46 protein-coding genes, 1 other RNA gene, 6 pseudogenes and 1 riboswitch (1 of these 54 running past the window's edge) are annotated in these 57671 nt (G+C 48.8%); of the genes and pseudogenes, 41 read left to right on the forward strand and 12 right to left on the reverse strand.

Annotation, left to right across the window (positions count from 1 at the left end; all coding sequences use genetic code 11):
* Together DW965_RS19450 and DW965_RS13290 are read left to right on the forward strand one after the other, a co-directional pair.
* Window positions 1–180: hypothetical protein (locus tag DW965_RS19450; protein ID WP_207666214.1), on the forward strand; the 180-nt coding region annotated here is incomplete at its 5' end.
* 174 nt (window positions 181–354) lie between these two features.
* A pseudogene (locus tag DW965_RS13290) lies at window positions 355–1420 on the forward strand (P1 family peptidase).
* A 1-nt stretch (window position 1421) separates the two neighbouring features.
* On the opposite strand, the gene DW965_RS13295 reads toward DW965_RS13290, so the two are convergent.
* On the reverse strand, window positions 1422–3392 hold the full coding sequence (locus tag DW965_RS13295; RefSeq protein WP_158582857.1) for a sigma 54-interacting transcriptional regulator: 1971 nt from the start codon (window positions 3390–3392) through the stop codon (window positions 1422–1424).
* Window positions 3393–3679: 287 nt separating this feature from the next.
* Here DW965_RS13295 and DW965_RS13300 point away from each other — a divergent pair, with 287 nt between their 5' ends.
* From DW965_RS13300 to DW965_RS21545, 18 genes and pseudogenes are all read left to right on the forward strand, one after another.
* The gene (locus tag DW965_RS13300; protein ID WP_119198468.1) at window positions 3680–5380 is read left to right on the forward strand and encodes a glutathione ABC transporter substrate-binding protein; all 1701 of its coding nucleotides are present in this window, start codon (window positions 3680–3682) and stop codon (window positions 5378–5380) included.
* 140 nt (window positions 5381–5520) lie between these two features.
* Window positions 5521–6351: an ABC transporter permease gene (locus DW965_RS13305; RefSeq protein WP_243036636.1), complete on the forward strand. Its 831-nt coding sequence runs from the start codon at window positions 5521–5523 to the stop codon at window positions 6349–6351.
* 101 nt (window positions 6352–6452) lie between these two features.
* On the forward strand, window positions 6453–7337 hold the full coding sequence (locus DW965_RS13310) for an ABC transporter permease subunit (protein ID WP_055219238.1): 885 nt from the start codon (window positions 6453–6455) through the stop codon (window positions 7335–7337).
* A 15-nt stretch (window positions 7338–7352) separates the two neighbouring features.
* On the forward strand, window positions 7353–8366 hold the full coding sequence (locus DW965_RS13315; RefSeq protein WP_117761727.1) for an ABC transporter ATP-binding protein: 1014 nt from the start codon (window positions 7353–7355) through the stop codon (window positions 8364–8366).
* A 1-nt stretch (window position 8367) separates the two neighbouring features.
* Window positions 8368–9360 carry an ABC transporter ATP-binding protein gene (locus tag DW965_RS13320; RefSeq protein WP_117805054.1) on the forward strand — a complete coding sequence of 331 codons (993 nt, stop codon included), beginning with the start codon at window positions 8368–8370 and terminating at the stop codon, window positions 9358–9360.
* Window positions 9357–10157: a M55 family metallopeptidase gene (locus DW965_RS13325; RefSeq protein ID WP_118700353.1), complete on the forward strand. Its 801-nt coding sequence runs from the start codon at window positions 9357–9359 to the stop codon at window positions 10155–10157. The genes DW965_RS13320 and DW965_RS13325 overlap by 4 nt, the downstream gene beginning before the upstream one ends.
* Before the next feature lie 43 nt (window positions 10158–10200).
* Window positions 10201–11292: a M42 family metallopeptidase gene (locus DW965_RS13330; protein ID WP_119198469.1), complete on the forward strand. Its 1092-nt coding sequence runs from the start codon at window positions 10201–10203 to the stop codon at window positions 11290–11292.
* A 96-nt stretch (window positions 11293–11388) separates the two neighbouring features.
* Window positions 11389–12129, forward strand: coding sequence for a gamma-glutamyl-gamma-aminobutyrate hydrolase family protein (locus DW965_RS13335; RefSeq protein ID WP_055219249.1), 741 nt, complete (start codon window positions 11389–11391; stop codon window positions 12127–12129).
* A 129-nt stretch (window positions 12130–12258) separates the two neighbouring features.
* Window positions 12259–13569 (forward strand): CapA family protein, encoded by a 1311-nt coding sequence (locus DW965_RS13340; RefSeq protein WP_158582859.1) that lies wholly within the window; start codon window positions 12259–12261, stop codon window positions 13567–13569.
* Complete coding sequence (locus tag DW965_RS13345) at window positions 13562–15259, forward strand: M20/M25/M40 family metallo-hydrolase (protein ID WP_158582861.1); 1698 nt, start codon at window positions 13562–13564, stop codon at window positions 15257–15259. Before DW965_RS13340 ends, DW965_RS13345 begins: the two co-directional genes overlap by 8 nt.
* 72 nt (window positions 15260–15331) lie before the next feature.
* Window positions 15332–16816: a C69 family dipeptidase gene (locus DW965_RS13350; protein ID WP_117761721.1), complete on the forward strand. Its 1485-nt coding sequence runs from the start codon at window positions 15332–15334 to the stop codon at window positions 16814–16816.
* Between the two features lie 343 nt (window positions 16817–17159).
* Window positions 17160–17309, forward strand: a complete 150-nt coding sequence (gene rpmG / locus DW965_RS13355; RefSeq protein WP_055219257.1) for a 50S ribosomal protein L33 — start codon at window positions 17160–17162, stop codon at window positions 17307–17309.
* A gap of 21 nt (window positions 17310–17330) precedes the next feature.
* Window positions 17331–17531 carry a preprotein translocase subunit SecE gene (gene secE, locus DW965_RS13360; RefSeq protein ID WP_022463243.1) on the forward strand — a complete coding sequence of 67 codons (201 nt, stop codon included), beginning with the start codon at window positions 17331–17333 and terminating at the stop codon, window positions 17529–17531.
* 16 nt (window positions 17532–17547) lie between these two features.
* Window positions 17548–18069 (forward strand): transcription termination/antitermination protein NusG, encoded by a 522-nt coding sequence (gene nusG, locus DW965_RS13365; protein ID WP_022463244.1) that lies wholly within the window; start codon window positions 17548–17550, stop codon window positions 18067–18069.
* A gap of 72 nt (window positions 18070–18141) precedes the next feature.
* A complete protein-coding gene (gene rplK, locus DW965_RS13370; RefSeq protein WP_022463245.1) occupies window positions 18142–18567 on the forward strand; it encodes a 50S ribosomal protein L11 in 426 nt (141 codons plus the stop codon).
* Between the two features lie 79 nt (window positions 18568–18646).
* Entirely contained in the window at window positions 18647–19339 is a 693-nt protein-coding gene (rplA, locus tag DW965_RS13375; protein ID WP_022463246.1) for a 50S ribosomal protein L1, read from the forward strand.
* A gap of 274 nt (window positions 19340–19613) precedes the next feature.
* Window positions 19614–20726 (forward strand): annotated as a pseudogene (locus tag DW965_RS21540) (TIM-barrel domain-containing protein); the annotation flags it as partial.
* A gap of 122 nt (window positions 20727–20848) precedes the next feature.
* Window positions 20849–21613: a glycoside hydrolase family 31 protein gene (locus DW965_RS21545; protein WP_330421185.1), complete on the forward strand. Its 765-nt coding sequence runs from the start codon at window positions 20849–20851 to the stop codon at window positions 21611–21613.
* Between the two features lie 303 nt (window positions 21614–21916).
* Here the strand turns inward: DW965_RS21545 and DW965_RS22210 are convergent.
* Window positions 21917–22836: pseudogene (locus tag DW965_RS22210) on the reverse strand (aldo/keto reductase).
* A 351-nt stretch (window positions 22837–23187) separates the two neighbouring features.
* Between DW965_RS22210 and DW965_RS13390 the strand changes: the two are divergent.
* A complete protein-coding gene (locus tag DW965_RS13390) occupies window positions 23188–23961 on the forward strand; it encodes an SGNH/GDSL hydrolase family protein (RefSeq protein ID WP_117509910.1) in 774 nt (257 codons plus the stop codon).
* Window positions 23962–24169: 208 nt separating this feature from the next.
* Here DW965_RS13390 and DW965_RS13395 read toward each other — a convergent pair whose 3' ends face one another.
* Complete coding sequence (locus tag DW965_RS13395) at window positions 24170–24829, reverse strand: TetR/AcrR family transcriptional regulator (RefSeq protein WP_117509909.1); 660 nt, start codon at window positions 24827–24829, stop codon at window positions 24170–24172.
* A gap of 350 nt (window positions 24830–25179) precedes the next feature.
* On the opposite strand from DW965_RS13395, the gene DW965_RS13400 reads away from it, so the two are divergent.
* A complete protein-coding gene (locus DW965_RS13400; RefSeq protein WP_119198472.1) occupies window positions 25180–28278 on the forward strand; it encodes a hypothetical protein in 3099 nt (1032 codons plus the stop codon).
* A 362-nt stretch (window positions 28279–28640) separates the two neighbouring features.
* Here DW965_RS13400 and DW965_RS13405 read toward each other — a convergent pair whose 3' ends face one another.
* Window positions 28641–29573: an AraC family transcriptional regulator gene (locus DW965_RS13405; RefSeq protein WP_117761717.1), complete on the reverse strand. Its 933-nt coding sequence runs from the start codon at window positions 29571–29573 to the stop codon at window positions 28641–28643.
* A gap of 189 nt (window positions 29574–29762) precedes the next feature.
* Between DW965_RS13405 and DW965_RS13410 the strand changes: the two genes are divergently transcribed.
* Window positions 29763–31772: a glycoside hydrolase family 127 protein gene (locus DW965_RS13410; protein WP_119198473.1), complete on the forward strand. Its 2010-nt coding sequence runs from the start codon at window positions 29763–29765 to the stop codon at window positions 31770–31772.
* Window positions 31773–31925: 153 nt separating this feature from the next.
* On the opposite strand, the gene DW965_RS13415 is transcribed toward DW965_RS13410, so the two are convergent.
* The 3 genes from DW965_RS13415 to DW965_RS13420 are packed head-to-tail and all read right to left on the reverse strand — an operon-like array spanning window position 31926 to window position 33579.
* Complete coding sequence (locus DW965_RS13415) at window positions 31926–32537, reverse strand: ECF transporter S component (RefSeq protein ID WP_022463255.1); 612 nt, start codon at window positions 32535–32537, stop codon at window positions 31926–31928.
* On the reverse strand, window positions 32534–32674 hold the full coding sequence (locus tag DW965_RS21560) for a hypothetical protein (protein WP_330421188.1): 141 nt from the start codon (window positions 32672–32674) through the stop codon (window positions 32534–32536). The genes DW965_RS13415 and DW965_RS21560 overlap by 4 nt, the downstream gene beginning before the upstream one ends.
* 11 nt (window positions 32675–32685) lie before the next feature.
* Window positions 32686–33579, reverse strand: coding sequence for a nucleoside hydrolase (locus tag DW965_RS13420; RefSeq protein WP_330421189.1), 894 nt, complete (start codon window positions 33577–33579; stop codon window positions 32686–32688).
* A 28-nt stretch (window positions 33580–33607) separates the two neighbouring features.
* A riboswitch (PreQ1 riboswitch) is annotated at window positions 33608–33652 on the reverse strand.
* 160 nt (window positions 33653–33812) lie between these two features.
* Here DW965_RS13420 and DW965_RS13425 point away from each other — a divergent pair.
* The 7 genes and pseudogenes from DW965_RS13425 (at window position 33813) to DW965_RS13455 (ending at window position 43599) form a co-directional block, all read left to right on the forward strand.
* Window positions 33813–34280: a hypothetical protein gene (locus DW965_RS13425; protein ID WP_147398797.1), complete on the forward strand. Its 468-nt coding sequence runs from the start codon at window positions 33813–33815 to the stop codon at window positions 34278–34280.
* Window positions 34281–34568: 288 nt separating this feature from the next.
* Window positions 34569–34985: a 30S ribosomal protein S12 gene (gene rpsL / locus DW965_RS13430; protein ID WP_022463258.1), complete on the forward strand. Its 417-nt coding sequence runs from the start codon at window positions 34569–34571 to the stop codon at window positions 34983–34985.
* A 173-nt stretch (window positions 34986–35158) separates the two neighbouring features.
* Window positions 35159–35629 carry a 30S ribosomal protein S7 gene (gene rpsG / locus DW965_RS13435; RefSeq protein ID WP_022463259.1) on the forward strand — a complete coding sequence of 157 codons (471 nt, stop codon included), beginning with the start codon at window positions 35159–35161 and terminating at the stop codon, window positions 35627–35629.
* Window positions 35630–35644: 15 nt separating this feature from the next.
* Window positions 35645–37761: pseudogene (fusA, locus tag DW965_RS13440) on the forward strand (elongation factor G).
* A 197-nt stretch (window positions 37762–37958) separates the two neighbouring features.
* Window positions 37959–39152: an elongation factor Tu gene (tuf, locus tag DW965_RS13445; RefSeq protein ID WP_022463261.1), complete on the forward strand. Its 1194-nt coding sequence runs from the start codon at window positions 37959–37961 to the stop codon at window positions 39150–39152.
* Window positions 39153–39485: 333 nt separating this feature from the next.
* A complete protein-coding gene (locus DW965_RS13450; RefSeq protein ID WP_118601389.1) occupies window positions 39486–40151 on the forward strand; it encodes a DUF2399 domain-containing protein in 666 nt (221 codons plus the stop codon).
* Window positions 40152–40203: 52 nt separating this feature from the next.
* Window positions 40204–43599, forward strand: coding sequence for a DEAD/DEAH box helicase (locus DW965_RS13455; RefSeq protein ID WP_119198475.1), 3396 nt, complete (start codon window positions 40204–40206; stop codon window positions 43597–43599).
* Window positions 43600–43749: 150 nt separating this feature from the next.
* Here DW965_RS13455 and asnA read toward each other — a convergent pair.
* From asnA to DW965_RS13470, 3 genes and pseudogenes are all read right to left on the reverse strand, one after another.
* Window positions 43750–44762, reverse strand: a pseudogene (asnA, locus tag DW965_RS13460) (aspartate--ammonia ligase).
* A 214-nt stretch (window positions 44763–44976) separates the two neighbouring features.
* Window positions 44977–45828, reverse strand: coding sequence for a sugar phosphate isomerase/epimerase family protein (locus DW965_RS13465; RefSeq protein ID WP_119198476.1), 852 nt, complete (start codon window positions 45826–45828; stop codon window positions 44977–44979).
* A 133-nt stretch (window positions 45829–45961) separates the two neighbouring features.
* Window positions 45962–46705: a ThuA domain-containing protein gene (locus DW965_RS13470; protein WP_117761712.1), complete on the reverse strand. Its 744-nt coding sequence runs from the start codon at window positions 46703–46705 to the stop codon at window positions 45962–45964.
* Window positions 46706–46919: 214 nt separating this feature from the next.
* Between DW965_RS13470 and ffs the strand changes: the two genes are divergently transcribed.
* The 9 genes and pseudogenes from ffs (at window position 46920) to DW965_RS13515 (ending at window position 55148) form a co-directional block, all read left to right on the forward strand.
* Window positions 46920–47182, forward strand: an RNA gene (ffs, locus tag DW965_RS13475) — signal recognition particle sRNA large type.
* Window positions 47183–47376: 194 nt separating this feature from the next.
* Window positions 47377–48456, forward strand: coding sequence for a 6-phosphofructokinase (locus tag DW965_RS13480; RefSeq protein ID WP_022463267.1), 1080 nt, complete (start codon window positions 47377–47379; stop codon window positions 48454–48456).
* Window positions 48457–48600: 144 nt separating this feature from the next.
* Window positions 48601–50250, forward strand: a complete 1650-nt coding sequence (gene dnaX, locus DW965_RS13485) for a DNA polymerase III subunit gamma/tau (RefSeq protein WP_055265662.1) — start codon at window positions 48601–48603, stop codon at window positions 50248–50250.
* A gap of 32 nt (window positions 50251–50282) precedes the next feature.
* Window positions 50283–50636 (forward strand): YbaB/EbfC family nucleoid-associated protein, encoded by a 354-nt coding sequence (locus DW965_RS13490; protein ID WP_022463269.1) that lies wholly within the window; start codon window positions 50283–50285, stop codon window positions 50634–50636.
* Window positions 50636–51232, forward strand: coding sequence for a recombination mediator RecR (recR, locus tag DW965_RS13495; protein WP_022463270.1), 597 nt, complete (start codon window positions 50636–50638; stop codon window positions 51230–51232). The genes DW965_RS13490 and recR overlap by 1 nt, the downstream gene beginning before the upstream one ends.
* 2 nt (window positions 51233–51234) lie before the next feature.
* The gene (locus DW965_RS13500; protein ID WP_117761711.1) at window positions 51235–52338 is read left to right on the forward strand and encodes a LacI family DNA-binding transcriptional regulator; all 1104 of its coding nucleotides are present in this window, start codon (window positions 51235–51237) and stop codon (window positions 52336–52338) included.
* 279 nt (window positions 52339–52617) lie between these two features.
* Window positions 52618–53271 (forward strand): fructose-6-phosphate aldolase, encoded by a 654-nt coding sequence (gene fsa, locus DW965_RS13505; protein ID WP_022463272.1) that lies wholly within the window; start codon window positions 52618–52620, stop codon window positions 53269–53271.
* Window positions 53272–53380: 109 nt separating this feature from the next.
* Window positions 53381–54219: pseudogene (locus DW965_RS13510) on the forward strand (transketolase).
* Window positions 54207–55148: a transketolase family protein gene (locus tag DW965_RS13515; RefSeq protein ID WP_055219295.1), complete on the forward strand. Its 942-nt coding sequence runs from the start codon at window positions 54207–54209 to the stop codon at window positions 55146–55148. The pseudogene DW965_RS13510 and the gene DW965_RS13515 overlap by 13 nt, the downstream one beginning before the upstream one ends.
* Before the next feature lie 91 nt (window positions 55149–55239).
* Here DW965_RS13515 and yyaC read toward each other — a convergent pair whose 3' ends face one another.
* Window positions 55240–55827 (reverse strand): spore protease YyaC, encoded by a 588-nt coding sequence (gene yyaC, locus DW965_RS13520; RefSeq protein WP_055226856.1) that lies wholly within the window; start codon window positions 55825–55827, stop codon window positions 55240–55242.
* A gap of 56 nt (window positions 55828–55883) precedes the next feature.
* A complete protein-coding gene (locus DW965_RS13525; RefSeq protein ID WP_119198477.1) occupies window positions 55884–56189 on the reverse strand; it encodes a hypothetical protein in 306 nt (101 codons plus the stop codon).
* A 17-nt stretch (window positions 56190–56206) separates the two neighbouring features.
* On the opposite strand from DW965_RS13525, the gene DW965_RS13530 reads away from it, so the two are divergent.
* The gene (locus DW965_RS13530) at window positions 56207–57334 is read left to right on the forward strand and encodes a LysM peptidoglycan-binding domain-containing protein (RefSeq protein ID WP_243036637.1); all 1128 of its coding nucleotides are present in this window, start codon (window positions 56207–56209) and stop codon (window positions 57332–57334) included.
* Window positions 57335–57422: 88 nt separating this feature from the next.
* Window positions 57423–57671 carry the 5' end (the start) of a DUF5711 family protein gene (locus tag DW965_RS13535; protein WP_055226860.1) on the forward strand. It continues 948 nt past the right edge of the window, so only the first 249 of its 1197 coding nucleotides appear in the window; it begins with the start codon at window positions 57423–57425; its stop codon lies beyond the right edge, outside the window.

Here is a 57671-nt window from a genome sequence, read left to right on the forward strand (position 1 = left end):
GCGGAAAACGGAAGTGGTTACGTTTTCCGCCCGGGGGCGTTTTTGTCAGTAAAAACAAAGATGACGATATACAAAAGTATATCGCCATCTTTTTATGAGGGGGGAGATAGTGAGTGGTTTATCAACTATCCGAGATTTATTATAAAAGGAATATGTGAGCAAAGTGTGTCCAAATTCTAAAAGAAATGGAAAAAATATAAAGAAAAGAAGAAAAATTGTGGGAAGAGGTATGGACAGAAGAGAGAAGAGAGCGTAAAGTGAGAGAAAAATGTATCTTCGGAGTCTTTTTTTGTGCCTGTATTTGCGTGAGCTGAAAAATTCCGGGAGTACATCATAAAAAGAGGAGGAAACAGGATGAGACAGAAAAGAATCAGCGATTACGGATATCGGATAGGACATCATGAAAGCGGACCGCAAAATAAAATTACGGATGTGCCCGGTGTGCGGGTAGGCCATGCGACGGTGGAAAGTGGAAATCAGCATACCGGAGTGACGGTGATTGTGCCGGGAGAGGGCAATCCGTTTCTGAAAAAGTACCTGGCGTCTGCCTACGTGCATAACGGTTTTGGGAAAACGTGCGGTCTTGTGCAGGTACAGGAGCTCGGAACTCTTGAAACGCCCATTGCCCTGACCAATACACTGAATGTCGGAAAAGTGGCGGATGCATGATTTCATGGATGATACAGCAGACCAAAAAAGAAGGGGAAGATGTTTTTTCCATCAATCCGGTTGTCGGAGAATGTAATGATTCGAGAATCAATGAGATTTGTAACCGGGTAGTGGGGGAAAAAGAGCTGTATCAGGCACTGGAGCAGGCGGATACAGACTTTGCGGAAGGTGATATCGGTGCCGGAACAGGAACTATCTGCTATGGGCTGAAAGGGGGAATCGGATCGGCATCCCGCACGCTGGTGCTTGACGGAAAAACATATACTATTGGTGTTCTGGTGCAGTCAAATTTCGGGGCAACCAGAGATTTGAAAATCAGTGGAAAACCGGCAGGGGAGAAGATTCTGGAGCGGATCCGGAAGGAAGAATGCGGAAGCAGCGCCGAAGACCGGGGATCGATTATGACGGTTCTGGCAACAGACCTTCCGGTATCGGAGCGGCAGCTGTACCGGATTATCCGCCGCTGTGGAGTCGGAATCGCCAGAACAGGAGCCTATACCGGCCACGGAAGCGGTGAAATCATGATCGGATTTACAACGGCAAACCGCGTGGACACAAAGAGTACATGTGAAGTGGAAGCGTGCGCCGGATAAAAGAAGAAAAAATCAACGAGGCATTTGAAGCAGCGGCAGAGGCTGTGGAGGAAGCGATCCTGAACTCTATGGTAACCGCAAAGGAAAAAAGAGGCCTGGACGGAGCCAGATACCGCAGCCTTGCCGAATTTCTGGAAACACCGGGATTTCTGAAATAAATTATTTTTCCAGAACCATACGCCCCAGCTCGGAAATTTCACATCCGCCTTTTGTCCGGTGCACGATGAGATAACCGGCGGAAGAAAGCTCTCCGAGTACGGTGCGCAGAGCCGCTTCGGATACAAAGGTTTCTCCGTCGGCCAGTCCGTTTTTGATTGCCAGGCGGCCTGCTTTCGGATGCGTCGATACGAAAGAAAGAACCTGATATTGAAGGTCGGTGAGGGAAACGTCAGCCATCTGGCGGGAGCGGAGGTACGTTGGCAGATCGGAAAGCTGCAGCTTATGGCTGCTGTACCGGGTAAACAGGCTGCAGGACAGATTGTACAGCTCATGAATATTTCCGGGGTACGCATATTCCTTCAGAAAGCGCAGAAGCCCTTCCGAAAAGATCCGGTCGCAGGTCATATCGGTGTTGTGGAAAAACTGAAGCAGAAAGTAATTGAGAAGATCGGGAATATCCTCCCTGCGTCTGCGGATCGGGACTGTCTGAAGCTCGGAAGCACTTAAAAGGTGAAAAAGCTCCCGCAGGAAGGTTCCTTTTTCTACTTTTTTATAAAGGTTATCATCCGCAATAGCAATGATACGCACATCGAAACGGCGGGTTTCCGGTGCGGAAAAGAAGTTACCATGAACATTGGTAAGAACATTGACCAGCAGATCCTGAATGGAAAGCGGAAAACGGTCCACCTGGGAAAGGACGAGTGTGCCATGGTTGGTTTCGGCAAGAAGCCGGAGCAGGGAGGCTTCGGTCAGATCATTTCCCGGAGAATGAAGAACAGAAAACGGATAATGGTGGCGGCGCGAAAAATTGTGGATCGCACGTGCGAGTGTTCGGCGCTGTGTACCGCTTTCTCCCTGGATCAGAATCGGAAAATCAAAGAGTGCAAGATGTCTGGCCTGCGCCATCAGATTCTGGACGGAATCTGCGTGGGACAGGGAAAGGGAAAAGGTACGGGAGGAAGCGAAAAAAGTGCTTTCTTCCGTTTTTTCGTCTTTCGATACCGACATTTCCATGGATCTGCTCTCGGGAAGAAACGCAAGAAAAACAGGTTCTGTATCTGGAAAAACCATAGAGAGAACGCTTAACGTGATCTGTGTTTTCTGATCCGAAAGGAGAATGGTCCAGTCACCGTTGCGGTCGAAAGCAGTGTCCGCGTAGGCAGGCGGAAGACATTCCGAAAAAGGCTGTCCTTCAAAGTTGGAGGAAGGAAGCGAGAAGGCATGTGCAAATTTAGCGTTCATGAACTGAATGCGGCCATCCGCACCAAACAGACAGATGCCAATGGGAAGAGAGAACAGGATAACCTGCATGAGCTGTTCGGTCTGTACATAATTTGTATAGTAAGTTTCTGAGGTCTTGACGGTGTGAAGAATCTGATTGACATAATTGCGCGATACACGGTTTACGGTCTGCAGAGGAATGTTGAAATATTCGCAGAGCTGTAAAATAGTGGAAATATCGATGATACGGTTGCCGATATCCAGCACATTGGGGATGCGGGAAGGAACGAGCTGCGGCTCGCCGGCGGTGATGGCAAACTGAATGTCAGACTCGGTATCTTTGCATCCGGGATAAAACGGAACAAAGTCATATTGGGTGATGCCGCATTCCTCAAGCTGGGAAATGATAGCGAGCGTGGAATATTTATCATCGTTTACCAGATAGACACGTTCGTGCGGCGGAATCTGAATGATTTTATCCAGGAACATGTGGTTGAAAACGCGGTCGCAGGGGAGCTGCAAAATGGAGGAGTCAAGGGTAAGCGGAAAGGTTTCCATGGCGCGGACGCTTGGAAAAAGGACGCACTGGTATCCCCGGAAGAGAGAAGGGTCTGTGGCCTGCTCTCTTAAAAGGGTATTGAAGGTGAGATATTCACCGAGCACGGAGTGAAGATAAGACTGAAATTCGGAAAGCATTCGTTTCCGGGAAGAAATGATCAATACGTTGCCAAGCTTTTGTGTTCTGTTCATAAAGGGACCTCTTTTCCTGCTAAAAAGTGGTAATGGGTTAAAAATTAGGATAATTATATCATTTTTGACGAAAATAAACAACCTAAATGCAAAAAGACAAAAAAGAAAAGAAAAAATCAGGAAGAATGCTTTGACATAGTGACGCATTACATCTATAATACCGATTAAGCAAAGGGGCTGTAAAAAAAGGTAAGGCATCTTTGCTCTTTTTTATATCATGGTTCTGTTATCTGTGAAAAGAAAGAACAAAGAAAACAGCAACACTTGCAGAAAAGGAGGAGACAACAATGAAAAAAAGACATGTAATGCGTGCTCTGGTTGCAGCAGCAACAGCACTGGCACTGACAGCATGCGGATCGACAGGCTCTTCTGACACAAGTAAGAGCACATCAACAGCATCTGCTGCATCGACCTCATCCGGTTCGGAAGCAGATACGGAGAATACCATCACGATCCCGGCAGGCGAGTCGGTATCCCAGGATTCTGATGTTACGGCAATGGTAGCTGTAGACTTTACCACCATGGATCCGATGGATACTTCCGATACACTTTCCGGTGGTGTACAGCGAATGATGATGGACGGTCTGTTTGGATTCGATGAGAATATGCAGATCATTCCGATGCTGGCAACCAGCTATGAAGCAAATGATGAAGCAACCGAGTATACGATTCATCTTCGTGAGGGCGTAAGCTTTACCGATGGAACTCCGTGGAATGCAGATGCCCTGATTGCAAACGTAAATAAATGGGCAGACAAGAGCCTTGGACTGAAACGTACTACATTCCTCTGCAATGTTCTGGATCATGCAGAGAAGATAGATGATTATACCGTTAAAATTTATTTATCACAGTCATTCGGTGCTTTCATCAGCAACCTGGCACATCCGGCTACGCTGATCATGAGCCCGAAACAGATTGAAGCAGGAGAAGATGCCTGTGCACAGGCACCGGTAGGAACCGGCCAGTACAAATTTGTTGAGTGGGTTGCCGGTGACCATATGAAGGTAGAGCTGAACAAAGACTGGTGGGGATATGACGCAGACGTCTGCGGCGGAACTGCTCTGGCAGATGCAGATGCAGGATTTAAGAGCATCACATTCAGACCGGTTGCAGAAAGTGCTACCCGTGTATCTGCAGTTCAGGCAGGTGACGCACAGATTATGTGGTCTGTACCGACCGAAAGCGTTGACACCTTAAAAGGTGACAGCAACGTATCCGTTGGAATGGGCGACAGCATCACCGTATGGTACTTCTTCATGAATACACAGAAAGCACCGTTCAACGATGTTAAGGTTCGTGAGGCAATGGCTTATGCAATCAACAAAGAGGCATATATCCAGGTTGTTATGAACGGTTACGGTTCTGTGGCAACTTCTATGGTAGGAGAAGCAGTACAGCACTACAAAGGAAATGATCCGTATTCCTACGATCCGGAAAAAGCAAAAGAGCTGTTAAAGGAAGCAGGATATCCGGATGGATTTACCACAACACTGATGTACAGCAACACGACAGCAAATCAGAAAAAAGCAGAGTTCTACAAACAGCAGCTTTCTGAGGTTGGTATTGATCTGGAATTGAACGGAATGGAAAGTGCCGTTCTGAATGAAAAGGTTCAGGGAGCTGACTGCGCAGGAGCAGATGCCGAGGTTGACTGCTACTTAAGCGGATGGTCTACTTCCACCGGTGATGCCGACTGGGGACTTCGTCCGATGCTGGCAACCGAGTCTGAGCCGCCGATGAGCTACAATATCAGCTACTATGAGAATGAAAAAGTAGATCAGCTTCTCAAAGACGGTCTTGCAACTGCAGATGAAGACAAACGTGGTGAGATCTATGGAGAAGTACAGGATATCGTATGGAAGGATCTCCCGCTGCTCTGCATCGCAAACGATAAAAACATCTGGGCAACCAGCAACAACATTACCGGAGTATATCTGTTAGGCGATGGAAGCATCGGCATGAGAAATGCCAGAATGGCAGCCGAATAACGGCAGACTGAAATAAGGATATGAAAAAGACCCCGGCGTCCTTCCATCAAAAGAGGGCGCCGGTTTCTTACAAACAGGAAAGCAGGCAGTGATCCGTGGGATTGTACCTGTAGGATAAGCATGAAAGTAGGAGATACAATATGCCAAAATATATACTGAAGCGTATTGTGGGTACGATCCCCACACTGATTATTGTTGTTACATTTGTATTTTTCTTTGTCCGCCTGATTCCGGGAGATCCGGCGAGACTCGTTGCAGGAGAGCAGGCAACACAGGATGACGTAGAGGCAGTAAGAGAAGAGCTTGGCCTCAATAAATCCATTCCGACACAGTATGTTACCTATGTGACAGGACTTTTAAAAGGAAATCTCGGAACCTCCCTTCGCACAAAGCAGCCAGTTACAAAGGAGGTTGCGGGAAGATTCGGAAATACCGTTCGTCTGGCATTTGTCACATTGCTGTGGAGCTCGGTTGTTGGTGTGCTCTTTGGTGTGTGGTCCGGAACACACCGGGGAAAATGGCAGGATTATACCGGAATGACGATTGCGGTCTCAGGTATTTCGCTCCCCTCGTTCTGGATCGGCTTTCTGTTGATTATGCTGTTTGCGGTAAAACTGCGAATTCTGCCGACAACAAGCGGAACAAGCCTGAAAAGTCTGATTATGCCGTCGATCACGCTCGGCGTCGGAATTGCAGCCGTGATCGCACGATTTACAAGATCCTCCATTATTGAGGTTTTAAAAGAAGATTACGTCAGAACAGCAAGAGCAAAAGGAATCAAAGAAAAGGTTGTGATCTGGAAGCATGTTTTCCGCAACTCCATGATTTCCGTCGTGACGGTTGTGGGTCTGCAGTTCGGCTTTCTGCTGGGAGGTTCTGTTGTCACAGAAACGGTATTTGCCTATCCTGGCCTTGGCTCCCTTCTGATTGAATCGGTCAATTACAGAGATTATCCGGCAATCCAGTCCTGATTCTGATCTTTTCGCTGCAGTTTATCGTCATCAACCTGATTGTCGATATCCTCTATGCGGTTCTGAATCCGGAAATTAAACTTCAGTAGGAGATGAGTGGAATGAAAGAAAAGAAAAAAGTACAGACCGAGAACCAGGAGAGAATTAAAACTCCGTTTTCTGAGATGGTTCGAAAATTTAAAAAACAGAAAAATGCAGTAGTTGCGCTTTGTTTTATCATTTTTCTCATTTTCCTTGCGTTTTTCGGAAGCAAAATTGTGCCGTACGGAATCAATGAGTATGATTATAATGCGATTCTGCAGGGACCAAGTATGAAGCACCTGTTTGGAACGGATGAGTTTGGACGGGATCTGTTTTCCCGTATCGTCTGTGGAACCCGGATTTCACTTGCAGTCGGATTCGGCGCTGTTACGGTCGGTGCAGTCTGTGGTACCATTCTCGGACTTCTGGCCGGATATTACGGCGGATGGATTGATTCTATTATTATGAGAATCTGCGATGTCCTGTTCGCTTTTCCGGGACTGATTCTTGCAATCGCCATCGTGGCAATCCTCGGAAGCGGCATGACAAACGTTGTGATTGCGGTCGCTGTCTTTTCTACACCGACCTTCGCACGGCTTGTCCGAAGCAAAACGCTGACCCTGAAAAATTCCGTTTTTGTCCTGGCGGCACGGAACATCGGTGTTTCCGATGCGAGAATTCTGTTTCACCATATTCTGCCGGGAGCCATTCCGGACATCATTGTACAGTATTCCATGTCATTTGGATCTTCCATTCTGACGGCATCGAGCCTTTCCTTCCTGGGAATGGGAGCACAGCCGCCGACACCGGAATGGGGACTGCTTCTTTCCAACGGAAGAAACTATATGGCAAGTGCAATGTATGTGACGATTTTCCCGGGTCTTGCGATTTTCCTTACCGTACTGAGCTTTAACCTGTTAGGCGACGGACTTCGCGATGCACTCGATCCGAAACTTTCCGATTGATAAGGAGGAGCAGAAGTGGCTACTGATAACGTACTTGAGATAAAAAATTTACATACGTATTTCTATACCGATGGCGGTGTGATCAAAGCAGTAGATGGTGTCGATGTGGAGCTTCGACGCGGCGCAACGCTTGGCATCGTAGGTGAGTCGGGAAGTGGAAAGAGCGTGACATCCCTCTCTGTGATGGGATTACTGGCCGGAACGAAAGGAAAAATTGCTGATGGCGAAATCCTGCTGGATGGCGATGACATTGTAAAGCTGACGAAGGAACAGCAGAGAAAGCTGCGCGGAAGCAAAATTTCCATGATTTTCCAGGAACCGATGACCAGTCTGAACCCGGTCATGAAGATTGGAGACCAGGTGGCAGAATGCGTTCTGCAGCACGAAAAAATATCAAAAAAAGAGGCACTGAAAAAGGCGGAAGATATGCTCCGGAAAACCGGTGTTCCGCGTGTGGAACATATGATGAAGGAGTATCCGTTCCAGCTTTCCGGCGGCCAGAGACAGAGGGTCATGATTGCCATGGCACTTGTATGCAAGCCGGAAATCCTGATTGCGGATGAGCCGACGACTGCGCTGGATGTAACGATTCAGGCACAGATACTGGATCTGATGAATCAGCTGAAAAAAGAGACAGGTACATCGATCCTGTTTATTACACATGATCTTGGCGTCGTTGCAGAGGTCTGCGATGATGTTGCCGTTATGTACTGCGGCCGCGTGGTAGAGCGCGGAGATGTAAAAACAATTTTCGCCAATCCGTCCCACCCGTATACGAAGGGACTGCTGGGATCGATTCCGAGACTGGGAGACGCCGGAAAAGAACTGAAGTCGATTCCGGGTAACGTTCCAAACCCGAAATATATGCCGAAAGGCTGCAAATTTGAGCCGCGATGTCCATACGCTTCGGAAAAATGCCGCGAGGAAGAACCGGGATTTTTCCAGATCGAGGAAGGCCATATCAGCAGATGCTGGCTCTGCGAAAGCGGACAGCTCAAAACAGATCACGTAGAGAAGGCAGGTGACTAGGATGTCGGATACATTACTTAGAGTAGAGGATTTGAAAATTTATTATCCGGTTGCCGGAAGCGGATTTGGGAAAAAGGAATTCGTCAAAGCGGTAGACGGAGTTACCTTTGAGGTGAAAAAAGGAGAGGTATTCGGAATTGTAGGCGAGTCCGGCTGCGGAAAATCCACACTGGGAAGAGGCGTCTGCAAACTGGAAAATCTGACATCGGGCCATGTGTATCTGGATGGCGAAGATATTACAGAGTACAATGACCGGAGAATGCGTTCCGTCCGGAAAAAAGTACAGATGGTTTTTCAGGATCCGTATGCGTCCCTGAATCCACGAATGTCCGTTTTTGACATCATTGCAGAGCCGCTGCTGGTGCATCATCTGTATCAGGATAAAGCGGATCTGGAAAAGAAAGTGCTGGATCTTTTGCACAGGGTAGGACTTGATGACTACCATGCAAACCGTTATCCTCATGAATTTTCCGGCGGTCAGCGCCAGAGAATCGGAATTGCCCGCGCACTTGCGGTAGAACCGTCTCTGATCATCGCAGACGAACCGGTTTCGGCACTGGATGTGTCCATTCAGGCGCAGGTTCTGAATCTTTTAAATGAACTGAAGCATGATCTGGATCTGACCTATATTTTTGTTGCACATGACCTGAGTGTTGTGGAATACATCAGTGACCGTGTCGGCGTTATGTATCTCGGCAATTTCGTGGAGGTCGGAGAAAAAGAGAAAATTTACAGCAATCCGATGCATCCGTATACGCAGGCACTGCTTTCCGCAGTTCCGGTTCCGGATCCGACGGCAAAAAGAGAAAGAATTCTGCTTGAGGGAAGCATCCCATCCGCCCACAAGCCGCCGACAGGCTGCAAATTCCATACCAGATGTCCAAAATGCATGGAATGCTGCAAAACACAGGCGCCGGAGCGGTATGAAGTGGATGACGGACATTACGTATATTGTCATCTTTATGATAAAGAAAGAAGGGAACAGCAGAAATGAAGCTTTTTATCAGTGCAGATATCGAGGGCTGTGCCGGAGTGGCACTGACCGATGAAACACATAAGAAGGAAAGCGTATGCCAGAGATTTGCAGAGGAGATGACCGAAGAGGTCGTTGCGGCATGCGAAGCAGCACATGAAGCGGGCGCGGATGAGATTGTCGTAAAGGACGGTCACGGAGATGCATCCAACATTGACCCGCTGAAAATGCCGGAGTATGTCACCCTGATCCGGGGAAAGAGTGGTCATCCGTATAATATGATGTATGGTATCGACGACAGCTATGACGGCGTACTGTATCTTGGATACCATGCACCGGCAGGAGATCCCAATTTTTCGATCAGCCACACATCGACAGGAAACAGCCTGTATATTCATCTGAATGGAAAAGTGATGAGTGAGTGCATGCTGAACAGCTATACAGCAGCATCACATCACGTACCGGTGCTGTTCCTTTCCGGAGATGAAGAGATCTGCCGTCAGGCCAAAGAACTGATTCCGGGCATTACGACAGTGGAAACGAAGCATGGTGTCGGTGCGGCAACGTGGTGCAAAGCGAAAGGAAAAGTGATCTCCGAAATCCGGGAAGGGGTAAAAAAGGCAGTTGCCGGACAGAAAAAAGAGTGCCAAGTGGCCCTTCCTGAGCACTTTACGTATGAGGTAACCTACAAAGACTGGAAAAAAGCGTACACGATGTCGTTTTATCCGGGAATGCAGAAGGTAGATACCTTCACAAATAAGCTGGAGACAGACCGCTGGATGGATATTGTCACAGCACATTGCTTTGTTGTATATTAAGAATATAAATCTGACAGAAAACCAAAGAAAAGAGGATAAAACAATGGATATAGAAATGTTTGGAAAGCTTTCCGATGCATTTGGACCAAGTGGATTTGAGGAGGATGTCATCCGTACCATTGCAGATTACTGCAAAGAATTTGATGTAGAAAATGACGCAATGAATAACCTGTATGTGCGGATGCCGGGAACAAAGCAGGATTCCCGTCCGGTCATCCAGCTGGATGCCCATCTGGACGCATGCGGTTTCATGGTACAGAATATCCAGGACAACGGATGCCTCGGCATTATCATGCTTGGCGGCTTCCATCTGACCAGTCTTCCGGCACATGCGGTATGGATCCGCACCAGATCCGGAAAGATGGTACATGGTATTATCTGTGCGAAACCGGTTCATTTCATGACAACAGCAGAACGCAACAGCCAGACTCTGGAAATTGAAAAAATGTATGTGGATGTCGGAGCAACCAGCCGCGAGGAGGTTGAAAACGTTTTCGGAATCCATATCGGTGATCCGATGATGCCGGATGTAACCTTTGAATACGATGCAGAGCATGAAATCTGCTTCGGAAAAGCATTTGACAACCGTGCCGGCTGCGCGTGCATCGTAGATACGATGAAACAGCTGGAAAAGGAGCAGGCTTCTCTTGCAGTTAATGTTGTCGGCGCCTTTGCGGCGCAGGAGGAGGTCGGAACTCGCGGTGCTGTGGTAACGAGCCAGATTGTAAAACCGGATCTTGCCATTGTATTTGAAGGATCTCCTTCCGATGACTTTTTCATCAGCGCAGGACAGGCACAGGGCTGCATGAAGAAGGGTGTTCAGATTCGTATCCTGGACAACAGCTATATTTCCAATACGCAGTTTATTTCACTGGCCGAGGAAGTGGCAGCAAAATGCGGAATCAAATACCAGGAGAGTGTAAGAAGAGGCGGAAGTACAAACGCAGCAAAAATCAGCGTGACAGGAAAAGCAGTTCCGTGTCTGGTGCTTGGTGTTCCATCCCGCTATGCGCACAGCCATTACAATTTCTGCGCAAAAGAAGACCTGGAGGCAGCAAGCGCAATGGCAGCCAATGTCATTCGTGCTTTAGATGAGGAAAAGATCCGTCATATCTGCCATCAGGATGTACTGTAAAATATTCAATAACGAAAGAAAAAGCATGCCGGAAGCGGGTTCACAGGAAAGGTGAAGCCGTTTTCGGCATATCTGGTAAAAAAGGAGAGTTTACAAGTGAGAAAACCGATCATTGGAATCTTGGGAAATACGTATAAAACACAGCCGGGACTTTTTTCAAGTGCGGAGAGAATGTATGTCAACAGCGATTATATCGAATCAGTTCTGAATAACGGCGGAATTCCTATGGCAATTCCGGCAGTTGCCATGAAAGCGGATCCGGAAGGCATACTTGCTGTGTGCGACGGAATTCTGGTTCCCGGCGGAGAGGACTTAAATCCGTGGTATTATGGGGAAGAGCCAAAACCGCAGATCCAGACCATCCGCCCGGAGATCGACGAGGCATGGTTTGCACTTGGACGGGCAGCAAAAGAGATGGGAATGCCTATGCTTGGCATCTGCAAAGGAATTCAGTTTTTAAATGTCCTGTGCGGCGGTGATCTGTACCAGGATATCTATACACAGAAGGAAACTACAATTCTGCATCTGCAGTCCCTGGAGCGGTCGTATCTGCATCACCATGTAGAAATTAAAGAGGGAACCCATCTGGCAGAAATCCTTGGGGCGGGAACCCATGCGGTAAACTCCATGCATCATCAGGCAGTGCGTACGCCGGGAGAGGACATCGTGGTTTCAGCAACGGCGCCGGATGGAACCATCGAGGCGATAGAAAGCCGCAACGGACAGATTGTGGCCGTACAGTGGCATCCGGAAGGGCTGATCCACTCAGCGCCGGAGATGAACCGCCTTTTTGCGGATCTGGTAGAAAGAAGCAGCAGATACAGAGAGAAAAAGTAACGATTTGGAACCATGTAAAAGGAAAGAAAAACCGGGATGGGACCTTTGAACCGTTACGAAAAAATAAGAATGGATAAAGATGCGATTCTAAAAGCAGAGAGCAGGAATCGTTCGGGAGGCAAAAAAAGAATGAACAGAACAATAAGAGTATCGGCGGCGGGTGATATTCTGATTATGAAACGGCTTCTGCCGGGATATCAGGATGTTTTGCCGATTCGCGAATTTCTGATGCAGGGAGAGGTTCGGATGGCGAATCTGGAAACGACGATATCGGACGGCAGCTGTTACGCATCGGCGTATTCCGGCGGAACATGGCTGACTGCAGATGCGAAGTGTCTGGAAGATACCCTGCGTTACGGTTTTAATTTTCTTGGGATTTCGAATAATCATACGATGGATTATTCCTACGAAGGACTTGCATCTACGATCAGCGAACTGAAAAAAAAGGATGTGGCATATGCCGGAGCAGGCAAAAATCTTTACGAAGCATCGCGTCCTGCCATTCTGGACACAACAGCGGGACAGATTGCGGTGATTGATATCTGTTCTACCTTTGAAAATGCAGCCAGGGCGGGAAGCCAGACGGAACGGCAGCCTGGCAGGCCGGGCTTAAATCCGCTGCGCTTTTCGGAAAAATATACCATTACGGAGAAACATGCGCAGGATCTTGCAAAGATTGCAGAGGTGACCGGAATCAACGGACTGCGGGATCTGCACCGGCAGGAGGGATTTATAGCTCCGCTTCCCGAGGGTGCCATGGAATTTGGCGGGAAAATGTTTGAAATCAGCAAGGACGGAACAGAGGGAAGAAGCTCCAGCCCGAATCCGATCGATGTGAAACGCACCGTCGATGCAATCCGGGAAGCGAAGATGACATGTGAGGCAGTCCTGGTTATGGTACATTCACATGAAATCCGTAAGGACAACGACGAGGAAGCGGATTATTTTCTGGAGGAATTTGCACACGCCTGTATCGATGCGGGAGCCAGCGCGGTGATCGGGGGCGGAACGCATCAGCTGAAGGGAATCGAACTGTATCATGACTGTCCGATTTTCTACTGCCTCGGAAATTTTATTTTTGAAAATCAGTATGTACGCCTTCTGCCTGCGGACTACATGGAAAAATATGGTCTGAATATTCACACGGCAGCATCCATCGGAATCGCCAGGCGGCAGGAGCAGTCCTCACATTCCCTCTATGAAATTCCGGAGGTCTATCGGAGTGTGCTGCCGTATTTCGAGATCTGTCAGGGAAAATGCACACATCTGGAGCTTCTGCCGGTCGAGCTTGGTATGGACAGGGAAAACGCAGAAAAAAATATTCCGTACGTGGCAGACGAAAAAACAGCAGAAAAAATTGCAGAATATCTCACCCGCGTGAGCAAGAGATATGGAACAGAATGGGAATACAAAGAAGGAAGGATTGTACTTCATGCGTAAAAAATGGGAAATAGAAGAGGAATACCGAAACTTTTGCCGGAACAACAAAGAACTTGCGCTGCAGACGCTGCGGGAGCTGACACTGACCCCGACGGAAACGGGAAAAGAGGATCAGAGAATCGCATATTGCATGGAATGGATGAAACAGCAGGGCATGGAGTCGGTTCATACGGATGAGCTTGGAAATGTAATCTGGGAGTATCGGCCGGAACAGGAAAAGAAGGTTCTGTATACGGCGCATCTGGACACTGTGTTTTCGCTGGAGGAGCCGCTGGAGATCAAAGAAGACGGAATGATCTGGCGTTGTCCCGGTATCACGGACGATACCGTGAATGTTGTGATGCTTCTGATGGCGGCAAAATACGTTCATGAGACAGAGCCGGAGCTTCCATGCGGTCTGATTTTTGCAGCGGATCTGGGAGAAGAAGGGCTTGGCAATCTGTGCGGAGTTCGCGCGCTTGTCGACCATTATGAAAAAAATCTGTGCGGAATGGCAGCCTTTGATCTGTATCGGGATAAAATGTATCCCATCTGCATCGGGTCTGTCCGGTATCGGATTTCGGCAAAAACAAAGGGCGGTCATTCCTTCCTGAATTTCGGAAGAAAAAATGCTATTGCAGAGCTTGCGGGCCTGATCGGAGAGCTTTACCGTTTTCAGACGGATGCAGCATCTCATACAACATACAATGTGGGAAAAATAGAGGGAGGAACCTCTGTTAATACGATTGCGCAGGATGCCTCCATGCTGTTTGAATTCCGTTCGGAGGATTACAGGAGCCTGGAAGCCTGCGAAACATATCTGGAGGAGACCATAGCAGCACGCCAGAGTGAGGAGGTACAGTATTCCTGTGAGCTCGTCGGAAAGCGGCCGTGCGCAAGAGAAACCGATCCTGTCCAGATGGCACGTATGACGCGGTGCGCACAGAAAACGCTGAAGGCAGCCGATGGGGAAGAACCGGTATGCTCTGAAGCATCCACAGACTGTAATATCCCATTGTCGCGGCATATTCCTGCTATCTGCGTCGGTTTCTGCCGGGGCGGGGGAGCGCATACCAGAGAAGAATGGCTCGATGCCGCCAGCGTAGAAGATGGCATGTGTGCAGCCGTAGCACTCGTATGCCGGCTTCCGTGGATGTGCTGCGAGAGCAGAGTCGTTGTAAGGAACGGGATAGAGGATCGAAAAGAGAAAGAGGAAATCCGGCAGCTGCTGGAGCTGTGCGATCAGGATTTCGTTCCGCCGCTTTCCCACCGCAACAGTACATCCCAGACGAACTGGGCCGAGACAGAAGAAAAGACGGATGGAATTGCAGAATATCTGGAGAATATCTGCAGTCAGCATGTGGTGCTGTGGAAGGAAGAGGGAGTCGTGCGGGCCTTTATGACCTGGAAGGATCATTTTAACTGTGAGAATCTGGAAGCATATCCGGATTCCTGCTATCTGACCACCCTCTGCGTCTGGCCGGATTACCGCGGACAGGGAATTTCGGAGGTAATGTATGCAGAAGCAGAAAAGGACATCGCAGCAAAATTTCCGGGAAGCCGGATTACTCTCCGTACCTGGTCCACGAACGGGGCCCAGGAGCATATCCTGGACAAGCTGGGATATCGTCTTGTCCGGCGGCTGAAGGATGACAGGGGAGAAGGAATTGATACGGTTTATTTTGTGAAAAAGGAAGAAAACGACAGATAACATGGTGCTTGCAAATCGCAGCTGAAGATGTCATAATCGGAAGCATAAGACAGCAAAAGGAGGGCTATAGCTATGCCTTGTACAACCATTTTAGTTGGAAAGAAAGCATCGTATGACGGTTCCACCATGATCGCGCGAAACGACGATTCCGGTGCAGGCCATTATACATCGAAAAAATTTGTAGTGATTCACCCGGAGGAGCAGCCGAGAACCTATAAAACCGAGATTTCTCATCTGACCATTGAGCTTCCGGACAATCCGATGCGGTACACTGCAGTGCCAAACGCAGAAAAAGGCGAGGGTGTCTGGGCGGCAAGTGGCGTGAATGCAGCGCAGGTCGGTATGACTGCGACCGAGACAATCACATCGAATCCGCGTGTGCTGGGTGCGGATCCGCTTGTTGTTTATCAGCCGGCGGAAGACGGAAAAGAAGAGGTTCCGGGCGGAATCGGCGAGGAGGACCTTGTTTATATTGTTCTTCCTTATATTAAAAGCGCCAGAGAGGGTGTCAAAAGACTGGGCAGTCTGCTGGAGCAGTATGGTACATACGAGATGAACGGCATTGCATTTCAGGACCACGATGAGATCTGGTGGCTGGAGACGATCGGCGGCCATCACTGGATGGCAGTGAAAGTGCCGGATGACCATTATGTGGCCATGCCGAACCAGCTTGGCATCGACCATTTTGATCTGGAGGATGCACTCGGCGAACAGAAGGAATATATGTGCTCAGCAGACTTGAAAGAATTTATTGAAACATATCATCTGGATCTTTCTATGGATGGAAATTTTAATCCGCGCGATGCTTTCGGAAGCCACGATGATTCCGATCACGTTTACAATACACCGCGTGCCTGGTTCATGGAGCGCTATCTGAACCCGCACACAAAAAAATGGGACGGACCGGATGCCGATTACACACCGGTATCTGACGATATTCCGTGGATGATGGTTCCGGAGAAGAAGATCACCGTAGAGGATGTGAAATACGTACTGTCCTCCCACTATCAGGGAACACCGTACGACCCGTATGCCGCATACGGCGATAAATCGTGGAAAGGGGCATACCGCTCCATCGGTGTCAACCGGACCGATTTCCTTTCTGTCATCCAGATGCGCCCGGATCACAAAGGAGACAACGGCATTCTGCAGTGGATTGCATTTGCGTCAAATGCATTCAATGTGCTGGTTCCGTTCTACACCGATGTGACGACAACACCGGAGTATCTTTCCAACACAACGGGAGAGGTTTCCACAGATAACTTCTACTGGGCAAGCCGCATGGTGGCAGCAATGGCAGATGCATCCTATAAGTCTTCTATCTTTCACATTGAGCGGTATCAGGAAAAGGTGATGGCAAAAGGCCATGCACTGATCCACCAATACGATGCGCTGCTTGCAGGGGAGACAGACGAAACAAAACAGACACAATTGAGAGAAGAAGCAAACAACAAAATCGCTGAAATGCTGAAAAAAGAGACGGGTGCAACACTGCACAAGGTACTCTTTGAACTCAGCAACCAGATGAAAAACGCGTATTCCAGATCGGATGCGTAAGGCTTTTTCAGGGAAAGAATAGGAGAATGGTTCTGCGCGCAGGAAAAATTGCGCGCAGAATCATTTCCTGTCCGGAATCGTCTCGAACAAACAGGGTGTTACAGTTCGCCGGACACCGGTGAACGATACGATCCTGATAAAAAATCTCAGCGTACTTTGGTGAATTTTGTTGACAACAGGCAGTTCCTGTGCTACAATAAACCAGCGACATGGAAGAAGGTCTTTTTTTTATGCCTGAAATTGCTGAAGTACGAGCAGCAAAAACAGGGCAGAAATGAAGAGACCGCCGCTGATCCGCAAGGATCACAAGCGATAACGCAAATACACAGTGGAGGTGGAAGTCGTGCGCGTAAAAATCACATTGGCATGTACTGAATGCAAACAGCGTAATTACAACATGACAAAAGAGAAAAAGAACCATCCTGAGAGAATGGAGACAAAGAAGTACTGCAGATTCTGCAAAAAGCACACAATGCACAAAGAAACCAAATAATCTTTGGTAAGAGGTGATCCAATGGCAGAAACTGAAAAAAAAGCATCCAAAAAGAGCTGGTTCAAGGGCTTGAAAGCAGAGTTCAGAAAAATCATCTGGGTTGACAACAAAACGCTGGGCAAGCAGACCGTTGCAGTCGTAGCGATCTCTGCAGTAACCTGCGGGTTAATCACCCTGGTTGACAGCGCTGTAATCGAGTTCGTCAATTTATTGATCAAATAAGGATAAAGGTGTCAGAATGTCAGAAGTAAACTGGTATGTAGTCCACACCTATTCGGGCTATGAAAACAAAGTAAAAGCCAATATTGAGAAAACAATTGAGAACCGTCATCTTGAGGATCAGATTTTGGAAGTACGTGTTCCTATGGAAGAAGTTGTTGAAGTCAAGAACGGAACCAAGAAACAGGTACTCCGGAAATTGTTTCCGGGCTACGTTCTGATCAACATGATCATGAACGACGATACCTGGTATGTTGTCCGCAATACCAGAGGTGTTACGGGCTTCGTAGGACCGGGATCCAAGCCGGTACCGCTTACGGATGAGGAAATGGTGAACCTTGGAATCACCGGTGGTGAGGAAAAGGTTGAGCTTGACCTTGAAGTCGGCGATGCAGTCGTTGTAACAGGCGGCGCATGGAAGGATACAACCGGACTGATTCAGAGTATCAACGATACAAAACAGATGGTTACCATCAATGTTGAGCTGTTCGGCCGCGAAACGCCGGTAGAAATAAGTTTCGCAGAAGTCAAGAAGATGTAAGAAATGCCCCAGGGGCGTTTCGTGGGAGGGAAATTCCCGCAATTACCACATTTATTTAGGAGGTGCCGTAAAATGGCAAAGAAAGTTACAGGATATATTAAATTACAGATTCCTGCTGGTAAAGCAACACCAGCACCACCGGTTGGACCTGCACTTGGACAGCACGGAGTAAACATCGTACAGTTTACCAAAGAGTTCAACGCAAGAACAGCAGATAAGGGAGACCTGATCATCCCTGTAGTTATCACTGTATATGCAGACAGAAGTTTCAGCTTCATAACCAAAACTCCTCCGGCAGCAGTTCTGCTTAAGAAAGCCTGCAACCTGAAATCTGGTTCCGGCGTTCCGAACAAAACGAAAGTTGCTACTATCTCTAAGGACAAAGTTCGTGAGATCGCAGAGATGAAGATGCCAGACCTGAATGCAGCAACTGTTGAGGCAGCTATGAGCATGATCGCAGGTACCGCAAGAAGTATGGGTATCGTTGTAGAGGACTAATTTAGAAGAAGAGTTTACATCTTCTCGTATTGACGTGGGAGGGAGATTCCCGCAACTACCACCAGGAGGTTATTAGACAATGAAACATGGTAAGAAATATTTAGAGGCTGCAAAAGCAGTTGATCGTAGCATTCAGTACGATCCGGCAGATGCTATTTCCACAGTTAAGAAATTAGCTACTGCTAAATTTGACGAGACAATCGAAGTTCACATCAAAACTGGTTGTGACGGACGTCACGCAGACCAGCAGATCCGTGGAGCAGTTGTTCTGCCGCACGGTACCGGAAAACAGGTTCGTGTACTTGTTTTCGCTAAAGGCGCAAAAGCTGATGAGGCTGTTGCAGCAGGTGCAGAGTTCGTTGGAGCTGAGGAGCTGATCCCGAGAATCCAGAACGATGGCTGGTTTGATTATGATGTTGTTGTTGCTACACCGGATATGATGGGTGTTGTTGGTCGTCTGGGCCGTGTACTTGGACCGAAAGGTTTAATGCCAAACCCGAAGGCTGGTACCGTAACTATGGATGTTACCAAAGCCGTTAAAGAGATCAAAGCAGGTAAGATTGAGTATCGTCTTGACAAAACAAACATTATCCACGTGCCAATCGGAAAAGCTTCTTTTACTGAGGAGCAGTTAAGCGACAACTTCCAGACGCTGATCGGTGCAATCAACAAAGCAAAACCGGCTACTCTGAAGGGACAGTACCTGAAGAGCGTTACTCTGGCTCCTACTATGGGACCTGGAGTTAAGGTTAATACTTTGAAGCTTGCATAATAAATGAAAGAATGAGAACCCCCGGGGCTGTAATGGCTCCGGGGGTTCTTTGCGTTGAAAAACGGACGCAGGGGAAAGGCGAATTCCGATTCCTTAAGAAAGAGCTTTATTTCAATGGGAAATAATTGAAAAAGATCAAAATAGTGTTAGAACATGAAAATTAAGATCAAGTATTCTGCCGGAAATGTTAGTATAATGCTAAGCAGAAAGTAAACGAAAAGAGCAGAGCCCATGCATGCGTTTGGAACGGCGGGTTCTGGAAAGGGAGGTTTTTATGCAGTATTTTGAGAAACAGGGAAATGCGCTGATTTTCCGGCAGGATGGGGAGACGGTCCGGGTGGAGCCGTGGCAGAAGGACAGTCTTCGGGTGAGAGGTACGCTTCTTTCGGAGATAGAAGAGGGAAGCATTGCACTGCTTGATCCGGAACCGGTGGAAGCGGAAATTGAGCTGGTGGATGAACTGAAAGCGACGATCAAAAACGGTAAAATCCAGGCGGTTCTCGAGCTTCAGCCGTGGGGACAGAAGCTTCGGATTACGTTCCTGAATCAGAAGGGTGAGGTGCTGCTCTCCGAGATCGCAAACGGCGGAGCGCTCTGCCTGCGCGCACACGATTACCGTGCATTAAAGGGCGGCGCTTATCAGCTGAAAGTATCCTTCGATTCCAACCCGGATGAGAAGATTTATGGTATGGGGCAGTATCAGCAGGAGAGAATGAACCTGAAGGGATGCAACCTGGAACTGGCGCACCGTAATTCGCAGGCGAGCATTCCGTTTTATGTATCGAGCCTTGGCTACGGCTTCCTGTGGCACAATGCAGCGGTCGGTGAGGTTCATTTCGGAACGAACACAACGGAATGGCTGGCACGCACCACAAAGCAGCTCGACTACTGGGTAACCGCAGGCGATACCCCGGCGGAAATTGAAGAGCACTTTGCAGATGCCATTGGCAAAGTTCCGATGATGCCGGAGTACGGCCTTGGCTTCTGGCAGTGCAAACTGCGCTACTATAATCAGGAGCAGGTACTGAATGTGGCACGCGAGTACAAAAAACGCGGCATTCCGCTGGATGTCTTTGTCATCGACTACTATCACTGGCCAAGATGCGGTGATTATCGTTTTGATGAAGAATATTTCCCGGATCCGAAAGCAATGATCGACGAGCTGCATGAGATGGGCATCGAGACGATGGTTTCCATCTGGCCGCAGATCGACTGGAGAAGCGAGAATTACGAAGAAATGAAACAGCAGGGACTCCTCGTGAAGAGCAATGCAGGTGTTGATGTACAGATGCTGTTCCATGGAAATAATGTCTTCCTGGATGCAACAAATCCGAGAACAAGAAAGTATGTCTGGGAGAAAGTAAAGAAAAATTATGCAGATCTCGGCATCCGCACCTTCTGGCTCGATGAGGCTGAACCGGAGTTTTCAACCTATGAGTACGAGTGCTACCGCTACGCCGCAGGCCGGTGGAAGAGATCGGAAATATTTATCCAAGAGAGTATTCCCGTATGTTCTACGAGGGCCAGAAAGAGAGCGGCCAGGAGGATATCGTCAACCTCGTCCGCTGCGCATGGCTCGGAAGCCAGAAATACGGAGCCCTTGTGTGGTCCGGCGATATTTTCTCAACCTACGAGGACTTCCGCAAACAGATCTGCGCAGGCCTTCATATGGGACTTTGCGGCATTCCGTGGTGGACAACCGATATCGGCGGATTCCACGGCGGTGTGACCGAAGATCCGGACTTCCAGGAGCTGCTTGTGCGTTGGTTCCAGTTTGGTACCTTCTGCCCGGTTATGCGTATTCACGGAAACCGGGGACCGAGAGAAGAGATCATCAACAAGGCTGGCGAAGTGCGTGAGGGAACCGGAGCTGACAACGAGGTATGGAGCTTCGGAGAGAAAAATTATGAAATCCTGACAAAATTCATCGGTGTCCGCGAAAAAATGCGCGATTACACGAGAAGCCTGATGGCAGAAGCACACGAAAAAGGAACACCGGTCATGAGAACGATGTTCTATGAGTTCCCGGAGGATGCAGCATGCTGGGACATCTCCGATGCTTACATGTTCGGCTCCGACATCCTTGTAGCACCGATTGTCCGGCCAAAAGCAACGAGCCGTACCGTTTATCTGCCGGCCGGTGCGTCCTGGACGCTGGCAAATACCGGTGATGTTTATGAGGGCGGAAAAGCCTATGAAATTGAGGCGCCGATCGAAACACTGCCTGTTTTCCTTCGCAACGGAAAACAGGGATATCTGGTGGGAGAGATCTGATTTAACCGAATCAAGTAAGTCACCTGCTTCGAGTACGAAAAGTAATAAGCAGTGGTTGGGGACTTGCCTGTATCAGGAGGAATGCAAGCTTCTTCTGATAAACTGCGGAGCAGTTATTTGGTTATGGGCAGGCAGCCAATGCGGATTGCAGATAGCTGCATGAAAAAAGAAAAGGAAAAGGGAAAAGCATTCCAGAAGATCGATAAGATCCAAAGGAATGCTTTTCCGATGTTATAAATCAATCACGGATCCGAAAAGGGGATTTTAGCCTTGTTCCGCATATGGGCAGGCGGACAGAAAAACTTACGGAAGCGGATGGCCTGCCGCCAGATACAGCTCATACCATTCTTCCCGCGTCAGCGTAATAGCACATGCCGCGATAATCTCTTTCAGGCGGTTTTCGCTTGCCGTACCTGTGACAAGCTGCATATTTGCCGGGTGGCGCAGAATCCACGCTGCCGCAATCGTGGTATCACTGACGCTGTATTTTTCGGCCAGTGCACGGATTTTCCGGTTCAGTTCCGGGTACTCGTCGCTTCCAAGAAAACATCCTTTCCATGATGGCATCTGGAACGGAGACCATGCCTGCAGGGTAATATCGTGCAGACGGCAGTAATCGAGCAGACTGCCATCGTGGTCAACCGAACCCGGTGTTTCCATGTTCACTTCCATGCCATTTGCAACAAGGTTGGAAACCGGAATGCTGAACTGTACCTGATTGGCAACGAGTGCTGGCGGACATATTTCTGCAGCAGTGCAATCTGCATCGGCTTGTGGTTGGAAACACCGAAATGGCGGACCTTTCCGCTCTCAAACAGAACATCAAAGGCGGCAGCTACATCTTCTGGTTCTACGAGCGCATCCGGCCGGTGGAGCAGCAAAAGATCGAGGTAATCCGTCTGCAGACGTTTTAAAATACCATCGACAGATTCCAGGATGTGGTCTTTCGACAGATCATAGCAGCCCTGGCGGATGCCGCATTTGGACTGGAGAAAAATATCCTCCCGTTTCAGGGACGGATCGCCGGAAAATGCCTCACCGAACACAGTCTCGCTCATGCCGCCGCCGTAGATATCCGCGTGATCAAAGAAATATGCGCCCTGCTCCAGAGCGGAGTGGATAAAATGATTCATCTCGTCCTTCGATTTTTCGGAAAGCCGCATGCATCCGACTGCAATGGAAGGAACTTTTCGCAGGTGATTGCCTAAAATTGTTTCTTTCATAGTAGAATTTTCTCCTTTGCAATGCTTCTGTATTCGCAGAGGTTTTCGTAAAGCAGGCGTGGAAGGACTCTGGAAGTACAGAAAGAATAGTAATTACGTTGCTTTTAATATATCATTTAAGTGCACTTGAAAGTCAATGGTTTTTGAGGGAAAGAGAATAAAAAAATCGCCGGAATCGATCAGAATTCGACCAGAACACAGAAAATCCGTATTTTGTTAACAAAATCGGAACAAAATCGACAACAAAGTTTACTTGCATTTTCAGAAAAATGATGTAAGATAGGGGTATTCGAAAAAAAGATCCGACAGGATCTGTGAAGTGGTATTGAATCAGATAATGGAGGTTTTGCGATGGATGCAAAAATAATAGCCGGAATCCTGGCCGCGGGAGGCGCAGCCTTAGCTGTCGGCGGCATATATAGCATGAATAAGAAAACAGGTTATTTTAAAAAGGGAAATTCCGTCCGATACGATGTTTCCCGTATTCCGTTTAAAAAAACAAGTCCGTTAAAAGGAAAAACAGTTGTATTTTTGGGATCCTCCGTGACGAAGGGCTTTGCTGCCCACAACAATTCGTTTGCGGAGTACATAGCGAAGAAAGACAGCTGTACCTGCATCAAAGAAGCGGTCAACGGAACCACGCTGATTGATAATGGTGAGGATTCCTACATCGAGCGTATGCGCGACAGGCTTGATCCAAAGCAACAGGTGGATCTTTTTATCTGCCAGCTGTCCACTAACGATGCAACACGCAACAGCCCGCTCGGTGAAATTTCGGAATCCCGCGATCTGGAGAGCTTCGATGTCGAAACTGTCTGCGGCGCGATTGAGTATATCATTGCATATGCAAAAGAAACGTGGCATTGCCCGGTGATGTTCTATACGAATCCACAGTATGATTCCAAGCCGTACGCGAAGATGGTAGAGGCGCTTCTGAAAATTCAGGAAAAATGGCAGATCGGTGTGATCGATTTCTGGAATGACGAACAAATCAACCGTGTTTCCCCGGAAAAACGAAAACTGTATCTTCAGGATCCGATTCATCCGATGAAGGCCGGCTATGCCGAGTGGCTGGTGCCTGTGATGGAACAGCGGATTGGTGAATATCTGGAACAGCAGGTATAAGCAAAGAGGAAAATAAAAATACTTTCGTGGTTTCTTTTGAAAAGATTCCGCGAAAGTATTTTTTGATTTACAGGAAACTTCGTTGAATTTTCCTGTAAAAAATTAAAAAAGCCCTCCGGGCAGGATCGCACTGCGGCGGAGTGGAATTATGTCGCCAAAGTGACCCGCCGCAGGCGGAGAATCCTGCCGTAGCAGGATTCTTTCTTTTCTACGAGAACAGTGAGGCGGGATCCGCGCCTGCATTTTCCGCGTTTTTTCGTTTCTTACGGATCCGGAACTGTTTGAAAATGCCACAGATGGCAGCGTAAAGCTCCGGTTTTAGTTCTTCAAGCGGAACCGGCTGCTGGTACAGGATAGCGTTGTAGCTTGTACCGCTTACAAGCTCCAGAATCATATAGAACATCAGCTCCGGTGAACGATACGTATATGCTGCATGAGAGAGCAGAGATTCATAGATAGTGTAGATGGCCGGCGTGTCGGCAAACGGAGCAAAGGTAAGAGAATTTTTGAAGAATCCCCAGCTCAGATGCTTGGAAATAAGCGTCACGAGGCTGTGGTTGGCGGCAAACTGGTCGAGGATATTGTCGGTGATAAAAAGCACCTGCTCTTCAAAATCATGGATATCCGGGTGGCGCAGCAGATCTGAGTAGGCGGCCTGAAATACCTGACTCGCCTTATGTGCAATCAGATGATTCCGAATATCGTACTTATCTTTGAAATAAAGATAGAAGGTACCTTTTGCAACGCCGGCGTTATTCACGATATCCGAAATGGATGTTTTACTAAAGCCGTTGTTGATAAAAAGTGAGAAAGCAGAGTCCAGAAGGGACTCACGTTTCATTTGTTTGTTGTTGTCAATTTTTCCCACAGAGAGTCTCCTTTCCTGAAAAATATCACATCATGTGTCATTTACTTAACTACAATTATAGTTAGAATACATGGAAACTGTCAAAGGGAAAATGACTAATTTTCTCATTTTTGTGACTATGCACGAAGAAAAAAATGACCGATCGTCAATTTTGTGCAGTATTTAATGTTGACTAAGAGTCATTTTTGCGTTATAACATTAGATGATTGAAAGGCATAGGAAAAACATCCTCGATCTGAGGGAAACAGTATCCCGCAGTATCTTACTCCGAGCGGGTTTTACTTCTCTTATGATCCTGGATTTCATCATAAAAAACCATTATAAAAACCACAGAAAGGAAGTTTATCACAATGAATAGAAACAGAAAACTGAGAAAACAGATGATGTCTGGTCTTGCTGTTGGTATGGCTGCTGTTATGGGAGCTGCTCCGGTTTATGCAGCGACAGGAGAGGACGCAGCGGTTTCCAAAGAAGAAACCGTATATGTAAATGCAAATGCAGACGGATCGGAAGATCAGATCACCGTATCCAACTGGCTGAAGAACGCAGGAACGGAAAAGAACCTGAAAGATGAGAGTGAACTGAAGGACATCAAAAACGTAAAGGGCGACGAGAAGTTCACCCAGAGCGGAAACAAGCTGACCTGGCAGACAGACGGCGAGGATATCTATTATCAGGGAACAACCACAAAAGAGCCTCCGGTTTCCGTGAAGTTCACCTATTATCTGGACGGCAAGGAAATCAAACCGGATGACCTGGCCGGAAAGAGCGGAAAACTGAAAATCAAAGTTGACTATACAAACAACACAAAGACAACGGTTGACATCAATGGCAAGAAAGAGACGATGTACACCCCATTCGTCCTGATGACCGGAATGATTCTTCCGCAGGATACTTTCTCCAATGTCAAGATCGACAATGGTAAAGTCATTTCCGATGGAAGCAGAAACATCGTAATCGGATTTGGTATGCCTGGCCTGCAGGAAAGCCTGGGATTAAATTCCGATTCCCTTGAAGATCTGGTATCCGGTGACAGCGATTTCGAACTGCCGGAAAGCCTGGAGATCACTGCAGATGTGGAGAACTTCTCTCTGGATTCTACCTTCACCGTTGCACTTGACGATGTTCTCGACACCATCAATACCGACAACATCACCGGATACGATGACCTGAAGGATGCACTGAGTGATCTTGAGGATGCTGCAATGGAACTGGTTGACGGTTCCAAGGCACTCTCCGATGGTGTGGATACTTTAAAAGACAGCTACAAAGAGCTGGATGACGGTATCGGAACGTTAAAAGACGGCGCTGACGAGCTGAACAGCGGAGCCGGCACACTGGCAAGCGGAGCCGGCACACTGGCAAGCGGAGCATCGACTCTGGCAAACGGAACTTCTACTCTGAACAGCGGAGCTTCTACCTTAAACAGCGGAGCAGCTACCCTGTCCAACGGAGCATCCACCTTAAGCAGCGGAGCTTCTTCCCTGGCAAGCGGCGTAAACTCCTACACCGAGGGCGCTGATACCCTGAATAAAGCAATCCAGACGTATCTTGGAAAGAACGGTGTGCTGACTGGAAGCGTAACCGAGTATGTAAACGGTGTGAATAAAGTCGTTGCAGGCGTAAAACAGTACACCGACGGAACAACACAGCTGTCCGACGGCGTTGCTTCTTATGTAGCAGGCGAGAAACAGCTTGCAGCAGGCGCTGAGCAGCTTCAGCCTCTGGCAGACGGCCTGACCGAGGTAAACAGTGCAATCGCAACACTGAACGCAGCACTCGACGGAAAAGATGAGAATGATATTTTTGCAGGAGCAAAACAACTCTCCGAAGGACTGACCAGTTTGAACGAGCAGCTGCAGAGCACCGATGTACAGAGCCTTCTGACGATGGTAGACGGTATGACCAGCACCGGTTCTACCCTGATCTCCGAGACCGAGGCACTCTCCGAGGTTCTGAACACCACAATCGCAGGATCTGTCAACAGCATGATGACAAACGGCAGCGAGCTGATGAGCCAGATGGATACGCTGTCCAAAGGACTTGAGAGCTACTTAAGCGGTCTGGAGGCACAGATCACGAATCAGGCAACGCAGATGGGAACCCAGATGGCAGCACAGGTTCAGGCATGGGCAGACGGAGCAGCAGCACAGCTGAACCAGGAAGCAACAGCAGCAGCACAGAGCGCAGCTGATACAGCAGCAAGCCAGGCATCCGCCGATGCAGCAAAACAGGCAAATGATCAGCTCTCTGCAGCAGCAGCTACACTGGATGCACAGATTTCCGCAGCTAAGAGCGCTGGAAATACAGAGCTTGCCGATTCCTTAAGTAAAGCAAGAAACCAGATCGGAAGTGTCAGCGTTTCCGCTTCCGCCGGAACCGTTTCGGTTACTCCGGTTACAGCTCCGCAGATTACCCTTCCGGAACTGAACTTCGAAATCGAGCGCCCGGATCTCTCCGGTCTTGCAGCAATGCAGCAGAAGATGAGCGACATCAAGAGCCAGTACAGTGATCTGCAGAAGACGGTTGCAGCTCTGATGCCGCAGCTTGAGACCATGAAGAAACAGATGCAGACCATCACCGATAATAAAGCAGTTGTTGAGCAGAATCTTGGTGCAATGCAGAAACTGACCGCAGGTGTGGCACAGCTTGATGCAGGCGGAAGCGCTCTGTACAAGGGCATCGGTACTCTGTCCGCAGGTGTGAGCCAGCTGTACAGCAGCACAAATGAGAGTTTTGCAAAAGCAACAGCAGGCATCAATGCACTGAACGCAGGATTCACTCAGCTGAGTGCTTACAATGATACGCTGCTTTCCGGCGCAAGCCAGCTGAAAGCAAATGCACCGGCTCTGGTTGAGGGTGTTACGACTCTGCAGGGCGGCACGACACAGCTGACCGCAGGTCTTGGACAGCTGGGAAGCCAGTTAAGCGATGGATCTGCAAAACTTTCTGCAAACAGCGGAAGCTTAAGAAGCGGTGCTTCTCAGGTAGCAGGCGGAGCATCCCAGCTGGCAAGCGGAGCCTCCACACTGGCAAATGGAACTTCTTCCCTGGCAGGCGGAGCTTCTGAACTGAACAGCGGAGCTTCTACGCTGGCAAGCGGAGCATCTACGCTGGCGAGCGGAGCTTCTACACTGGCAAATGGAACTTCTTCTCTGGCAAGCGGAGCTTCTGATCTGAAATCGGGAAGCAGCAAGGTTGTTGATGGTATTGACGAGCTGTCCGATGGGGCGAAAGAACTGGCTGACGGTACGAAGAAGTTTGAAGAAGAGGGTACCAGCAAGCTGAAGAGTACCTTTGAGGATGATCTGGGAGATGTACTGGATCGGATTCAGGCGCTGAATTCGGATAAATGCGCTTATACTTCTTACAGTGGTAAGGCAAATGGAATGGATGGAAGCGTGAAATTTATTATCGAGACTGCAGCAATTGAAGCTGCGGAAGAGTAATGTGATTCCACGGTAGATTGTGAGGCCGCCTGCGGTCGGGATGTTTTCCCCGACCGCAGGCGGCATTTACGTTAGGTGGGTGCAAAAAGACAAAAAATAAGAACAGCCCGCGGATATGCGGGCTGCTCTTTCATAATGAGGGGGGAGATAGTTTTGAGTGGTTCATCAACTATCTAAGTTATAGTATAGTGAAGAAATGTGAGCAAAGTATGTCTATTTTCTAAAAGAAACAGTAAATTTCTAAAGAATAAGTGAATCCATCCATTGAGTAAATCACTTCCGTCCGCCAAAACGTAGATGGGTCCCCAGGGCGCAGCGGAGCGTCCGCCCCCCGCGGTGCCTGGGGGTCGTATCCTCCCGTCCTATTCAAAAGAAAGTTTCCGGTTCCCATAACTCTTCCGGTACTGTCCCGGCGTCATCCCGGTGAGCTTTCGGAAAGCCGTGGAAAAATTATGCGCATCCTGAAATCCAACGTTATAGGCAATCTGAGAGACAGTGTGATTCGTGTCCGTCAGCTCAGCCATTGCGCTGTCCGTTTTGGATTTCAGGATGAACTGCTTCAGTGTCATTCCGGTGCCCTCGTGGAAGAGGGAGGAGAGGTATTTGTCGTTGTAGCCGAAATAACGGGCGAGTTCGGTGACTTTGAGGGACTCGCTGCTGTGGTACTGGATGTAGCTGATAATGTCCTGCAGGATCTGCGTCCGCTGCGTTTCGGAAGTGTAGGTGCGGTAGAAGGGGCTCTGACAGTTGATTTCGCCGAGAACAGCGGCAGTCAGGCTGTTGTTGAGGAACGTGTTGTGGAAACGCAGGGAAGTGTCCTGGAGCTGCTTCATGAGGATGATGACGCGGTTCGGGGAGGAAAGCGTTCTCTGGAGCGGGATGCATAACGTTTCGGGGTAGTTGGATGGAAGCTGGGCGGGAGCGAGGTCCTCAAGGCGGTAGGAGGATGGCGGTGCAGCATGAAACTCATCCAGAACCGATCCGGCGGTCGGGTCAGAAGGAGCGACGATCGGTGCGGAGGGGATACCCGGGATAAAATGGAGCCAGTAGAAAGAGCAGCTTCCCTTTTTCGAGCCATGCTGATGGACGGTCGGCGGCAAAAGAAGATATTCGCCGGGGTGAACCTCGTAAGAGCGGCGTTCGTCCGCGATAAAAAGCGTTCCTTCCGTCACAACCATCAGTTCAAAATTGACGAGATTCCGTGTCAGGTGCATCCACTCCGGGGACGGGGACTGGAATTTGCCGCAGAGGTCGTAGGTAAAACAGGCGGCATCTGGAAATAAAACAGAGATCATATGACTATTTCAAACCTTTTCAAACATTCTTGTATTTTAAACGGAGATCCGTTTTGCTAAAATAAAACTATAGAAAAACAGGAAAACAGCCGTCAAAAGAAGTGTAACGCTTCCCATCCCTGAAAGCAAGGAAAATATCTTTTTCAAACCAGGAGGCGGCGGAAGACAACGAAAAAGGAGACCGAAAAAATGGATCAGAAAAACTTCAGCAAACCATTATCCCTGGCAAAAGTCCAGGTTACTGATGCATTCTGGAAAAAAGAGATGGAGCTTGTCCGCACCGAAGTAATTCCGTATCAGTGGAATGCCTTAAATGACAATGTTCCGGGAGCAGCACCGAGCTTCTGTATGCGGAACTACCGCCGCGCCGGTGAAGTTGAAAAAGAGCGGAAAGCAAAAGGAGACAAATTTGTTCAGATCAAATACCCGCTGGATACTTTTGAGACACTGCCGAAGGATGGCAAAATGGACGGAAGATTTTATGGCTTCCTGTTCCAGGATACCGATTTTACCAAATGGGTGGAGGCAGTTGCGTACTCCCTGACACAGCATCCCGATCCGGAGCTGGAAAAAACGGCAGATGAAGCAATTGAAGCTGTCTGCGCAGCACAGAGAGAAGACGGATACCTCGATACCTACTATCTGATCAACGATCAGGATATGATTTTTACAAACCTTAAGGACAACCATGAGCTGTACTGCTTCGGTCATCTGACGGAAGGCGCCGTAGCCTATTATCAGGCGACCGGAAAAGACCGTCTCTTAAAAGCAGCAGAGCGTTTCGCGGACTTTATTGCCAGCAAACTCGGTCACGGCGAGGGTAAAAAAGCAGGTTATCCTGGTCACGAAATTGCAGAGATGGCTCTGATGCGTCTCTATGATCTGACCGGCGAGCAGAAGTATCTCGATCTTGCAAAATACTTCATCGATGAACGCGGAACAAAACCATACTATTACGATATCGAGCGCGGTCTGACCTGCCCGGAGGGCGAGGAACGATATAGCTACAATCAGGCAAACCGCCCGGTGCGTCAGCAGGATGAGGTGCAGGGGCACTCCGTACGCGCCGTATATCTCTATTCCGGCATGGCGGATGTGGCAAGGGCAACGCAGGATGAGAGCCTGCTGAAAGCCTGTGAAACTCTCTGGAACAACATGGTGCATCAGAAAATGTACGTCACCGGCGGAATCGGTGCCACTCATATAGGAGAGGCATTCTCTTTCAACTATGACCTGCCAAACGATACCGCTTACGCAGAGACCTGTGCATCCATCGGTCTTGTGTTCTTTGCTCGCCGCATGCTGGAGATTCAGGCAAAAGCAGAGTACGCGGATGTGATGGAATTAGCCCTCTACAATGGCGTTCTCTCCGGAATGGCGCTCGACGGAAAGAGCTTCTTCTATGTCAATCCGCTGGAGGTACTGCCGGAGGCATGCCACAAGGATGAGCGGAAATTCCATGTAAAACCGATCCGCCAGAAATGGTTCGGCTGTGCCTGCTGCCCTCCGAACCTGGCAAGAACGGTAAGCTCAGTTGCATCTTACGCATACACGGAAAACGACACAACCCTGTTTGTCCACTTGTACATGGGTGGAACAGTGGAAGGAGAAAAAGTAAAAGCATCCATCACTTCCGAATTCCCGTGGGACGGCCATGTTTCCGTGACCTGCGAGAGCGATACCAAAGAGCCGTACACCTTTGCATTCCGCATCCCGGGATGGTGTGCTTCTTATGAAAAAGAGATTCCAAAAGGCGCAGAATTGGAAGAAAAAGACGGGTATCTGTATGTGACAAAAGTATGGGCGAAGGGTGAGACGATCCGCCTGAACTTCCCGATGGAAATCCAGTTTTTGGCATCCAATCCGCTTGTACGCGAGGACGCCGGCCGTGTTGCCGTAAAACGAGGACCGGTTGTTTACTGTATGGAAGAAGCAGACAACGGAAAGAATCTGCATTTGACAAAACTCTGTGTGAATGGTGAAAAAACCGCAGAAGCAGCCGATGAGCTGGGCGAGCACTTTGTGAGCGTAACGGCCGAGGGACGTCGCATGAAGCTGGGCGATGCGGAAAAACAGCCGTTGTATCATCTGTATCAGAAAGAGGAAGAGGAAAAGACGAAACTGAAGCTGATTCCATATTATATGTGGAACAACCGAGGTGAGGGCGAAATGCAGGTATGGATCCGCGCATGTGAATGATTTTATTAAAGAAGAAATAAAAAACTCCGGAAAAGGGATGGCTCCTGATGCAGCCTCCCCTTTTTTTCCGGAGTTCTTGTTATGCCAAAATATGAGAATCCTGCAAAAAAGAAAGTGAATTTTTTGTAGGATTATTTGTGCTATTGGTACAGATTATTTTCTGCTTCTCATAGAAAGACTGCCGAAAGCAGAAGAAACGGCGGGCAGAATCACGAGGACGACCGCAAGAACAATCATTCGATCCACAAAGTCTGTCATGGCCTGTACAACGCAGACAGAGAGAGTCAGATTCATACCGAGGCTGTGAAGCAGCTGCACCAGCACAGTGGAGCCGGAGGAAGTAATTCCACCGAAAACAACCGCGGTGATTGTGGAACTTACCACAGTACCCGGAAGTGAGATCACAAGCGCTGCCGGAAACAGCTTCCAGCCCATGGAGCGGAGGGAAAGACTCTCGCTGCGGGATCCTGCCGTATGGGACGGGCGGAGTCTGCGGAATACAAGGCCGGCAACGAGACCGATGACAAGCTGCACCGGAATATAGTAAAACGCATAGACATCACTCGTCATGCCGGAAATGAGTCCGGAGATCAGTCCCGGAACGAGGCCTGCAGCAGGTCCGAACAGAGCGGCTGCCAGAACTGTTCCGATGGAGTCCAGATAAACCGGAAGACGCAGCAGCAGAGCAATGGTACCGCCGAGAATATTGATGACACCGCAGAGCGCGAGTGTCGTGAGTTTTAACGTACGGTTAGTATTCATCATGCCTCGCCTCCCTTCTGAAACATCGTCTCATGTGGGAAGACCGGCGGTGCGGTGAGAATCTGGTCGAGAACCGGTGCGGATTCCTCCTGCGGCACGCCGAGAACGCGCTCAAAGAACATCAGGAAGAAACGGCGCACATCGACCTGCGTCAGAATGTGGCTGTTCGGTGCTTTCTGATAAAATTCATGGCATCCACAACCGTCTGTCCGATGCAGAGACCTCCGGTTTCTACCTGCGTATACGCATCAAAACCGCTACAGAGCGACGGATCCACAAGATAAGCGGCCGCGAGCGGATCGTTGATCACGCATCCGATGACCTTTTCCTGCTTCCAGTGGAAATCAAAGTAGAAGCGCGTCAGCTCCTCAATGCGGGTTCCGACTCCTGGATTTACGCATTTCATATATTCCACAAGATTCGGCGTCAGGACAATTTTTCGTGTGACATCCAGCCCGATCATATGAAGCTTTTTGCCTGCAAGCTGCGGCAGCTCGGAAAACGCGCGGAATACTTCGGCTGCGGCATCCGGGTCGCACCAGTAATTGTACTCGGCAACCGGGGAGCAGTTTCCATGGCTCTTATAGCTTCCGCCCATGGAGACAAGAGACGTCAGGTTTGTCAGGCACTCCGGTGCGCGGGAGATAACTTTTGCAAGGTTCGTCATCGGTCCGAGGGCAAGAATGGTAACATCAGGGGTTGCTTTTAAGGTTTCGATCAGGAAAGAAACAGCGTCCTTGTTTGGCGTAAGGCCTTCGGCATCCGGCCAGCCCGATTCACCGAGACCGTCCATGCCGTGGGTGTCCATCGCGTCCACGTAGTCGCGGACCAGAGGCGTCTCCTCGCCGACATAAACCGGGACATCTGGTTTTCCAATCATAGAAAGAATTTTGAGGGCATTTTTAGCGCCCATAGAAGCGGGTACATTTCCGCTGACTGTGGTGATGCCGACAAGATCCAGCTCTTTCGAAGCCGCGGCAAGCATCAGGGCGAGAGAATCGTCGATGCCCGGATCACAGTCGATAATCAGTTTTCTTGCATTCATTTTCCAATCTCCTTTGATGAAAATTTTGAGATACTTGGTTTTTTATACTGGGAAGTTCACGAACCAGTCCGGACACCCGCAAAAAGACGGGAAAATCCGATTGCATAAATGCACGGGAAAGAGTATAGCACAGATAAAAAAAAAAATCCAGTAAAACAAACCTTGCCTGTTTTGAAAAAATCGGTTATGGTATAGAAAAGCATACAGCAAATGAGAACATGGGAGAAAAGAAAATGGCAGATGGATTTTTAGCACCAACTGGGAAATTCTATCCCAAAACAGAAAATTTTCATGCGCAGACCGCGCGGGTGATTTTAGGTCCGGACGGCCAGACGGACGAGCCGATCCAGGAGCTTTTGCGCCGCGGCTATATTTTATTTGTAGGATTCCACAAACCAGGCGAACCGGAAAATCTCCATGCCGATATGGATTACGTCCTCGGCGGACCGGGGTATCCGGCGACCGAAGGGCAGAAGGCCTGGATTGCAGAACATACGGAAGAGCTGTCGAGAAAGCAGCAGTTTGACATCAACAACGACGAGACAACCTTTGAGAACTTTTACATCAGCAATGTCCGCATGTTTCCCTGGTGCAAAGGGTGTGCCGAAGAGAAAGCGCGTGACCTCTGGGGCAATGCACAGAGCGAGGAGAAGCCGAAGCGGTGTGATGCGTGTCCGGCCTTCAGGAACCGTCCGCTTTAACGAAAAACAAAAAATGTCAGAAAATAATCTGGTGAGATTATAATAGGAAGAAAAAATACTTTTGCACAGTAATGCATCAATGGGGGAAATCCGCAGAAGCCGCGTAAATACGCGATTTTTTGCGAATTTCCCCCTTGACTTTTGAAAGGACAGACGCTATAATAAACGAGCGTGCGTAAAAGACTGTTTTTTGTGCGCGCAAAAGCTGCAAAGCAATTATGTTGAACTAAAGCAGCCGTATGAAACCCCGTGGGACACACGGAGAAATCTATCAGGAGGTGAAATGGAATGCCAACATTCAACCAGTTAGTAAGAAAAGGCCGTGAGACTTCCGTAAAGAAATCTACCGCGCCGGCACTGCAGAAAAGCTACAATTCTCTGAGAAAGAAATCCACAGATATGTCTTCTCCTCAGAAGAGAGGTGTGTGCACAGCTGTTAAAACTGCTACACCGAAAAAACCTAACTCAGCTCTTCGTAAAATCGCCAGAGTTCGTCTTTCCAACGGAATCGAAGTAACAAGTTACATCCCAGGAGAAGGTCACAACCTTCAGGAGCACAGCGTTGTTCTGATCCGTGGAGGAAGAGTTAAGGACCTGCCAGGTACCAGATACCACATCATCCGTGGTACACTTGATACTGCAGGTGTTGCTAACAGAAAACAGGCCCGTTCTAAATACGGTGCTAAGAGACCGAAAAAGAAATAATTAAGTAAAACGAGTTCGAGATATATCTAGTATCACAAAAAAGCGAAATGTTGTGCGTTATTCCATAAATCCCCACGGCTGCGGATTTATAGAGAATTTACACGCGCGGACATACTGCAAATAAGTGTGAGTACCGATGATTTAATCGAATGATGGTTAAGGAGGGAAGTAACGTGCCACGTAAAGGACATACTCAGAAAAGAGATGTTTTAGCAGATCCGTTATACAATAACAAAGTGGTAACCAAGCTGATCAACAACATCATGCTGGATGGTAAGAGAGGCGTTGCCCAGAAAATCGTATACGGCGCATTTGCTAAAGTAGAAGAAAAAGCTGGAAAACCAGCAATCGAAGTATTTGAAGAAGCAATGAACAATATCATGCCGGTTCTTGAAGTAAAAGCAAGACGTATCGGTGGTGCTACTTATCAGGTACCGATCGAGGTAAGACCGGACAGACGTCAGGCTCTTGGCCTTCGTTGGCTGACCGCTTATTCTCGTAAGAGAGGCGAGCGTACCATGGAAGACAGACTGGCAAACGAGATTCTGGATGCATCTAACAACACAGGTGCTTCTGTGAAGAAGAAAGAAGAAGTTCATAAGATGGCAGAGGCTAACAAGGCATTTGCTCACTACAGATTCTAAGAGGAGGAAAATCCGTTGGCTGGAAGAGAATATCCATTAGAGAGAACCAGAAACATTGGTATTATGGCTCACATCGATGCAGGTAAAACAACCCTGACCGAGCGTATCCTGTACTATACCGGTGTTAACTACAAGATTGGTGATACTCACGAAGGAACTGCTACCATGGACTGGATGGAACAGGAGCAGGAGCGTGGTATCACAATTACTTCAGCTGCTACAACCTGCCACTGGACTCTGGAAGAGAACTGCAAGCCGAAACCGGGCGCTCTTGAGCACCGTATCAACATCATTGATACCCCAGGCCACGTTGACTTTACCGTAGAGGTAGAGCGTTCTCTTCGTGTACTGGACGGCGCTGTCGGCGTGTTCTGTGCAAAAGGTGGTGTGGAGCCTCAGTCTGAGAACGTATGGCGTCAGGCTGATACCTACAACGTACCGCGTATGGCATTCATCAACAAGATGGACATCCTTGGTGCTGACTTCTACAACGCTGTAGATCAGATCAAGACCAGACTTGGTAAAAATGCTATCTGCCTTCAGCTTCCAATTGGTAAGGAAGATGAATTCAAGGGAATTATCGATCTGTTCGAGATGAAAGCTTACATCTACAACGACGATAAGGGCGATGATATCTCCATCGTTGATATCCCGGAAGATATGAAAGAAGACGCTGAGCTGTATCACACCGAGCTGGTAGAGAAAATCTGCGAGCTGGATGATGAGCTGATGATGCGTTATCTGGATGATGATATCCCGTCTGTAGACGAGATGAAAGCAGTTCTGCGTAAAGCTACCTGCGAGTGTACAGCTGTACCGGTATGCTGCGGTTCTGCATACAGAAACAAAGGTGTTCAGAAACTCCTGGATGCGATCCTTGAGTACATGCCGGCTCCGACCGATATCCCGCCAATCGAGGGTACCGATCTGGACGGAAACCCGATCGTAAGACATTCTTCCGATGAGGAGCCGTTCTCCGCACTGGCATTCAAGATTATGACAGACCCATTCGTTGGTAAACTGGCATACTTCCGTGTGTATTCAGGAACCATGAACTCCGGTTCTTACGTACTGAATGCAACAAAAGATAAAAAAGAGCGTGTTGGACGTATCCTTCAGATGCATGCAAACAAACGTATGGAGCTGGACAAAGTTTACTCCGGTGACATCGCAGCTGCAATCGGATTCAAGTTCACCACCACAGGTGATACTATCTGCGACGAGCAGCATCCGGTAATCCTTGAGTCTATGGAGTTCCCGGAGCCGGTTATCGAGCTGGCTATCGAGCCTAAGACAAAAGCAGGCCAGGGCAAACTGGGCGAGTCCCTTGCAAAACTGGCTGAGGAGGATCCGACCTTCCGTGCACACACCAATCAGGAAACTGGTCAGACCATCATCGCTGGTATGGGTGAGCTGCATCTGGAAATCATCGTTGACCGTCTGCTTCGTGAATTCAAAGTAGAGGCTAACGTAGGTGCTCCGCAGGTGCATACAAAGAGACCATTACCAAACCGGCAGACATCGACAGCAAATATGCAAAACAGTCTGGTGGACGTGGACAGTATGGTCACTGTAAAGTTAAATTCGAGCCTATGGATGCAAACGGCGAAGAGATTTACAAATTCGAGTCTACCGTTGTCGGTGGAGCTATTCCGAAAGAGTATATCCCGGCTGTAGGCGAAGGTATCGAAGAGGCTATGAAAGCCGGTATCCTGGGAGGCTTCCCGGTAGTCGGTGTTCATGCAAATGTATACGACGGATCTTATCATGAGGTCGATTCTTCTGAGATGGCATTCCACATTGCTGGTTCTCTGGCATTCAAGGAAGCTATGCAGAAGGGTGCTCCGGTTCTTCTTGAGCCTATCATGAAAGTCGAAGTTTCCACTCCGGAAGATTACATGGGTGATGTTATCGGTGATATCAACTCCCGTCGTGGTCGTATCGAGGGTATGGATGACATCGGCGGCGGAAAGATGATCCGTGGATTCGTACCGCTGGCTGAAATGTTCGGTTACGCAACAGACCTTCGTTCTAAAACTCAGGGACGTGGTAACTACTCCATGTTCTTTGATAAATACGAGCAGGTTCCGAAAAACGTACAGGAAAAAGTTCTGTCTGCAAAAGCAAAATAATGTAAGAAAAATAATCGGGTGTGCAGCTGTCAAAGGCTGCACAGCCTAAAAGTATTATTTTTCTGAGATTTCCCTTGCAAATAAGACGGAAATGCAATATAATCAGACTTAGCAGGTTTACGATTCAGGTGGGTTCCTGCCACCAATTTAGTCTCAAAAAAGCCCACTGGGCGCAATTTTAAGGAGGACATTTTAAAATGGCTAAAGCTAAATTTGAAAGAACAAAACCGCATTGTAACATTGGTACCATCGGCCACGTTGACCATGGTAAAACAACTCTGACCGCAGCTATCACAAAAGTACTTTCTACCAGAGTAGAAGGAAACACTGCTGAGAACTTCGAAGATATCGATAAAGCTCCGGAAGAGAGAGAGCGTGGTATCACAATCTCTACTGCACACGTTGAGTATCAGACAGAGAAAAGACACTATGCACACGTTGACTGCCCAGGCCATGCTGACTATGTAAAGAACATGATCACTGGTGCTGCACAGATGGACGGAGCTATCCTTGTAGTAGCTGCTACAGACGGTGTTATGGCTCAGACAAAAGAGCACATCCTTCTGTCCCGTCAGGTAGGTGTACCTTACATCGTTGTATTCATGAACAAATGCGATATGGTAGACGACGAAGAGCTGCTTGAGCTGGTAGACATGGAGATCCGTGAGCTGCTGAACGAGTATGACTTCCCGGGAGATGACACTCCGATCATCCAGGGTTCTGCTCTGAAAGCTCTGGAAGATCCGGCTGGCCCATGGGGAGATAAAATCATGGAGCTTATGGATGCAGTAGATAGCTGGATCCCGGATCCGCAGCGTGACACAGATAAAGACTTCATCATGCCTGTAGAGGATGTATTCACCATCACTGGTCGTGGTACTGTTGCTACTGGCCGTGTTGAGGCTGGTGTTCTTCATCTGAATGAGGAAGTTGAAATCGCAGGTCTGAAAGAAGAGACCAAGAAAACTGTTGTAACTGGTATCGAGATGTTCCGTAAACTCCTCGATGAGGCTCAGGCTGGTGATAACATCGGTGCTCTGCTTCGTGGTGTTCAGAGAACAGAGATCGAAAGAGGACAGGTTCTGGCTAAACCAGGTACCGTTCACTGCCATACCAAATTTACCGCTCAGGTATACGTTCTGACAAAAGACGAGGGTGGCCGTCATACTCCATTCTTCAACAACTATCGTCCGCAGTTCTACTTCCGTACAACTGACGTAACAGGTGTTATCACTCTTCCGGAAGGAACTGAGATGTGCATGCCTGGCGATAACGTAGAGATGACCATCGAACTGATCCACCCGATCGCTATGGATCAGGGTCTTACCTTCGCTATCCGTGAGGGTGGCCGTACCGTTGGATCAGGCCGTGTTGCTACTCTGATCGACTAATTTCGGTTATCTATGAGCAGTGCAAATTCGGAGAGTAATGACCGGTGGGAGCTTGCTCACACAAGGGCATTAGTCGGAGAATTTATAGGGCGACAGCCCGACCGAGATGGAGCGAAGCGAAATCGAGGAAAGCACTGCGGGAAATAAAATATAATTGTATCGAAAGATACTTGTGCTCAAACGTAAGAGACCCCGGCGCCGTAAGGCGGCCGGGGTTTTTCTGTTTTTAACCAAAAGAAACTTATCATATATAGCAGGATATGATATAATTTTTATTAGTTGAAATAAAAGAGAAGAAGAAAGGAAAAAAGATGGACTACTTGGAGGCAATTGATGAAACCTCTTATTTATCAGTACCGAGTGCAATGGAGAGAACTGCTGCAGTGCGTGGGAATTGTACCGGATAACATTTCTTCCCTGGTACATGCGTTTGGAATTCGTTTGAAAAAACAGGAGATATGGCATCCTGCATATGAAGCCTTTTGCCGATGCAGGGAACCGTATGTGCTTACCATGGAAAATCTGAAGGGTATTACAGAAGTACAGCCTGTCGGAACGTGTGTATACATTGTGGAAAACGAAATGGTATTCAGCTATCTTATGGAACAGGTGCAGGGAAAGAATGTGTCGCTGCTGTGTACGTCGGGACAGCCGCGGTATGCAGCATTAAAACTGATTTCGTTGATCGTACAGAGTGGGATTCCCATTTACTACAGTGGAGGTCTTGACCCGGATGGGATTGGAATTGCCGACAGACTCTGGCAGCGGTTCGGAAACAGAATCCAATTCTTTGGAATGTCACCAGAGGATTACCGGAACAGTCTTTCAAAAGAAGTATTTGGAGAGAATGGCAGAAAAAAACTGGAACACATTTGGCACCCGTTATTAAGAGAAACGGCGGAACTGGTAAGGAAAACAGGAAAAGCGGGATATCAGGAAAATACTTTAAAAGAGCTTTCCGAGAAGCTTGTCGGATGTGATCAAAACCAGAATCTGTAAAATACGAATTGTGAATGATGGGAAAAGATAGAACAGAAAGGATTTTACCAGCATGATTACAAAGGCGGACATCAAACAGGAGACGAATTCTGTATCATATAACCGTGGAAAAAAGATCTATGAAGAACAGAAAGTGCATGCTTTTCAGGTACAGGAAATGGAGGATATTTTCGGATATCAACTGCATAAAATTACAGCTGTCGTAGACGGAAGCGGAAAAAATATGTATTGTGTCAGCGTTTCTGTAGATGAAGAAATGTCTGAAATTATGGAAGATGATTGTGATTGTCCGGCACATGAGCAGTACTGGGGATTGTGCAAACATTGTGTCGCTGTTTTGCTGTACTATCTTGAATGGCGGAAAAAAGAGAGAAAAAAACTGGAAGAAAAAGTGAGAAATGACGAAGAACATCAGGAACTGGAGCAGCTTCTTCGTGCTGTCGGCGTGAAAAAAGGAATGGAAGAATTCCAGGGAGAACATAAAATTGTCAGAAAAGTAGTAAAACCAACACCAAAAGCAGAGACGAGCCCCGGTTTTTCTGAACTGCTTTCACATTATGCGATGCGGGATCAGGTTGCTTTTCTGCCGAAAGCAAAAGCAGGTCAGGTTAAACTGGAAATTCATCTGGAGAGCCAGTTTGACGATTCCTTTCGGGCAGAATTTAAAATCGGAAGCAAAAGGATGTATGTATTAAAAAGTGTTTCAAAAATGACAGCAGCTGTAAAAAATATGGAAACGGTCAGCTACGGTGCACAGCTTTCTTTTTTGCACTGTATGGATGCTTTTGAAGAAGAAAGCCGTCCGATGGTAGAATTTCTGAGCGCATATACCATGGAACGCGGCTCATGCTATCAGATAGGTACCGGCAGCTATGCGTCCTGCTTTGATGACCGTTATGTGATGATTTCTGTGCAGAATATGGATGAATTTTTTGAGGCTGTTGGCAGCCAGGAGTTCTTTTGTCGTACGAACTGGAGAGAAGAAAAACTGTGGCACTGCCAGGAGGGGATGCCACAGTATGAAATGAAGCTTTTACGGAAAGCAGATGGCCTAAAGGTACAGATGTACGCGGATCCCATTTTTTATGGCAGAAAATATTTGTATTTTCTTTCAGAAAAAAATACAATTTACCGAATCCCAAGGGAAGAGATAGCAGAAGTCTGCGACTTCCTGGAATATATGGAGCGATGTCCGGACGGAGTCTGTGAAATTGCAAAAGAAGATATCCCGACCTTCTGCCAGGGACTTCTTCCGGTGTTGGAGGAACATTTTAAGGTAAAAAAAGAAGAAAAGCTGGAATTACAGCAGTATCTTCCGCCGCAGGTGGAATTTCAGATTTATCTGGATGCGCCGCAGCATGATATGATTACCTGCGAACTTCTGGCTGTCTATGGCGAGAAAAAATACAATGTTTTTGCAGATGCAAACGATATCCATCAGCTTTCCCATGGCCGTGATGTACGGAAAGAAGCGGCGGCAAACCAGCTCGTTCGATCCTGTTTCAGTGCCTATGATGCGCGGAAACATCAGATGCTTCTCCAGGGAGCCGATGAGATGTATGAGTTTTTAAGCAGCGGTATGGAAGATCTGCAGAAACTGGGCGAAATTTTTGTTTCTGACCGGTTAAAAGCGATCCGTGTCATCCCGTCCCCGAAAGTTTCTGTCGGTGTATCCCTCGCAGAAAATGTACTGGAACTTCATTTGAATCCGGGCAATTTTGGCATGGAGGAACTGGCAGAGATTCTTTCAAAATATGACCGGAAAAAGAAATTTTACCGCCTGAGGACCGGTGAATTTATGGATATGGACGAGGACGGTATCCGCGTTCTCTCGGAACTGCGGGAAAATCTGCAGATCTCCGAGGCAAAGCTGAAGAGCGGCGAGATCACAATTCCGAAATACCGAGCACTCTACCTCGATACCCGTTTAAAAGAGCAGGATGATCTTCAGGTTGAGAAAAACCGCGAGTTCCGTATGCTGATCCGAAATATGAAAACTGCAGAGGAGAACGATTTTGAACTTCCGGACAATCTGCAGGCACAGCTCCGTGAATATCAGAAAACAGGATTCTGGTGGCTGAAAACCTTATGCCAGAACGGCTTTGGCGGTATTCTGGCGGATGATATGGGACTTGGAAAGACGCTGCAGACCATCGCCTTTCTCTTATCTGAAATGCAGGAAGCACCCGAAGATGCAAATCGTCGTTCTTTGATCGTTGCACCGGCATCTCTCGTCTATAACTGGGAGAGCGAATGTGCCCGCTTTGCTCCGGAGCTGCAGACGAGACTCGTCGCCGGCACACAGGAACAGAGGAAAGAGATGATCCAAAATGCCGGTATGCAGGATATTTTGATTACCTCGTACGATTTGCTCCGCCGCGATATCGAACTGTATCAGGATCTCCCGTTCTTCTGCGAGATCATTGATGAGGCGCAGTTCATCAAAAATCACGCAACGCAGGGAGCAAAAGCTGTGAAAACGATCCATGCATCGTTCCGCCTGGCATTAACCGGAACACCGGTAGAAAACCAGTTAAGTGAACTATGGAGCATCTTTGATTATCTGATGCCGGGATTCCTCTATGGATATCAGAAATTCCGCGAGCAGTTTGAACTTCCGATTGTGCGAAACGGCGACGAAGAAAGATTAGAACGTCTGCAAAAGATGATCCGTCCGTTTATTCTGCGCCGTCTGAAGAAGGAAGTGCTGAAGGATCTGCCGGATAAAATTGAGAAAAATATGGCTGCCTGCATGGAACAGAAGCAGAAGGAGCTGTATCATGCACATGCCCAGCGGCTGGCGCTTATGCTGCAGAACCAGACAGAGGAAGAATTTGCCGATTCCAGGTTCCAGGTGCTCTCTGAACTGACGCGGCTGCGTCAGCTCTGCTGTGATCCTGCGCTTGTTTACGAAAATTACGAAGGCGGTTCGGCAAAACTCGATCTCTGCATCGAGCTGATTCAGAGTGCCGTGGAATCCGGCCACAAAATCCTGCTGTTCTCCCAGTTCACTTCGATGATCGAGATCCTGACCGCGCGTCTGCAGGAAGAAAGCATCAGCTACTTTGTCCTGCAGGGAAGCACGAAAAAAGAGCAGCGTGCACAAATGGTGGAACAGTTCAACCGGGATGACACGTCTGTATTCTGTATTTCCCTAAAAGCAGGCGGAACCGGCCTGAACCTGACCGGCGCGGATATCGTCATCCATTACGATCCATGGTGGAATGTTGCAGTTGAAAATCAGGCGACAGACCGTGCACATCGTATTGGGCAGAAAAATGTTGTGACGGTATACAAATTGATTGCAAAAGGAACCATCGAGGAAAAAATCATCAAGCTTCAGCAGAGGAAAAAAGAGCTGGCGGAAGAGATCCTTTCCGGTGATGAAATTAAGACAGCATCCTTTCAGAGAGAGGAACTGCTTGAGCTTTTGGAAGAACGGTTCTGAAACCGCGAAAAGCAGAAAAAGATTTGATGTAAGGACGAAATGCAGCAGCAATGCAGGAAAATATAAAAGGGATACGTTTCTGTCATACCCTGAAAACGGGCGGACAGGAAACGTATCCCTTTTACAGTAATAGTCTATTCGAAACCAATCTTACAGAAGCTGAATATTCATCACATCCATCACCTCTCGTGTCTCCATCGGCCATACCGAGCACTGTACCTCTCCGATGTGCGCTTTGCGCAGGAAAAACATACAGATACGGGACTGTCCGATACCGCCGCCGATTGTCTGCGGGAGAGTGCCGTTCAGAATGGATTTCTGGAAGGGAAGCTTCGCGCGGGACTGGCATCCGCATTCCTTTAACTGAGCGCGGAGAGCATCTGCGTTGACGCGGATACCCATGGAGGAGAGCTCAAGAGCGATGTCAAGCACTGGATAATAAACGATCAGGTCGCCGTTTAAGGACCAGTCGTCGTAGTCCGGGGAACGTCCGTCCTGACGCTCTCCGGAAGCAAGCACGCCGCCGATCTGCATAATAAAGACAGCACCTTTTTCTTTGGTGATTGTATACTCTCTTTCCTTTGGAGTCAGATTCGGATAGCGATCCTCAAGTTCCTGGGAAGTGATAAAGAAAATTTCATCCGGCAGAATGGTTTCGATGTAGTCGTACTGGTCTGCCATATGTTTTTCCGTGTTTTTCAGTGCCTCATAGATATCTTTTACGGTACTCTTTAAGAAATCAAGATTGCGTTCTTCCGGGGACATGATTTTTTCCCAGTCCCACTGATCCACGTAAACGGAGTGAATGTTGTCGGTCACCTCGTCCTGGCGGATGGCGTTCATATCGGTGTAGATGCCTTCTCCCTCAGAGAAGCCGTATTTGTGAAGTGCGTACCGTTTCCATTTTGCCAGAGACTGAACAATTTCAGCGGTTTTCTTGGTACCCTGATCCTTTAACTCAAAAGAAACCGGGTGTTCTACGCCATTCAGATTGTCATTCAAGCCGGTTTCCGGCTGTACAAAAAGTGGAGCTGTTACACGGAGCAGATGCAGACGATGTGTCAGCTCATGCTGGAAATAATCCTTTACTGTTTTATCGCCACCTGTGTATCGTGGAGGTTTAATGCAGATTTGTAACCCTGCGGAATAATAATTTCTCCCATTACTTTAAAACCCTCTTGTTTTAGATTTGCTTTTCGAATCATGCCTTCTCAAAAAGCTTCAAATTTAGTTTACCATGTTTTCCCTGGAAAGCAAGGAAAAGATACGAAAAAACCAAAGATAGTAAAGAATTTTTTCGACATATTTTCCTTGCTGAATTTCTCCCCGGAAATACGAAATTTTCCGAAAATCAGAGCGCTTATGAAAGAGGCGGAATTATTCGGAAACCCACTGGCGCAGAAACGCTGCGGACTGTTCGATGAACGATAACTGATCCGGCGCATCGAAATGCTCGATGGCGAGATAACCGTCGTAATCGCACGCTTCTAAATCTGTAAGAAGCTTTGCCATCGGCAGATATCCCGTTCCGGCCGGTGTCTGGCCAAGGCCGCGGCAGAAACGTCCGTGAACGAGCGGACTTTCGGCACGATCCTTACAGTGAACATGGACAATATAATCCTTCAGAAGCCAGGCAGCATACGAAACATCCTCATCACTGAAAGCAAAATTTCCGATATCAAGCGTATACCGCAGCCCCGGCACGTGCTCCATAAACCAGAGCAGCGGATATGTGCGTGCAAACGGCTGTAAAAAACCGTCAAAGTCCTCTAAGGTAATCGTAACGCCACGCAAAGCCGCATATTCGGCGAGTGAGGAAAGCGCATGTACCATATTTTGAATCGATTTGTTTTCGGTCATAAAAGTACTCGTTGCCTCATAGGTGCTGCTGCAGGCTGCAAGCTCTGCCGCTTCGGCAGTTTCAAGCGCGCCTGCAACAAACAGGACACGCGAAACCTGCTGCGATGCCGCAGTATCGAGCATCTGCTGTGCTCTGCCAAGATCCGTATCATGGGAAAAATCAAAGGTTTCATGCATACAGCTGATCACCAGCCCCGCATCGGAAAGCATCGGGGCAATGACCTCTCTTTCTGATGCAAACAGACTGTAGTTCATCTCAACAGCCGAAATTCCCTGCTCCCTGCAGAACGCGAGCACTTCCGGAATCGTCTTACCGGACTGCTCACACGCCTGTAGAATGTGTTCGTAAAAAACGGAAAGCTTTCTCATATAACATTTCCTCCTGATTTATGCAATGTGTACGCAGATTCCATCCGTGTATTGCAGAACATTTTTGATCGTGAAATCAGACCCCTGTTTTGAAAAAATCAAACGGGATACAGATATCGGTAAACTGCAGCTGCTATTTTTGGTGTGAAGAAAGATACACTTCCTCCGTAGATGGATTCACCCATGCATTATCCAGTGGTGCCGGTCTTCGTACTACAGGAACGCACCAGCGTACCCCATTTTTGATAATCTTCTGAATCACCGGCATATGGTAAATGGGGTATTCCTCGTGTCCCGGCTGAAAATAGAAAATTTTGCCCAGCCCACGTGTAAAGGTGCATCCGCTGCGGAACACCTCACCGCCTGCAAACCATCCCGTAAATACCACATCATCCGGTTTGGGAATATCAAAAAACTCCCCATACATCTCTTCCTCCGGAATATCCACCCATGCCGGAATTCCCTGCGCGATCGGATGGGTCGGACACGTACAGAACAGTCTCTCACGATCCCCATGCCGCCACCGAAGCGTCATACTTGTTCCGAGAAGCTTCCGCATAATCTTGGAATAATGCCCTGAATGCAGAACTACCAGCCCCATTCCGGCCAGCACATGACGCCGAACCCGCTCGGCCACATCGTCCGAGAACTCCTCCTGCAGCATATGATTCCAGAACACCAGCACATCGGTATTTGCCAGCACTTCTTCCGTCAGCCCATGCTCCTTCTCGTCAAACACAGCCGTCCGAACCGAAAGCTCCTCCTCCTGTCCCAGAAACTTTGCAATACAGGTGTGAATCCCGTCCGGATAAATCTCTTTCACTTTCTCCTGCGTTCGCTCATGCTGAAACTCATTCCAGACCGTAACTCGTATCATTCGTCCATCCTCCTTCTATAAGAAAAAAATGTATCATTTTCAAAAAGTTATCGATAGCAAATCTTGAAAATAATGAAAAAAGCAGTCGTTCACACTCTGCGGTACTGAATTTTTGCGTTATTTTCTGACCTTACTATAAATTATACTCGTGCTATACCAATATTTCAATTCACAAATTCCTTGACATCCCCTCCGAAATCCCGTATACTAAACAATGCGCAGCCGGGGAGATAGCGGTGCCCTGTACCCGCAATCCGCTACAGCGGGGGTGATGCCAATCCGAGGGCTCTTTCATTGCGAAGCTGCCTTCTATAAGTGACGTTGACGTCTGGGTCTTACGCAACAGGACTCCATGAACCGTGTCAGGGCAGGAATGCAGCAGCACTAAGTGGAATCTCCTGTGTGCCGTGAGGGTGCCTGGGCCGAGTAGGCTGTAGGAGTAACGTTCGTGGTGAGAGTTCGAAGTGCGGCGCGCATAAAAAAGAAAATCCAAGGAAGCCTGAACCACAGACTTCCTTTTTTCGTACAAAAAATAGAAACTCCCGCGCTTTCTTCCCCCGAACTATTGTGAGAACGAAAAAAATAGGGTATAATGTAAACATTCCATAATACTGCCAAGAAACAAGAAGCAGTCGTGAAAATCTAATAAAGAACAGGATGGGAAAAGTCATATGTTAAGAATTGGTCTGTTAACAAGCGGCGGAGACTGCCAGGCATTAAATGCGACCATGCGCGGAGTCGTAAAAGGCCTTGCAAACAATGTAAAAGATCTCGAAGTATACGGATTCATGAACGGCTATAAAGGCCTCATCTACAGCGATTACCGCATGCTCAGTGCAAAAGATTTTTCCGGTATATTAACACAGGGAGGAACTATTCTCGGAACCTCACGTCAGCCGTTCAAGCTGATGCGTACCCCGGATGCAAACGGTCTGGACAAAGTGGAAGCAATGAAGCATACCTACCACAAGCTCCTTCTGGACTGCCTTGTCATTCTTGGCGGAAACGGAACCCAGAAAACAGCAAACCTCTTGAGAGAGGAAGGACTGAATATTATCCATCTTCCGAAAACCATCGATAATGATATCTACGGAACGGATATGACCTTCGGTTTCTACAGTGCCGTCAATATTGCATCCGATGCGATCGACTGCATCCATACAACAGCCTCCTCTCACCAGAGAGTTTTTATCGTAGAGGTTATGGGTCATAAAGTAGGCTGGCTGACGCTGTACGCCGGAATCGCAAGCGGCGCAGACGTTATCCTGATTCCGGAAATTCCATACGATATTGAAAAAGTATGCGAGGCCATCAACAGACGAAAAGAGCGCGGAAGCGGATTCACCATTCTTGCCGTTGCCGAGGGTGCAATTGCAAAAGAAGACGCAGCACTTCCGAAGAAAGAGCTGAAAAAACGTCAGGAAGAAATCGCAAAGAAATACCCGTCCGTATCCTACAAGATCGCAGAAGAGATCGAGGCAAAGACAGGCATGGAAATCCGCGTCACCGTACCGGGCCACATGCAGCGAGGCGGCAGCCCGTGTCCGTATGACCGTGTCCTTTCCACAAGACTCGGATCCGAGGCAGCACAGCTTATTCTGGACAAACAGTACGGCTACATGGTCGGAATGGTCAACGGAAAAGTAAAGAAAATTCCGCTGGGCGAGTGCGCCGGAAAATTAAAGACCGTAGATCCGAATGCACAGGAAGTCCTGCAGGCAAAACGGATGGGAATCAGCTTCGGCGATTGATGCGTTCCCGAAAAAAGGCAAGGAAAAAGAACGGAGGCCTTAAAGCAAGAAGAACAAGGTCTCCGTTCTTCTGTTGCACTGCTGTCCAAAAGAAACTGCCGGCGGCAGGCTTCCATGCCGATGCAATAAAAGGAGAAAAATTTTATGAGCTATACTGCTCTGTACCGAAAATTCCGTCCTTCCACCTTTGAGGATGTAAAAGGACAGGATCACATTGTAACAACATTAAAAAATCAGATCCGCGCGGACCGCATCGGTCATGCGTACCTGTTCTGCGGAACCCGCGGAACAGGAAAAACGACGATCGCCAAGATTCTCGCCCGCTCGGTCAACTGCGAACATCCCGTGGACGGAAGCCCGTGCAACGAATGTCCGACGTGTAAGGCGATTCTGGCGGGCGTTTCCACGAACGTCATCGAGATCGACGCGGCATCGAACAACGGTGTCGACAACATCCGTGAAATCCGTGAGGAGGTAGCCTACCGGCCGACACAGGGACGGTATAAAGTCTATATCATCGACGAGGTGCATATGCTTTCTACCGGAGCGTTCAATGCACTCTTAAAAACCCTGGAGGAGCCGCCGTCCTATGTCATCTTCATTCTGGCGACCACAGAGGCAAACAAAATCCCGGTGACGATCCTTTCCAGATGCCAGCGGTACGATTTCCGCCGCATCACGATCGACACCATTGCGGCGCGTCTTAGTGAACTGATGGAAAAAGAGGGCGTGGACGTCGAAGAAAAAGCCATCCGCTACGTCGCAAAGGCGGGCGACGGATCCATGCGAGACGCGTTAAGCCTCCTGGACCAGTGCATCGCCTTCTACCTCGGGCAGAAGCTGACGTACGATAAAGTCCTTGAGGTTCTCGGAACTGTTGATACCGAAATCTTCAGCCAGATGCTCCGCACGATCCTCGCCGGGGATGTAACGGGAAGCATCCGCACGCTGGAAACCCTTTTAAACCGCGGAAAAGAGCTGGGACAGTTCGTTACCGACTTTACGTGGTATCTGCGGAATCTGCTGTTGGTAAAAAGCGCAGATGAAACCGAAGAACTGCTCGACGTCTCTACAGAAAACCTGAAGCTCTTAAAAGAAGAGAGCACGATGGTAGACGATGAGACGCTGATCCACTATATCCGCGTTTTATCCGAGCTCTCCGGCCAGCTCCGCTATGCGGCGCAGAAGCGCGTGCTCGTTGAGGTGGCGCTCGTCAAACTCTGCAAACCGCAGATGGAGCAGAACCTCGAATCCGTGCTGGAGCGTCTTAGGATTCTCGAAGAAAAAATGGAGCGCGGAATCCCGATGATGGTGACAAATGCACCGGGAGCAGGAAACGGCAGTGCAGGAGGCTCCGGAGCGGCCGGAGACGGCTATGCGGCGGCAGAAACACCGCAGAGTGCACCGGCACCAGTGAAAGCCGCACCGGCGGATTTACAGCGCATCAGCGCGTCCTGGAAGGCAATTGTCGGCCAGACAAGCGGCATGTTCCGCCAGTTTCTGCAGAGCGCCGTTCCGAAATACAACAGCGAGACGGGCGACGCCAAACTGTTTGTTGAGTTTGCAGACCAGCTCGCATCCATCTACGTTGAGCGGCCGGAGGCAGCCGATGAGATCCGCACCATTATTGAACAGATGACTGGAAAAACCGTAGAGGTCCAGCTCATTTTAGCAGACCAGCATGCAAACGCCGCGCTCTCCACGATTTCCGTGGATGATGCACTGACGCAGGCGATTCATGGAATCCCGGTCGAGGAGGACGACGAGAGCGACTTCGACGACGGGGAAGAATAAATTAAAAACAAATTTTTCAGGAGGATATTACCATGGCAAAAAGAGGAGGATTCCCGGGAGGAATGCCGGGCAACATGAACAATCTGATGAAGCAGGCTCAGAAAATGCAGAAGCAGATGGAAGAGAACCAGAAAGCACTGGAGGAGAAAGAGTTCACTGCGACAGCAGGCGGCGGAGCCGTAGAAGTAACCATTTCCGGTAAAAAAGAAGTAACCAAAGTTAAAATCAGCGAAGATGCCGTAGATCCGGACGACGTAGAAATGCTCGAGGATCTGATCATGGCAGCAACCAACGAAGCACTGCGCAAAGTTGAGGACGAGGCAGCCAAAGCTATGGGCAAACTTGCCGGCGGACTCGGCAGCATGGGCGGAGGATTCCCGTTCTGATGGATTACTACAGCGGATACATCAATCAGTTGATCGAGCAGCTGTCCCATCTGCCTGGCATCGGTGTGAAAACCGCACAGCGACTGGCCTTTCATATTATGAATATGCCGGCCGACCAGGCAAAACGGCTGGCCGATTCGATCACAGAAGCAAAATCCCATGTCCAGTACTGTAAGTGCTGCCAGACCCTGACCGACAAAGAGCTGTGCCCGATCTGCGCAAATGTCAAGCGCGACCACAGCGTGATCATGGTGGTGGAGACGACGCAGGATCTTGCGGCATATGAAAAAACCGGAAAATACGACGGCGTTTACCACGTCCTGCACGGGGCCATCTCCCCGATGCTGGGGATTGGGCCGGACGACATCCGGTTAAAAGAGCTGATGCAGCGCCTCCAGGGCGATGTCTCGGAGGTTATCGTTGCCACGAACTCCAGCCTGGAGGGCGAGACAACGGCCATGTACATCAGCAAGCTGATCAAGCCGACCGGCATCAAGGTGACGCGGATTGCAAGCGGTGTTCCGGTGGGCGGCGATCTGGAAAATATTGACGAAGTCACCCTTCTGCGTGCGTTAGAGGGCAGAACGGAGCTGTAATTATGGGCAGAAAAAAAGTGACATCCAGTGATGTCGCAGCAGCCTCAGGCGTATCCCAGGCGACGGTCTCCATGATCCTGAACCGGCGGGAAAACGTTTCGTTCTCGCGGGAAACAGTAGAAAAAGTGGAGGCGGCGGCAAAAGAGCTGGGCTACCAGATTCCGCGGCGGAAGATGAGAAGAGAGTCGAACGGCAACAAGCTGATCGTCGTCTTCTGTCCGACGCTGACGAATCCTTACTATGTGATGCTGCTGCACGGCATCGAAGAAGTTGCAAAAGAGAAGAATTACGGGGTCTTTGTCTGCAATACGCAGAGGGACCTGAAAATCGAAGAGAATTATCTTCGGATGATGAAGAGTGTGCGCCCGCGCGGAATTATCTACACCTGCAATCCGAGCAGAAGCTGCAAGGAAAAAGTGGAGGAGCTGGCCGCGGAGATTCCGCTTGTCATCATCAACAACCGAGAAGAGCTGCTGGAAATTGATGCGGTCGAGCTGAACAATGCAAAACCCGGCAGGCTGATGGCACGCCACCTGCTGGAACTGGGACACCGGCATGTGGCGTTTGTTTCACCTCCGCTGACTTCCAAACAGGGCCAGCGCCTGAAACGCGTGGAGGGCTTTGTGCGCGAGTTTGAGGAGGCAGGATACGGCCACGGCGTGATCGTCAAATCGGCGGATGAGGACCTCGACGAGGTGATCCCGAGCATGGATTCTGAGTACAAGATGGGCTATTATCTGACGAAGGAACTGCTGCGGGAGGACAAGAACCTTACGGCAATCGTCGGCATGAATGATATGATCGCGTTCGGGATCATGGACGCCGTGCTCGAGAGCAAACTGCGCATTCCGGCGGATATTTCCGTAGTGGGATGTGACAACACCGTCTATTCCAGCTTCCGCTCGATTTCCCTGACGACGATTGACCACTATGTGCCATTGAAGGGCCGCGATGCGTGCGATATCATCCTGCGGAAAATCCAGTCTCTTCGGGAAAGCCAGGACGGCAATGAACCCTTAAGCACGTATCATGTCGAGTATGAGCCGAAACTGATCGTGCGGCGCAGCACTTCGTATGCAAGAACCGAAAAATTAAAAAATAAATAGGACGGCTGAAATTATTATTAATAATTTTGAATAAAACAGCTCCGACGCAAACCGGGAAAACACAAAGAAAAGGAAAAACCGGAAAAAATGAGAAAAAATCCGCCAGAGTAATTTATAAAATAGTATTTATAAATAATAAATTAATTAATAAAAATGAGGCCGACTTGACGGAAAAACCAAACATATCTATACTGGAGATAACAGAAAAACGGAGCCGTTCTGCGGAAAACAACAGGCCCCGAAACCTTACGAAAGTATGAATATGGGAGGAAAAACAACATGAGATTTTTCATCGACACAGCAAAAGTAGAGGACATTAAAAAAGCAAACGACATGGGCGTTATCTGCGGCGTTACCACCAACCCGTCCCTGATCGCAAAAGAAGGACGTGACTTCAAAGAGGTCATCAAAGAGATCACCGAGATCGTAGACGGACCGATCAGCGGCGAGGTAAAAGCTACCACAACAGATGCAGAAGGCATGATCAAAGAAGGCCGTGAGATCGCAGCCATCCATCCAAACATGGTTGTTAAAATCCCGATGACCGTAGAAGGACTCAAAGCTGTTAAAGTTCTGAGCGCAGAGGGCATCAAGACAAACGTAACCCTGATCTTCTCCGCAAACCAGGCACTTCTGGCTGCAAGAGCAGGTGCAACTTATGTTTCCCCATTCCTTGGAAGACTCGATGACATCAGCACCCGCGGCGTTGATCTGATCCGTGAAATCGTTGAGATCTTCGACGTAGCCGGCATCGACACCGAGATCATCGCAGCAAGTGTCCGCAACCCGATCCACGTAACCGACTGCGCACTGGCTGGTGCAGACATTGCAACTGTTCCATACAACGTAATCGTACAGATGACCAAACATCCTCTGACCGACGCCGGAATCGCAAAATTCCAGGCTGACTACAAAGCTGTATTCGGCGAATAAGACCTAAACATGATTGCATAAAAGCTGGAAATATGGTATTGTGAACAAAGTGAACAATAGCGATATTTCCAGCTTTTGATTCCGATTCAACTAAACAAGGAGAAAAGACATGAACAAGTTAGAACTTCAGAAGACGGCCAATGAGATCCGCAAAGGGATCGTCAGCGGCGTTCATGCAGCAAAGGCCGGCCATCCGGGCGGATCTCTGTCTGCAGCCGATATTTTCACGTATCTGTATTTTGAAGAAATGAACGTGGACCCGAAAAATCCAAAAGATCCGGACCGCGATCGTTTTGTACTTTCGAAAGGCCACACAGCGCCGGGACTGTATGCAGCACTGGCTGAAAAAGGTTATTTCCCGAAAGAAGATCTGCTGACCCTTCGCCATCTTGGATCTTATCTGCAGGGACATCCGGATATGAAACATATCCCGGGCGTTGATATGTCAAGCGGTTCCCTCGGACAGGGAATCTCCGCAGCAGTCGGAATGGCACTCGGTGCAAAACTGCAGAACAAAGCATTTCGTGTTTATACACTTCTTGGCGATGGTGAAATCCAGGAAGGTCAGGTCTGGGAGGCAGCCATGTTTGCCGGAGCAAAACATCTGGACAACCTCGTTGTGATCGTAGACAACAACGGACTTCAGATCGACGGAAACGTAGCAGATGTCAACAGTCCGTACCCGATCGACAAAAAATTCGAGGCATTCAACTTCCACGTAATCAACGTAGCGGACGGCAACGATTTCGATCAGCTGAAAGCTGCATTTGATGAGGCGCGCACCGTAACAGGCATGCGACCGCCATCATCACAAAGACCGTAAAAGGAAAAGGCGTTTCCTTCATGGAGAACCAGGTAGGCTGGCACGGAAAAGCTCCGAACGATGAAGAATACGCAATTGCTATGGCAGAACTGGAAAAGGCAGGTGAAGCGTTATGTCAGAAGTAAAGAAAATCGCAACAAGAGAAAGTTACGGTAATGCACTGGTTGAACTTGGCGCAGAGCATGACAATCTGATCGTACTCGACGCTGACCTTGCAGCAGCAACCAAGACTGGTGTGTTCAAAAAAGCATATCCGGACCGTCACATCGACTGTGGTATCGCAGAATGTAATATGATGGGAATCGCTGCCGGCCTTTCCACCACAGGCATCGTTCCGTTCGCAAGCACCTTCGCGATGTTTGCCGCAGGCCGTGCGTTTGAGCAGGTACGCAACTCCATCGGATACCCGCATCTGAACGTAAAAATCGGTGCTACCCATGCCGGAATTTCCGTAGGAGAAGACGGCGCAACACATCAGTGCAACGAGGATATCGCCCTGATGAGAACCATCCCGGGCATGGTCATCCTGAACCCGGCAGATGATGTAGAGGCAAAAGCCTGCGTGAAAGCAGCTTATGAATACAACGGACCGGTTTACCTTCGTTTCGGACGTCTGGCAGTGCCGGTGATCAACGACAGACCGGATTACAAATTTGAGCTCGGAAAAGGCGTTGTTCTCCGTGAAGGCAAGGATGTCACCATCGTTGCAACAGGCCTTTGCGTAAGCTCCGCTCTGGAAGCAGCAGAGAAACTTGCCGCAGACGGCATTGATGCCAAGATCATCAACATCCACACCATCAAACCGCTGGATGAGGAGCTGATCGTTGCAGCAGCAAAAGAGACCGGCAAAGTCGTAACCGTAGAAGAGCACTCGGTGATCGGAGGACTTGGAAGCGCAGTCTGCGATGCACTGGCAGAGAAATGCCCGGTTCCGGTGAAAAAAATCGGTGTACAGGACGTCTTCGGAGAGTCCGGCCCGGCAGCCGCTCTTCTTGCAAAATACAAACTCGACGGCGAGGGCGTTTACGAGCAGGTAAAAGAGTTCTGTAAATAAGATTTTTCGAAATAAATGACAAAAGAAAACAGGCAGAGGCCACACCGGAAAATGGTGCAGTCTCTGCCTGTTTTGCTGTCTGCAGTTTTTCTTAAAGCAGAAGTTCGCTTGTCCCGGCCGCCTCAAGTTCCCGGCAGGCGAGCAGGATTCCCTGCGAGATGGATTCCGCCATATGGAAAATCGTGGCAAGCCGGGTTGTCTGCAGAAGAAGCTGTTCAAAACTGCCCGATACATTCACAATGCCTGTGATAAAAATATCCCCGACCTCGGGCAGCGTCTTCCCTGCCCCCGCGCCCGGCCGGATCGCCCCGTTTCCGATCGTGATGTATCCCTGATGACGCCGCGAACCAAGCGAAGCATCAATCGCAACGAGCAGTGCCTCCGGGTGGCGGGAATGGATGTACGAAATCCGGTCCGGTAGATTCAGGGCGTGCACCGGGTCATCCAGCGTTCCATAGACATGAAAAATGCGGCTGCAGTACGGCGAAAGCTGGTACCCGATCAGCGGTCCTAAGGAATCCCCAGTGATCCGGTCGCTTCCGATGCAGAGAAATACCAGTTCACGGAACATGCGTCCGTCCTTTTGAATGCAGTAAGAAAACAGCGACGCCAGCTCTTCGCTGGCGCTGCGGCTTCGCTCATTGATGTAGTAAACTTCGGCGTCTTTTTTTCGAAACATGACCGGTACCTGCCTTTCAGAAGAATCATCCACAGTTTAACCGTATATGGTATAAACTATTCCTGCAATGAAAAAAACATGACATGCCCTCCGGTGCAGAAAAACGGGAAAACAGTCGGAAAAAACCGTGACAGCCCTGCCCCAAAACGATCTTTTTCGCGGAACATCCGTGATAAAGTAGGCAAAAAGGGGTGAAAAGCATGATTGAGATTGTCTATAAAGAAAACAAAGAGCAGGCGAACGGCAACGAGGGATACTTTCATCTGCCGAAAAATATCCGCCAGGTCGGTGATACGAACGGCAGGGAGCGGATTTATCTGGAAGATTATGTCGGAACCTTTCTGAAAAAATATTTTCCGCACCAGAGGGACGTGCCGCCATGCTGTTCGGTGAATTTAAGTGGGCGGACGGAATTTCCTACTTTTTTATCCGCAGCGCGGCCGCGATTCATACGATGGAGCCGGCGCCGGATCACCTGGTCTTCGATGATGCAGTATGGACGGAGGTCCACGATGTGATGGAAAAATATTTCAAAAACCAGCAGATCCTCGGCTGGGCACTTTCTCTTCCGGGATACGGGGAGGATCTGAATGAACAGATCATCCGAGCGCATCTGAACCACTTCGGCGGAAATGACAAGACGCTGTTCCGCGTCAACGGACAGGAAAAAGAGGAAACCTTCTATACGTACGAGGGCGGCACCCTGCGGAGCACGGGAGGCTTTTACATTTATTATGAAAAGAATGAGCCGATGCAGTCGTATCTGATCGATCAGAATCAGAACCGGTCGATCGAAAACGGAGAGAGCGTGCCCGACCGCGCTGTCAGCGATTTTCGGAAGATGATTGAGGAGAAGAGCGGGGAGGAGCCGGAACACGATCACAGAAAGCCGATCCTCTATGCGATGACAGCATGCGCGGCTGCGGCGCTTCTTGTGACGGTGACGCAGAAATACGGAGATGCGCTGCCGTTTCCGGGGAAAACAAAGGAGCAGACGGTAGCAGTGGCGGGAAACGTACAGGGAGAGAAGACACAGACGGCGGAGAGTGCAGCGGAAGCATCAGCGGCGGAAGAGGGAAACACAGGGGAAAATACTTCGACACCGGAAAGCACAGGAACGGAACTGGAAACGGAAAATGAGAGCGGGAGCGCGGCGGTAAGTGAGGAGCAGAATTTATCCGGAACGGATCCGGCAGGCAGCGGAGAGCAAAGCACATCCGGCGGGGAGCAGACTGGTGCAGCGGAGAACAATACCGGTACGGTGCAGACAGATCCAGCACCGGGAGCAGAGCCATCGTCCGCCCCGGGAACTGCTTCCGGCAGTGAGACGGCAGAAACCGCCGCGCAGGTCTGGCAGGAGTACACCGTACAGAAGGGGGACAGCCTCTCGAAAATCAGTGAGAGATATTACGGAACGATGAGCAGAGTGAAAGATATCTGCGAACTGAACCAGATCGCGGTGGAAGATCTCATATATGCGGGGCAGAAAATATACCTCCCAAAATAGAGAAAAATATGGTACACTAGAGCGGAATCAAACTGCGGCCGAAAGGGCGGCAGAAAATAAGTCCGAAAAGAACATAAGGGGAATGAAAATGGACGGAAAAAACAGAGAAGAACAGGAGAACGGAGCAAAAGTCCGGGATCTTGAGGAGTATAAAGCAGAAAACAGAAAAAGAAAACGCAGACGCCGGATCACCGTTGGAATCCTTGCAGGAGCCATTCTCGCGGCCGGAATTGGTACAGGGGTATGGCTTCAGCTGCGTACTTTTCAGGGATACGACACAGTACAGGCAACAGAGACCGAGGACACCGATACGTATATGTTTCAGAAATCCGGAAAT

The sequence above is a fragment of the Blautia sp. AM47-4 genome, assembly GCF_003479865.1.
Classification (GTDB): domain Bacteria; phylum Bacillota; class Clostridia; order Lachnospirales; family Lachnospiraceae; genus Fusicatenibacter; species Fusicatenibacter saccharivorans.

What these genes read in the sequence shown, in the direction of transcription:
- nusG (WP_022463244.1), top strand. Translation starts at nt 17,548, where the DNA reads ATGTCAGAAGTAAACTGGTATGTAGTCCACACCTATTCGGGCTATGAA.
- DW965_RS13490 (WP_022463269.1), top strand. Translation starts at nt 50,283, where the DNA reads ATGGCAAAAAGAGGAGGATTCCCGGGAGGAATGCCGGGCAACATGAAC.
- DW965_RS13480 (WP_022463267.1), top strand. Translation starts at nt 47,377, where the DNA reads ATGTTAAGAATTGGTCTGTTAACAAGCGGCGGAGACTGCCAGGCATTA.
- DW965_RS13350 (WP_117761721.1), top strand. Translation starts at nt 15,332, where the DNA reads ATGCCTTGTACAACCATTTTAGTTGGAAAGAAAGCATCGTATGACGGT.
- DW965_RS13455 (WP_119198475.1), top strand. Translation starts at nt 40,204, where the DNA reads ATGATTACAAAGGCGGACATCAAACAGGAGACGAATTCTGTATCATAT.
- recR (WP_022463270.1), top strand. Translation starts at nt 50,636, where the DNA reads ATGGATTACTACAGCGGATACATCAATCAGTTGATCGAGCAGCTGTCC.
- DW965_RS13470 (WP_117761712.1), bottom strand. Translation starts at nt 46,705, where the DNA reads ATGATACGAGTTACGGTCTGGAATGAGTTTCAGCATGAGCGAACGCAG.
- DW965_RS13295 (WP_158582857.1), bottom strand. Translation starts at nt 3,392, where the DNA reads ATGAACAGAACACAAAAGCTTGGCAACGTATTGATCATTTCTTCCCGG.
- DW965_RS13325 (WP_118700353.1), top strand. Translation starts at nt 9,357, where the DNA reads ATGAAGCTTTTTATCAGTGCAGATATCGAGGGCTGTGCCGGAGTGGCA.
- DW965_RS13390 (WP_117509910.1), top strand. Translation starts at nt 23,188, where the DNA reads ATGGATGCAAAAATAATAGCCGGAATCCTGGCCGCGGGAGGCGCAGCC.
- fsa (WP_022463272.1), top strand. Translation starts at nt 52,618, where the DNA reads ATGAGATTTTTCATCGACACAGCAAAAGTAGAGGACATTAAAAAAGCA.
- DW965_RS13330 (WP_119198469.1), top strand. Translation starts at nt 10,201, where the DNA reads ATGGATATAGAAATGTTTGGAAAGCTTTCCGATGCATTTGGACCAAGT.
- DW965_RS13405 (WP_117761717.1), bottom strand. Translation starts at nt 29,573, where the DNA reads ATGATCTCTGTTTTATTTCCAGATGCCGCCTGTTTTACCTACGACCTC.
- DW965_RS13310 (WP_055219238.1), top strand. Translation starts at nt 6,453, where the DNA reads ATGAAAGAAAAGAAAAAAGTACAGACCGAGAACCAGGAGAGAATTAAA.
- DW965_RS13345 (WP_158582861.1), top strand. Translation starts at nt 13,562, where the DNA reads ATGCGTAAAAAATGGGAAATAGAAGAGGAATACCGAAACTTTTGCCGG.
- rplK (WP_022463245.1), top strand. Translation starts at nt 18,142, where the DNA reads ATGGCAAAGAAAGTTACAGGATATATTAAATTACAGATTCCTGCTGGT.
- rpsL (WP_022463258.1), top strand. Translation starts at nt 34,569, where the DNA reads ATGCCAACATTCAACCAGTTAGTAAGAAAAGGCCGTGAGACTTCCGTA.
- yyaC (WP_055226856.1), bottom strand. Translation starts at nt 55,827, where the DNA reads ATGTTTCGAAAAAAAGACGCCGAAGTTTACTACATCAATGAGCGAAGC.
- DW965_RS13340 (WP_158582859.1), top strand. Translation starts at nt 12,259, where the DNA reads ATGAACAGAACAATAAGAGTATCGGCGGCGGGTGATATTCTGATTATG.
- DW965_RS13415 (WP_022463255.1), bottom strand. Translation starts at nt 32,537, where the DNA reads ATGATGAATACTAACCGTACGTTAAAACTCACGACACTCGCGCTCTGC.
- DW965_RS13450 (WP_118601389.1), top strand. Translation starts at nt 39,486, where the DNA reads ATGAAACCTCTTATTTATCAGTACCGAGTGCAATGGAGAGAACTGCTG.
- tuf (WP_022463261.1), top strand. Translation starts at nt 37,959, where the DNA reads ATGGCTAAAGCTAAATTTGAAAGAACAAAACCGCATTGTAACATTGGT.
- DW965_RS13515 (WP_055219295.1), top strand. Translation starts at nt 54,207, where the DNA reads ATGTCAGAAGTAAAGAAAATCGCAACAAGAGAAAGTTACGGTAATGCA.
- DW965_RS13530 (WP_243036637.1), top strand. Translation starts at nt 56,207, where the DNA reads ATGCTGTTCGGTGAATTTAAGTGGGCGGACGGAATTTCCTACTTTTTT.
- DW965_RS13300 (WP_119198468.1), top strand. Translation starts at nt 3,680, where the DNA reads ATGAAAAAAAGACATGTAATGCGTGCTCTGGTTGCAGCAGCAACAGCA.
- DW965_RS13305 (WP_243036636.1), top strand. Translation starts at nt 5,521, where the DNA reads ATGCCAAAATATATACTGAAGCGTATTGTGGGTACGATCCCCACACTG.
- DW965_RS13410 (WP_119198473.1), top strand. Translation starts at nt 29,763, where the DNA reads ATGGATCAGAAAAACTTCAGCAAACCATTATCCCTGGCAAAAGTCCAG.
- DW965_RS13465 (WP_119198476.1), bottom strand. Translation starts at nt 45,828, where the DNA reads ATGAGAAAGCTTTCCGTTTTTTACGAACACATTCTACAGGCGTGTGAG.
- rplA (WP_022463246.1), top strand. Translation starts at nt 18,647, where the DNA reads ATGAAACATGGTAAGAAATATTTAGAGGCTGCAAAAGCAGTTGATCGT.
- dnaX (WP_055265662.1), top strand. Translation starts at nt 48,601, where the DNA reads ATGAGCTATACTGCTCTGTACCGAAAATTCCGTCCTTCCACCTTTGAG.
- DW965_RS13320 (WP_117805054.1), top strand. Translation starts at nt 8,368, where the DNA reads ATGTCGGATACATTACTTAGAGTAGAGGATTTGAAAATTTATTATCCG.
- DW965_RS21545 (WP_330421185.1), top strand. Translation starts at nt 20,849, where the DNA reads ATGTTCTACGAGGGCCAGAAAGAGAGCGGCCAGGAGGATATCGTCAAC.
- DW965_RS13400 (WP_119198472.1), top strand. Translation starts at nt 25,180, where the DNA reads ATGAATAGAAACAGAAAACTGAGAAAACAGATGATGTCTGGTCTTGCT.
- DW965_RS13500 (WP_117761711.1), top strand. Translation starts at nt 51,235, where the DNA reads ATGGGCAGAAAAAAAGTGACATCCAGTGATGTCGCAGCAGCCTCAGGC.
- secE (WP_022463243.1), top strand. Translation starts at nt 17,331, where the DNA reads ATGGCAGAAACTGAAAAAAAAGCATCCAAAAAGAGCTGGTTCAAGGGC.
- DW965_RS13425 (WP_147398797.1), top strand. Translation starts at nt 33,813, where the DNA reads ATGGCAGATGGATTTTTAGCACCAACTGGGAAATTCTATCCCAAAACA.
- DW965_RS13420 (WP_330421189.1), bottom strand. Translation starts at nt 33,579, where the DNA reads ATGAATGCAAGAAAACTGATTATCGACTGTGATCCGGGCATCGACGAT.